The organism is Methylobacterium sp. Gmos1, from assembly GCF_053764715.1.
Genome location: NZ_JBSNCC010000006.1, coordinates 299,911 through 351,280 on the forward strand (window position 1 = coordinate 299,911; position 51,370 = coordinate 351,280).

Consider the following 51,370-nt stretch of genomic DNA (forward strand, 5'->3'; position numbering starts at 1 on the left):
TGATCGGCTCTCCATAGGGTGTCCGCTCGATCCGGTCAGATGAAGATCGAGCGGACCTGCGTCACTCCACGGTGACGGACTTCGCGAGGTTCCTCGGCTGGTCGACGTCCTTACCCAGCACCACGGCGGTGTGGTAGGCGAGCAGCTGCACCGGCACCGCGTAGACGATCGGCGCCACGACCGGGTCGAGGTCCGGCATCATCAGGGTGGCGAGCGTGTCGAGGCCGGCGGCATCGGCGCCGCGCGCGTCGCCGATCAGCACGATCTTGCCGCCGCGGGCTGCCACCTCCTGCATGTTCGAGACCGTCTTCTCGAAGGTCGCGTCGTGGGGCGCGATCACGATCACCGGCACCGCGTCGTCGATGAGCGCGATCGGCCCGTGCTTCAGCTCGCCGGCGGCGTAGCCCTCGGCGTGGATGTAGGAGATTTCCTTGAGCTTCAGCGCGCCTTCGAGCGCCATCGGGTAGGCGGTGCCGCGGCCGAGATAGAGCACGTCCCGGGCCTTGGCGATCTCGCGGGCCAGGACCTCGATCTCGTCCTCCTGCTTCAGCGCCTCGGCCATCAGGCCCGGCACCTTGATCAGCGCGTCGACGAGGCGCTTCTCCTGCGTCTCATCGAGGGTGCCGCGGGCGCGACCCGCCGCGAGCGCGAGGCACAGCAGCACCGTGAGCTGGCACGAGAACGCCTTGGTCGAGGCGACGCCGATCTCCGGGCCGGCCAGCGTCGGCACCACGGCGGAGGCCTCGCGGGCGATCGTCGAGGTCGGGACGTTGACGACGGCCAGCGTGTGCTGGCCTTGCGACTTCGCGTAGCGGAGCGACGCCAGGGTGTCGGCGGTCTCGCCCGATTGCGAGATGACGATCGTCAGCCCGCCCTTCTCCAGCGGCGGCTCGCGGTAGCGGGTCTCGGAGGCGACGTCGATCTCGACCGGCAGCCGGGCCAGCGTCTCGAACCAGTACTTGGCCACCAGTCCGGCATAGTAGGCGGTGCCGCAGGCGGTGATCGAGATCCGGCTCAAGTTCGCGAAGTCGAAGGGCAGGGCGTCGGGCAGGGCGACCCGGCCGGCGGCGAGATCGACGTAGTGGGCGAAGGTACGGCCCACCACCTCGGGCTGCTCGTAGATCTCCTTGGCCATGAAGTGGCGGTAATTGCCCTTGTCGACCAGGAAGGCCTGCGTGGCGATCTTCTGGCGCGGGCGGGCGACGACGTTGCCGGCGACGTCGCGGATCTCGGCGCCGTCGCGGGTCAGGATGGTCCAGTCGCCCTCGTCGAGGTAGGTGATCTCGTCGGTGAAGGGGGCGAGCGCGAGCGCATCGGAGCCGAGATAGGTCTCGCCGTCGCCGAAGCCGACCGCGAGCGGCGCGCCGTGGCGGGCGCCGATCAGGAAGTCCTCCTCGCCGGCGAACAGGAAGGCGAGCGCGAAGGCGCCGCGCAGGCGCGGCAGCGCCGCCTCGACGGCGGAGACGGGGCCCAAGCCCGTCCGCATCAGGTGGCTGACGAGCTGGGCCACCACCTCGGTGTCGGTCTCGGTCTCGAAGACGCAGCCCTCGGCGGAGAGCTCGGCCTTCAGCTCGCGGAAGTTCTCGATGATGCCGTTATGAACCACCGCGAGGCGGTCGGTGGCATGCGGGTGGGCGTTGGTCTCGTTCGGCCGGCCGTGGGTGGCCCAGCGGGTGTGGCCGATGCCGATCGCGCCCGCGAGCGGGTTCTGCAGCAGCTTGAGCTGCAGGTTCGACAGCTTGCCCTCGGCGCGGCGGCGCTCCAGCCGGCCGGCCTCCAGGGTGGCGATGCCCGCCGAGTCGTAGCCGCGATACTCGAGCCGGCGCAGCGCGTCGACCACCTGTCCCGCAACGGCATTCCGGCCGACGATTCCCACGATCCCGCACATGCTCACCGCCTCACGTCTCGCCCGCAGAGTGTCCCGCCGCGGGACGCCCCGGCCCTTATGCGGAGCATTGCGGCAGGATTCCTGCCGCACCGCACCACCACGCTCGCAGCGCTTCTAGCGGACCCGCCGGCGATCCGGCGAGTCAACTTGCGTAACGGTTTGTGACGGCCAAGGTTCACCGCAGGGTCGTGGCACGGTTGACGGACCGTGCGCGGGCGGCCGGGCGGCAGGTCCGCCCGGCCCGGCCGATCAGGGCATCAGCACGGTGTCGATGACGTGGATGACGCCGTTCGACTGCATCACGTTGCCGATCGTCACCCGGGCGGTGTTGCCCTTGTCGTCGGCCACGAACAGCCGCTTGCCCTTCTGCATGACCGTCAGGGTCTGGCCCGCGGCAGTCTTCAGCTCGGCCTGGCCGCCGCCCTGCTTCACCAGCCCCATCAGGTCCTTGGCGGTGTAGGTGCCGGGCACGACGTGGTAGGTCAGGATCTTGGTCAGCGTCGCCTTGTTCTGGGGCTGCACCAGGGACTCGACCGTGCCGGCCGGCAGCTTGGCGAAGGCGGCGTTGGTGGGGGCGAACACCGTGAACGGCCCGGGGCCGGACAGGGTGTCGACGAGACCGGCGGCCTTCACCGCGGCGACCAGGGTGGTGTGGTCCTTCGAGTTGACCGCGTTCTCGACGATCGTCTTCGAGGCGTACATCGGCGCGCCGCCGACCATCGGGTTCTTCGCCTGGGCGGCACCGGCGGCCGTCGCCAGCGCGAGGGCGAGAACCAGGGTGCGGGCGTGGGTCCGGATCGTCATGGAATCGTTCCCGTCTCTCGTATCGGCCCCGCTCTCGTCGGGGTCGGGGGCCGGTACGGGGGGCCAGACGGGAAAGTTTCAGAGCCGCGCGATTTTTTTCGTGCCGCCGCGAATTTTTCCGTGACGCCTACTCGCGCACGAGGCGGCCGCTGTAGACCGCCGGCCCGGTCGGGGCGCCCGAGGGCGAGCCGCCCGCCGGTTCCAGGGTGACGGCGAGGCTCGCGCCGTCGAGGAGCCCTCGATCGCCCGCCGGCAGGGACAGGCGGGTCCCGGCCGCATCCTGGACGAGGCCGAGCGAGCGCGGGGCGCCGGAGGCCGGAACCACCCAGAGCTCGAGGCTGCGGTCGCGGGGCGCCTCGGCGGCGAGCGCCCGGACCTGGACCGTGCCGGCCCGCGGATCGACCCGCACCACCAGGGCCGGCAGCTCGCCGCCCCGGTTCACCACCGCGAGGTACTGCCCCGAGTCGGCGTTGGGCGAAAGCAGCGCGGACGCGAGGCGCTCGACGGCGATGAACAGGGCGAGGCCGGCCGCGAGCGCCCCCGCGGCAAAAGTGGCGCCGCGCCAGCGCCGGAGCGCCGGGCGCAGGTCGACGACGGGAACGGCGGGACGCGGCGCCCCGTCCGGCGAGGCTGCGGCGGCCGAGTGCGCGGCGGCCGAGTGAGGGGCGGCCAGGTGAGCGGCGATGCCCGCCCAGGCGCCGGGCGGCGGCGCGACCTCCGGCACGGCCCCGGCCAGGGGCGCGAGGCGCGCCTCCCAGGCCCGCTCGGCCGCCCGAAGCGCCGCAGACCCGGCGCGCTCGCGCCGATAGGCCTCGCGCTCGGCGGCGCTCAGGGTGCCGAGCACGTATTCGGCCGCCCGCAGGTCGGTCTCGTCGGGGGCGCTCATGTGGGTGGCGCTCATGCGGTCGCGTCCAGGCAGCCTCGCAGCGACGCGAGCCCGCGATGCAGCCAGGTCTTCACGGTGTTGACCGGTCGGTCGTAGCGCACGGCCAGCTCCTCCCGCGACAGGCCTTCGCAATAGGCCCGCACCACGCAGTCGCGCTGCGCCGGCTCCAGCCGTTCGAGGCAGGCGAGGAGCGCGTCGCGGCTCAGGAATTCCGCCTCCGGGTCCCGCGGATCGGCGACGCGGGCGAGCCAGTCCTCCTCCTCGTCGTCGCTCGCCGGCATCAAGACCTCGCCCTTTTGCCGCACCCGGTCGATGGCGCGGTGTCGCGCGATCGCGGCGAGCCAAGCCATCGGCCGTCCCGCCTCCGGGGCGTAGCCCGCCGCATTCTGCCAGACCCGCAGGTAGCAATCCTGCAGCACGTCCTCGGCGGCGCCCCGGTCCCGGACGATACGCAGGATCAGGCCGAAAAGTTTCGGGGCCGTGCGGTCGTAGAGCGCCCTGAGCGCGTCCTGCCGGCCCGCCGCCACCTGGGCGATCAGCTCGGCCAGCGCCGCGGCCTCGGACGTGCCGGGCGGGTCTTCGTGGGAACGGTCCTCGACGCGCCGCATCGCCTGAAGGTCTCCGGGGACGCGCCGTCCCCCCTGGCCCCGCCATAGATCAATCGTGCGCCAAGGACCATCGGGCGATGGGCCGGGATGGGGCCGCAGCGCGCCTTCCGGCGCGGCCGGGATCTGCGCCATGATGCCGGTCGCGCGGGCCCGCACGACGAAGAGGCCCGACTTGGGGGAGGCCCGCCATGATCGCCGCACCGACGGAGGGCACCGCGCTCCCGTTCCCGAAGACGCCGTCCGAGACCATCACGGTCCTCGCCCATTACCACCGGGCCGAGATCGCCCGGATGGCCGGCTGGCGCGACCGGATCGACCGCACCACCAACTGGGCGATCACCGTCATCGCCGCGATGCTGTCGGTCTCGCTCTCGACGCCGACGGCGCATCACGGCGTGCTGCTGTTCGCGATGCTGCTGGTGATGCTGCTGCTCGGCATCGAGGCGCGCCGCTACCGCTTCTTCGCCGTCTACCGCACCCGGGTGCGCCAGCTCGAGCGGCACTACTACGCCGAGGTCTTCGCTCCCGGACCCGCGCCCGATCCCGGCTGGACCCGGCTGCTCGCCGAGGACCTGCGCCACCCGATGTTCCACGTCAGCCTGCGCGAGGCCTTCGGCCGGCGGCTGCGGCGCAACTACGGCTGGATGTTCGCGATCCTGCTCCTGGCCTGGGTGCTCAAGATCACCTCGGCCCGGCTCCAGGAATCCGGACCGCCGGCGGGCGTCGCCGAGACCGCGCACGGGATCCCCGAGATCCTGGCCGGGGCCGGCCTCGGGCCGCTGCCGGGCTGGCTGGTGATGGCGGGCGTCGCCGTCTTCTACGCCTGGCTCCTCGCGGCGGGCCTGCGGGCGGGCCGCCGCGACCCTGACGACGGGTCGGTGCACGTGTGAGCGCGCCCCCTCGCGTGAGGGCGCACACTCACCCCTTGGTCGGCTTCGCCCACCCGGTCTTGATCACCTGCCGCCCGCGGCCGATCGCCAGCGTGCCGGGCGGCACGTCGTCGGTGATGACCGAGCCGGAGCCGACGAAGGCGCCGGCCCCGACCGTCACCGGCGCGACGAGCGCCGAGTTCGAGCCGACGAAGGCGCCGGCGCCGATCACCGTGCGGTGCTTGTTCACGCCGTCGTAGTTGCAGGTGATGGTGCCGGCGCCGAGATTGGCGCCCTCCCCCACCTCGGCGTCGCCGACGTAGGAGAGGTGGTTGACCTTGGCGCCCGCCCCGATCGCGGCGTTCTTCACCTCGACGAAGTTGCCGATCCGGGCGCCCTCCTCCAGCACCGCGCCGGGGCGCAGGCGGGCATAGGGGCCGATCTGGACGCCGGGGGCGAGCCGGGCCCGCTCCAGGTGCGAGAAGGCGTGGATGGTGCACCGATCGCCGACGACGACGCCGGGGCCGAACACCACGTGGGGCTCGACCACCACGTCGCGGCCGAGCGCGGTGTCGTGGCTGAAGAACACCGTCTCGGGGGCGATCAGGGTCGCGCCGGCCAGCATCGCGCGCCGGCGCAAGGTGGCCTGCACCGCCGCCTCGGCGTGGCTGAGCTGCACCCGGTCGTTGATGCCCTGCGCCTCGGCCTCGGCCACCGGCACCACCGCGACGGTCAAGCCGTCCGCCACCGCCAGCGCGACGGCATCGGGCAGGTAGTACTCGCCGGCCGCGTTGGCGTTGCCGATTCGCTCCAGGAGCGAGAGGGCGTGGGCGCCCGAGAGCGCCATCAGCCCGGCATTGCACAGGGTGACGCGGCGCTCGGCCTCGCTCGCGTCCTTCTCCTCGCGGATCGCCGTCACCCGGCCGTCCTCGACCAGCACCCGGCCGTAGCCCGTGGGTTTTTGACTCTCGAAGGCCAGAACCGCGACCGCGGCGCCGGCGCTGAGCGGCGCGCGCAGGCGGGCATAGGTCTCGGGCGTGATGAGCGGCGTATCGCCGAAGGCCACCACCACGTCGTCGGCGCCCTCCGTGAGCGCCCGGCGGGCCGCCAGCACGGCGTGGGCGGTGCCGAGGCGCTCCTCCTGCGGGAAGGTCTCGGCGCCGGAAAACCCCGCCACCACCCGGGCGACGTCGTCGCGGCCGGGCTCGACCACCACGGCGAGGCGCCCCGCCCCGGCTGCCGCCACCGAGGCGAGGACGTGGGCGAGCATCGGCCGGCCGGCGATGGGGTGGAGCACCTTGGGCAGGTCGGAGCGCATCCGCGTGCCCTTGCCGGCGGCAAGCACGACGGCGAGGAGGGAGCGGGCTCCAGCGGGCGCGGGCGCGCCTGCGGACTTCGTGCTGGCGGTCATCGGCGGCCTGTCAATCGTCTCTGGACGTGTCGTCACTGCGTGGCGCCACCGTCTAGCCGATCGCCCCGGATCGGCAAGAGTATCGGCGAAGCCGTGGCAAGAGCATCGGCCGGGGGCGCGGCGCCCCCGGCCCCCTGACAAAAGCCCCCCGATGTTGCGGCCCCCCGGAACGCGATTCTTAACCCCCGGTTCATCACGGACCGTGGTAAACGGCCGACGCCCTCCTCCCCGAATCCGGGTTTCCCTGCACCTGATGACCGCGCCCCCGTACGCATCGCCCTCCCGCCCCGTCCTCGACCGGCGCGCCGTGCTGGCGCTCGCCGGCGGCCTCGCCGCGGCCGGCGCGGCGGGGGCGCAGCCGGCGGAGCCGGCGCCGCTCTCGGACGGGCAGCGCTTCGATCCCGGCCAGGTGGTCGAACTCGCCCGCGCGCTGGCCAAGAAACCCTACGCGGCGCCCGCCAACGACCTGCCCGAGCCGTTCAAGGACCTGAACTACGAGCAGTATATCGGCGTGCGGGCGCAGGCCTCCGCCCTGCTCTGGGCCGGCGAGGGCCGCGGCTTCGTGGTCGAGCCGCTGCACCGCGGCTTCGTGTTCACCACGCCGGTGGCCCTGCACGCGGTCGAGGACGGGGTGGTGCGCCGCATCGCCTATGACCGCAACCGCTTCACCTTCGGCAAGCTGAAAGCCCCGGAGGAGGGACGCGACCTCGGCTTCTCGGGCTTCCGGCTCTACGCGAGCTTCAACGGGGCTGCCCCGTCGGACTGCGCGATCTTCCAGGGCGCCTCGTTCTTCCGCGCGCTCGCCGCCGGGCAGAGCTACGGCGTCACCGCCCGCGCCCTGACCCTGCGGCCGGCGGAGGCCAAGGGTGAGGAATTCCCGCTGTTTCGCGCCTTCTGGCTCGAGCGGCCCGGCGCCGGCAGCGGGCAGATCGTGATCCACGCGCTGGTCGACTCCGAATCCGCCACCGCGGCGCTCCGCATGACCCTGCGGCCGGGCGACGCCACCATCGTCGACGTCGAGGCGACGCTCTGCCCGCGCACGACCCTCGAGCATGTCGGCATCGCCGGGATGACCGGCGCCTACCTGTTCGGGCCGACCGACCGCCGCGGCGTCGACGACGCCCGCCCCGCCGCCCACGAGGTCGACGGGCTCCAGATCCGCAACGGCTGGGGCGAGGCGATCTGGCGCCCGGTGCAGAACCCCGAGACCCTGCAGATCTCCGCCTTCATGGACCAGGACCCGAAGGGCTTCGGGCTGATCCAGCGCGCCCGCGCCTATGCCGACTACCAGGACGACGTGCAGCGCTGGGAGAAGCGCCCGAGCCTGTGGATCGAGCCGCTCGGCAGCTGGGGGCCGGGCGTGCCGCAGCACGGCTGGGGGGCCGGCGCGGTGCAGCTGATCGAGATCCCGAGCGAATCCGAGGTCAACGAGAACGTCCTGGCCTACTGGCGTCCCAAGGATCCGGTCGCCAAGGAGGTCGCCTTCAGCTACCGCCAGTTCTGGTGCTGGAGCGTGCCCGGCGCGCCCCCGCTCGCCGCCTGCTCGAGCACCCGGATCGGCAAGGGCGCAGGGGGCAAGCGCCGGCTCTTCCTCGTCGACTTCACCGGCGAGGCGCCGTTCGCCGACGGCTTCGACCCGAACGCGCTCCAGATCGCGCTCCACACCGCGCCCGGCAGCATCACCCGCCAGCGGGTCTACCCGTACCCCGAGCGCAAGACCGTGCGGGCGGTGTTCGAGCTCGATCCGGGCAACGACACCTCCTGCGAGCTGCGCCTGGTCGTCAAGGCCGGCGACAAACCCGTCAGTGAGACATGGCTGTATCGGTGGACCCCGTGACCCTCGCACCAGACCTCGACACGCTCCGCCGCGACGCCGAGCCCTTCGCGACCAGGCCTCTCGCGGTCGCGCCTGCCGTGCCGGAGGAATCGCCGCTGGCCATGCCGGTGCAGGACCTGCACGCCTGGTCGGAGGCGCAGGCGCACCAGGTGCCCGGCCGCCGGGCGCCGTGGGGGGCCCGCGCCTTCGTGTTCGGCGGCGGCCTCGCGCTGACGGTCTACGGCGCCGTGCAGATGTACGAGGTCGTGTCGGTCGCGGGCTCCACGACCTGGTTGCAGTGGCTGCTGCTGGCGCTGTTCACCCTCAACTTCTCGTGGATCGCGCTCGCCTTCACCTCGGGCCTGCTCGGCTTCCTGGCGCTGCTGCGCCGGCGCCGGCCGGAGGTGCCGCTGGCGCCGCTCGCCACCCGCACCGCCGTGGTGATGCCGGTCTACAACGAGGCCACCGCCCGCACCTTCGCGGCGGTCGAGGCGATCCGCGACTCGATCGAGGCCACCGGCGAGGGCGCGGCCTTCGACTACTGGATCCTGTCCGATTCGACCCAGGCCGACGCCTGGATCGCCGAGGAGCGGGCCTATCTCGCCCTGCGCGAGCGCCTCGGCGAGGGCGCCCGCCTGTACTACCGCCACCGGCAGAAGAACCACCACCGCAAGGCCGGCAACATCGCCGACTTCGTCACCCGCTGGGGCGGGCACTACGACCACATGCTGGTCCTCGACGCCGACAGCCTGATGAGCGGCGACTGCGTGGTGACGCTCGCCCGCGCGATGGAGGCAGACCCGGATTCCGGCATCATCCAGTCGCTGCCGCTCATCATCAACCGCAACACGCTGTTTGCCCGGGTGCAGCAATTCGCGGCCCGGATCTACGGGCCGGTGATCGCCACCGGCCTGTCCCTGTGGTCGGGCCGCGACGGCAATTACTGGGGCCACAACGCGATCATCCGCACGCGTGCCTTCGCCGACCATTGCGGGCTGCCGGATCTCTCCGGCAAGCCGCCCTTCGGCGGCCACGTGCTCAGCCACGACTTCGTCGAGGCGGCGCTGATCCGGCGCGCGGGCTGGAGCGTGTACATGCTCCCCGAGCTCCAGGGCTCCTACGAGGAGAGCCCGCCCTCGCTGATCGACGTCGCGATCCGCGACCGGCGCTGGGCGCAAGGCAACCTCCAGCACAGCCGCATCATCGGCACGGCCGGCCTCAAGCTCGCCTCGCGCCAGCACTTCGCCACCGGCATCGCCGGCTACCTCGCCTCACCGCTCTGGGCGGCGCAGCTCGTGGTCGGCATCGCGCTCGCCCTCCAGACCGCCTACATCCGTCCCGAATATTTCTCGACCGAGTTCCGCCTCTACCCGGTCTGGCCGCGCTTCGACCCGGTGCGCGCGCTCCAGCTCTTCGGGATCACCATGGGCATCCTGCTCGCCCCGAAGCTGTTCGGGCTGATCCTCGGGCTCTTGGATGCCACCGTGCGGCGCGCGAGCGGCGGGGCGGCGCGCCTCGTGCTCTCGGCCCTGATCGAGACCCTGCTCTCGGCCCTGATCGCCCCGATCGCCATGCTGGTGCAATCCGGCTCGGTGATCCAGATCCTGCTCCGGCGCGACGCCGGCTGGAACCCGCAGCGGCGCGACGACGGCTCGATCCCGCTCTCGGACATCGTGCGCCGGCACCGCTGGCACACCATCCTGGGGCTGGTGGCCGGCATCGCGGCCTTCGCCATCGCCACCTCGCTGTTCCTGTGGATGTCGCCCACGATTCTCGGCCTCGTGCTGGCGATCCCGATCTCCTGGGCGAGCGGGCAATTGGCCCTCGGCCTCGCCCTCAAGCGCGCCGGCCTCCTGATGACGCCCGAGGAGCGCGAGCCCCCGGCGATCGCGGTCGCCGCCAGGGCGATCGAGGCGCGGAACGCCGCGCTCGGCTACGACGATGCCGACGGGGTGCGGGCGCTCCACGCCGATCCCGACCTCCAGGCCGGCCACCTCGCCTTCCTGCCGCCCGCCGAGCCCCGCCCCCGCGGCGCGCCCCAACCCGACCACGTCATGGCGCAGGCCAAGGTGGTCGAGGCCGAGACCATCGACGAGGCGGCGGGCTGGCTCAACGCCAAGGAGAAGATGGTGCTGCTGCACGACCGCGCCCTGCTCGACCGGCTGGCGCGGCTCGGAGGGTAGCCGTCCCACGGGCGCTCGCTCTGCGAGACAGGTCGGACAATCCTCCATCGGCATCCCGGGGCCGCGACAGCGGAACCCGGGATCCATGACCGCCGAGGATCCAGGACGGGTCGGAACGCTGTCGCCTCATCCGCGGAGGCCAGCATGAGCATTCCGCTTCCCGGTGGGTGTCGTCAGCCCGCCGGATGCTCCCGCTCCATCACCGGGAAGCACCGCACCCGTCCGGTCGCGCGCCACCTCGGCCGGATTAACCGTTAAGCGCGCGAGCGGCGCAAGACCGCGCCATGACCAGCCGGCGTCCCGGATCGACGAAACCGCGCGCGGCCGAGAGGGGAGCACCGTCTCCCTCGGGCCATACCGAGACCACGAAAGATCACCCGGATCTTAATCCCGCCGATTCGAGGATAAAAGTCTCCGCACCGAATGCTTGTCGCTGCACCGCACGGCATCGTAAGCCAGAGGCAACAAACCGAATCGGGAGGGATTGATGAGCGTTTCAGCGCATTTCGTTCGACCGATCTACCCTCAGGCCGTGATCGTCTCGCTCGCCGGCTACCTCGCCGCGGCGGTGATGTGCGCCGACCGGCGGGCGGTCGAGCGCTGACGGCGTCCGGAGCCTGCGCGATCGGCTCCCCATCCCTCTGGCCTCCGCACCGACGACTCTCCCCGTCAGCGTTCAACTGATCGATTCGTCCCACCCACACCCTCATCCCGAGGTGTGAGCGTTGCGGCCTCGGAATGAGGGTGTGGGTGGGATGGAAAGCGTCTCGAGACGCCAACCCCGCGCGCCGAACAGGCTCACAGGCCGGGGCTCGCCGAGAGGCGAGACGTGGGAGGGCCGAGACGTGGGAGGGCAAAGAGGGCTTCGAAGTCGGTCGGCCCTCTCGCCCCAGTCCCTCAGGCCGCGAGCCGCGGCCGGTCGCGGCGGTAGCTGTCGATCAGGCCGGCGGGAATCGCCTCCGGCGCCGCGTCGATGGCGGCCTCGCTCGCCAGGGCGCGGGCGAGCATCCGGGCCTCGTCGCGGGCCGCCTCGGCGTCGAAGCGGTTGAGGAGCGCGACGATGGCGTGGGAATCGGCGAAGGGCAGGCGCTCGCAGGCGGTCACCGCCCGCTCGATCATCCGCCGCGACAGGCCGGCGCCGGTGCTCTCGGAGAAGCCGCTCGCCTCCTCGTGCCAGGCGGTCATCGCCGCCGCGAAGGCGGGCTCTAGGGCGGGCGGCAGGCCGGCCCGGCGGTAGAGCGCCGCCATGCCGCTGCCGCGCGGATCGTGCAGCAGCCCCGCCACCCGCTCGGCCGAGAGTCCCGAGAGCTCGGTCAGCGCCGCCTCGGTGAAGCCCATCCGGCCAGACAGCATCGCCCGCAGCATCAGCCCAGGGGTAAGCTGGGCGGCGGCGCGCAGATGCGCGACGAGGCGGCGCAGGTCGGCCCGGTCCGAGCCGTCGGCGAGCCCGAGGGTCGCGCGCTCGCGCGCCTCCCGGGTCACCCGCTCGCTGCGCTCGCGCGAGAGCCAACCGCAGCCGCTCACGAAGGCCGACAGCGCGCTGGCGAGGCGCGCCGTGACCGCTTGGCGCACGTCGAGGGGCAGGTCGGCCCGGGCGAGCAGGGCCTCGCGCAACGCGGCGTCCTCGCCGTGGCGCTCGACCATTCGCATCAGGCTGCCGCGGGTGATCTCGGCGCCCGGGTTGGCCGCGAGCGCCGCGAGCGCTCTGGCGCCGGCGATCTCCGCGAGCGCCCCGCACAGCATGGCGGAGAGGTGGGGCCGCCCGGCGATCGCGACCCGGCCGGCCTCGTCGCCGACGGCGGCGCAATCGACGAGGTCGGCATCCGACAGGACGGGCGAGCGCGCCAGCACCATGCCGGCGATCTCGGACTGGTCCTGGGCGAGCGCCACCACCAGGGTCCGGGGCGCCTCCGCGGCGTTGGCGCAGGCCTCGGCGAGCGCCCGCCGCACCAGCGGCGAGGGATCGTCGAGGAGCGCCGTGATGGCGGTCTTCGCCTCCCAGCGCGCCGCCGGGTCGAGCTTGGCGTAGAGATAGGCCCGGGCGAGCGCCGAGGCCGCCTCGGCTCGGCGCCCGGCGGATTCGTGCTGGGTCCAGAGCAGGAACTGGCGGATGATCATCGGCGCGGCTCCGTGACAGTCTTTTTAGGACTGGATCGAGGAAGGCGTGGCGGCGGCGCGGTGGCGCCCGCCGAATTCCCGCGGGCGGGCCGGCGGCAGCGGCACGCCGGTCGCCGCGGGGTCCTGGAAGGTATCCCGGAGGGTGTCTTGAGTGTCGGCTGGCGCGCTCGGCACGGGCGCCGCTGAAGCGACCACCGGCCCGTCGCTCGATCGCGGGAAGTAGCTCGGCGCCGCGGCGCCGGCGCTCCGGCTGCCCCACAGCTTGGCGACGCTGTCGGAGACGGGTCCCCGACGGGCATCGGTCTGGAACAGCGAGCGCAGGCCGCTGCCGGCCTCGGGGGCGTAGGCGGTCGGCGCGGCGGCCTGGGCGGTGAGGGTCGCGGTCGCCGACGGGACGGCGGGGCTGGTGCCGAGCACGGCGTAGAGCTCGGAGGCGCTGCGGGCCCGGCCGCTGCGGTCGTAGAACAGGCCGCGGTTGCCGGCGGCGGCCTCGGGCAGGTCGGCGGCGGCGGAGCGCCCGGGCGCGCCCTCGGCGGCGCGGATCAGGGTCAGCGCGCCGCGCACGCCGAGGAGGTGGGCGGCGTAGAGGTCGGCCCGGTTCGGCTCGCGGCCGAGCGCGTCCGAGAGGGCATCGGCGTTGCGCCGGGTCAGCGCGCCGGCCATCGCCGAGGCGACCTCCGGGTCGCGCCGCAGGTCGAGGATCGCCTGCCGGGCGGCCGGATCGCTCACCGTGTAGCCCCCAGACGAGCGGGCGGTGATCGCGTCGGCGTAGGAGCCGAGGCCGAGCGACGGGCCGTCCTGCTTCATCACCCCGAGCCAGGTCTGCTCGATGAACTGGAACAGGCCGGTGGCCGAGGACGAGCCGGCCTTGGCGCTCGGGTTGAGGCTCGATTCGCGCTGCGCCGTCGAGAGCAGGTAGTCGAAGGCGGCGCCGGTCTTCTCGGCCCCCTGGCGGATCGCGTCGATCACCGGATTGCCCGCGGCGGCGCGGCCGGTGCCCTGGGCGGCGCCCTGGCTGGCAGTCCCTTGCGACGGCGTGTTGCTGAACAGGAACATGGCGGCCCGGTGGAGCGGCACCGCAAGGCGCGGGCCGGCTCTCTCTCAGGCGCCAGGATGCTGGGGTTATGGTAAAGGAAGGTTGAAGCGGGGGCGGGTGGCGGCGTCCCGCTTCCGCCTCAGCCCTCGTCGTCCGGCCCGCGGTCCAGAAACAGGGCCTCGATATCCCGTCCACCGTAGAACCCGTTGGTGACGAGCACCCGGTCAGGCTCGACCCGGTATGCGATCACGGCGCTGCGCTCGATGGGCACGGTGCGCAGGCCGGGCTCGAGATCATCGCGTGGCCGCCCGCCATGCGGAGCGTCGCCGATGCGTTTGCACCGGTCCCTGATCCGGCGCACGAAGCCTCTCGCGGTGGTCAGGTTGCGGCAGGCTTGCCAGACCACCTGAAAGATGTCGGCCAGGTCGACCAGGCTTCCGGTTGAAGCTCGACGCGCAGCCTACGCACGTCCGGCGTCTCTCTCGGCCGTCTCCGCTTCCGCGAACAGCTCCTCCAGGCGGGCATCGACTTGATCGAGGGTGAGCGCGGGCCGCGGATCGTCCAGCGAGCGGCGGGTGCGGGCGCGGATGGCGTTCAGGCGCTCGGCGCGCTCCTCGCGCTGGCGCTGCCAGAGGCGCACGGCGTCGCGCAGCACCTCGCTCGTGGAGGCGTACTCGCCCGACGCGACGCTCTCGCGCACCGCGCGGAGCTGCTCGGACGTCATGGTGATGCTGATTGTCTCGGCGGCCTGCATGGCGGACCCTCTCCGTGATCGGAGGGAACGGTAGCATGAAATCCGACCCGGATCGCCGGCGCACGGTCGCGCGGGACCCCGCGCCGCCTGTCGCGGCGCGAGGCACCCGTCACCGCTTCGGCGCGTCGCCGCCGCCCGCCGGCCGGCGCATCTCGAAGCGGTTCTCGGATTCGACCGTGAAGTAGTCGAAGTAGCCGCCGCGCATGATCGGCCGCATCGCCCCGGTATCGACCCGGCCGTCGGGCGTGACGAAGCGGTCGTCGATGTACATCGACACGACCTGGCCGATCACCATGAAGTAGGCCGCATCGCCGCCCTCGGCCGGCACGAGCGGGATGGTCTGGAGCCACTTGCATTCGAGGGCGGCGGGCGCGTCAGCGACCCGCGGCGGGCGCACCTTGCGCGAGGGCGCGGTGGCGAGCCCGGCGAAGTCGAACTCGCTCTCGCCGCGCGGCAGCGGCGCCGAGGACTGGTTCATGCCCTCGCGCAGGTCGAAGGTCGCGAGGCTGCAGACGAACTCGCCGCCCTCCTCCGCGAAGGTCAGCGCGTCCTTGCGGCCGAAGGAGGAGAACATCACCATCTCGGGGCTGTCCCCGATCCCGTTGAAGAACGAGTACGGCGCGAGGTTCAGCTGGCCTTCGGCGCTGAGCGCGCTGACCCAGCCGATCGGGCGCGGCGCCACCAGGGCCTTGAACGGGTTGTGCTTCAGGGTGCGGGTCTCGGCGTCGTAGTGCATCGGCGGCCCCGGGGCGTCTGGAGAACGGGCGGCCCGCCGGCGCGGGCCTCGGAGCATTTTCCGACGAAGTGGATACCGGTTCGTCGCAGAAAATGCGGCACGATCAAAGATCTGGAGCGCTGCCGATCGCCGCGCGATCGGGCAGTGCTCCAAGGGTCACCGGTAGAGCATCCCGGGGGCCGGAGGCCAGCCCGCGCCGCGTCAGTACCGCGTCACGATCTCGGCAAGGACCGGCCGCGGCCGGTCGGGCGGCACCTCCCCGGCCCGGCCGACATGGACGAAGCCCGCCAACCGCTCGGCCGGGTCGAGGCCGAGCGCGTCGAGGACCCGGCGGTCGTAGGCCATCCACTCGGTGAGCCAGGCGGTGCGATAGCCGAGCGCGTTGGCCGCCACGATCAGGTTCATGGACGCGGCGCCGGCCGAGAGCACCTGCTCCCAGTCGGGGATCTTCACGTGCGGGCCCGCCCGCGACACCACCGCGATCACGAGCGGCGCCTGGGCAAGCCGCCCGGCCTCGAGGCGCAGGCGCTTCTCGTCGGCCTCCGGGTGGTCGGCGCGGTAGGCGTCCGCCACCACCCGGCCGATGCGCTCCCGGCCCTCGCCCTCGATCACGATGAAGCGCCAGGGGGCGAGCTTGCCGTGGTCGGGCACGCGGGACGCGGCTGCGAGGATCGCGTCCAGCTCCTCGGGCGAGGGGCCGGGGCCGGCGAGCTGGGCCGGCGCGACCGAGCGGCGGGTACGGAGAAGGTCGAGGATTGCGTTCATCTCGGCTTCAGTGGCTTGAGCTATGACGGCGGGGCGGAGACGACAGGCTGCCATCCTGGCGCCCCGATGCTCCCTTTAAGCACCATTCCGCCCCGGACGGCCACGGCCGGGCGCGACGAAGGACGGGCGCCGGGCGAGCCGGGGCCGAGGACGCCGATCGCACCATGACGCGCTTGCCCGCATCCCCCCACCATCCCTGGACCGCCCGGGACTTCTGGCTGGCGCTCGCCGCCGTCCTGCTGTTCTGGGCCGCCGCCGCCGCGGTGTGGCCGCTCCACGGAGCGGTGGTGCCGTGGGATTCCAAGAACCACTTCTACCCGATGCTGCGCTACCTCGGCGCGGCGCTGGCGAACGGCGAATTGCCGCTGTGGAATCCCTACCACTTCGCCGGGCACCCCTCGGTGGCGGATCCGCAATCGCTGCTCTTCACCCCGACGATGCTGCTGTTCGCCTGGCTCGACCCGTCGCCGTCGATGGAACTGTTCGACGCGGTGGTGTTCGCCCACCTGATCCCCGGGGCGGTGGCGACGCTGCTGCTGTTTCGCCGCCGCGGCTGGCACGCCGCCGGCGCGGTCGCGGCCGCGATGGTGTTCGTGCTCGGCGGCTCGGCCTCGGCCCGGCTCCAGCACACCGGCATGATCATCTCCTACGGCTTCGTGCCGCTGGCCTGGTGGCTGCTGGAGGAGGCGCTGGCGCGCCGCTCCTACGCCTTCGGGCTCGCCTTCGCGGTCATCGCCGCCGTGATGACGGTGGGACGCGACCAGGTGGCGTTCCTGTGTGGCCTGAGCCTGATCGGCGTCGCGGTCCACGCGGTGCTCACGGCGCCGGCGCCGCTCGCCTACCTGCGGGCGCGGGTCGGCGTGCTCGCCGTGATGGCAGTGGTCGGCGGCGCGCTGCTCGCCGTGCCCTCGCTCCTCACCATGCAGTTCCTGATGACCTCGACGCGGCCGTCCTTCGGCTACGGCGCGGCGATCATGGGCTCGCTGCCGCCGTCGAGCTTTGCCACCGCGCTGTTTGCCGACGTGTTCGGCTCGCTGCGCTGGACCTACGATTACTGGGGCCCCGACTGGCAGTCGATGGACGGCAACACCTGGACCGACCGGGCGGTGAACTACCTCTTCGCCGGCACCCTGCCGGCTCTGCTGATCCTCTGGCACGGCATCGCCGGCGGGCGACTCGCCGCGCGGGAGATCCGCTACCCGGCCATCGTGCTCGGCGCGGCCACGCTCTACGCGCTCGGGCGCTACACCCCGCTCTTCGCCCCGGTCTTCGATCATTTCCCCGGAGTCGACCTCTACCGCCGGCCCGCGGACGCCACCTTCGTCATCAATATCGGGCTTTCGCTCACCGCCGGCTACCTCGTGCACCGCTACGTGAGCGAGGGCGCGCCGCGGCTGCGGGCCGGCACCGCGGGCCTTGCCCGCGCCGTGCGCTTCGCCCTGCCGGCGACGGCGCTTGCGGCGCTCGGTGGCATCCTGTTCGTGTCCTACGCCTACGCGGCCAAGGCCCACCACCTGCCGGACGCGCTGCGCGACGGCCTGATCGGCAGCGGGATCGCGCTCGCCGCGGTGGTGGCGATGCTGCGGGCGGGCCGCGGCCGGCGGGCGCTCGTCGCCTCCTGCCTCGTGGCCTTGCTCGGGGCGGAGCTGGTCTGGCGCAACGCCGGCAACTCCCTCAACGCCGAGCCGGCGGGCCGCTACGCGGTGTTCCAGAAGCTGCCGCCCGAGCAGCTCCAGGGCCTGACGCTGCTGAAAGCCGAGCTCGACGCCCGCCACGCCAAGGGCGAGCACCCGCGGGTCGAGATCCTCGGCCTCGGCGGCGCCTGGCAGAACGCCTCGATGGTGCTCGGGCTCGAGGACACGATCGGCTACAACCCCCTGCGGCTCGCCGATTACGAGCGTGCGGTCGGTCCCGGCGAGAACGCCGCCGACCCGAACCTGCGCCAGTTCCCCGGCCTGTTCCGCGGCTACCGCTCGCGCCTCGCGAGCCTGCTCGGCCTCGAATACCTCGTCCTCGACCGGCCGGCCGAGCGGCTGCCGAAGCACTTCCCGCAGCTGACCGGCGCCAAGCTCCTCTACGGCTCGGGCGAGATGTGGATCTACCGCCTCGATCCGGCCAAGCCCCGGGCCTATCTCGCCACCCGCCTCGTCCCGGTCGATTCCGAGAGCGTGCTCAACCAGGACGAACTGCCCGAGTTCGAGGGCAGCGAGACGGCGCTCGTCGACCAGGACAGCGTGCCGAAGATCAAGGGCGCGTTCGGCTTGCACGACCCGGCCGCCCCGGTGACCGCGGCGAAGGGCACGGCGACCATTCTCGCCTATCGCCGCAATGTCGTCACCGTGGAGGTCGAGACCGACCGCGACAGCGTGCTGGTGCTGCACGACATCTTCTACCCGGGCTGGCAGGCGCGGGTGGACGGTGAGCGCCGCCCGATCCTGCGCACCAACCTGCTCTTCCGCGGGGTCGAGGTGCCGGCCGGCAGGCACGTGGTCGAGTTCCGGTTCCGGCCGCTCTCGGTCGACAACCTGGTGGCGGCGGCGAGCGAATTGCTGGCGAGGGACGATGACGCGGGCGAGACGGCGGTTCGGTAAGGCCCTGGCGCTCGCGCTCGCGGCAGGTCCTGCACTCCCGGTCCTCGCGCAGGCGCCGGCCCCGCTCCCGGGCGGCGCGCAGGGCGTCGCGCCGCAGGGCGTGACGCAGGGCCCGCCCCCGGCGCCGGCCCCCGCCGAGGCGAGCCTCTCCTTGCGGGCGGTGCTGACCAGCGAGGCCAAGCCCCTGCGCGGCGGCCTGACCTGGCGGATCTACGAGGACCGGCCGGAGGGCGGCAAGCCCGTGGTGCTCGCCCGCTCCGAGGAGGCGCAGCCGACCTTCCGGCTGCCGCCGGGCAGCTACCTCGCCAACGTCACCTACGGCTTCGTCAGCACCTCGAAGCGCGTGACCCTGAACTCGGGGTCCGCGAGCGACCAGCTCACCGTCAATGCCGGGGCGCTGCGCCTCTCCGGCGCAGTCGGCGAGGCGAAGATCGCGGGCAGCCAGCTCGCCTTCGCGGTCTTCGTGCCGATCGGCAACAACCCGGAGGGGCGGCTCGTGCGCGACGGCGTCAAGGCCGGCGAGGTGGTGCGGCTGCCCGAGGGCACCTACCACGTCGTCTCGACCTGGGGCGATTCGAACGCGATCCAGCGCGCCGACCTGAAGGTCGAGAACGGGCGCCTCACCGACGCGACCCTCAACCACCGCGCCGCCACCGTGACCCTGAAGCTCGTCGCCTCCCCCGGCACCGAGGCCTTCGCCGGCACCGCCTTCAGCGTTCTGACGCCGGGCGGCGACACGATCCGCGAGGCGATCGGCGCCTTCCCGCAGGTGACCCTCGCGGAGGGCGAGTACCAGCTGATCGCCCGCCACGACGGCAAGGTCTACACCCAGGACTTCAAGGTCGAGAGCGGCGTCGACCGCGACATCGAGGCGATCGCCAAGGATCCGTAAGCGCCAAGGATCCGTGAGCGCCAAGGATCCGTGAGCGTCGGGATCCGTGGGAATTGCCGGGCGCCGGCGTCGAGACGGCGGCTTTCGGCGAACACGCTAACCACCGGTTAGGCGCGCGACCGACGGGGGGCTGCGCGTAACGGTGACGCGCAAGAGTCTCGCGCAACCGCTTATCGGGATCTTAACCCCGGTGCCGCAACGGTTGGCCGCATGCGCTGCGTGCCTGCTTTCATTCGCGACGAGAAAGGATCGACGGCCGTCGAGTTCGGCCTCGTCGGGATGCTGTTCATCGCCGCCCTCGTGGGCACGATGATCATGGCGCAGATCCTGTATTTCGGCCAGAAGCTCGACTACGCGACCGAGCAGGCGTCGCGCCAGGTCCTCATCGGCAATCCGCAGCAGCAGAGTTCGGCCAGCCTCGCGACCTTCACGCAGGCGCTCTGCGGCTACCTGCCCACGGCGATGTCGTGCAGCAACGTCATCGTCAACCTGTATGTCGTGCCTGAGGGAAACCCGGGCTACTACACCTACGCCAAGTCCGACATGAGCGGCCTGACGGTGCCGCCCCTGACACCGGGCAGCGGCCAGTTCTCCCTCGGCAACCGGGGCGACTACCAGTACCTGCAGGTCGTCTATCCGATCACCCTCCTGCCGCCCTTCATGTCGAGCTGGCTCGACGGCACCACGAGCTACAAGGGCAAGGCGGCCTACCTGCTGATCTCGACCGCCGCCTTCCGCGTCGAGCAGTACTGATGCGGCCCGCGCTCCTCGCCCGGATCCAGCGCTTCCGCCTCGCCGACGACGGGCTCGCCGCCATCGAGCTCGCGCTGATCCTGCCCGTCCTGCTCACGCTGCTGCTCGCGGGCATCCAGGTCGTCGCCTACGTCAACGCGGTGCGCAAGGTCGAGCTGGTGGTCCGGTCGATCAGCCAGATGATCTCGCAGGCGAGACCACCCTCCGACAACAGCACGGTCAACGCCCTGGTGAACAAGGGCGACCTGCATTTCAGCTACGATTCGTCCCTGGTGCTGTTCCCGTACCTGATGAGCGAGGGCAAGCGCCAGGGCAAGCAGTGGTGGCAGGTCATCACGATCAACTACGCCAGCATCCAGTTCAAGGCGAACTCCTCGACCTGCCCGGACCCGGCCGACCAGAGCGCCTGCTACAGCGCCAGCGTGGTGTGGACCAGCACCGGCACGACGCAGCCGACGAGCGGAGCGCTCTACCGGCGCTGCGGCACGGCGCTGATCCCGGCCGACAACACCGCGCCCCCGACCCCGACGACCCTGCCGCGCTCCCTCTACGGCCCCTACACGATGGTGGTGATCGACGCGGTGTTCACCTTCACGCCGACCTTCGGCGCGCGGTACCTGCCCTCGTTCAAAATCGCGCGCTCGGCCTACGTCCAGCCGCGTTACGCCCCGCTGATCGACTACGACCTCAACGGCAACGACGGAATCGCCTCGAAATGTTCCTGAATCGCGCATCCCGCTTCACCACGGCGCTGGCATCGCTGATGCGGGCGCGCGACGGTGGCATCGGCATCATGTTCGGGCTCTGCCTGATCCCGATCATCGGCCTCGTCGGGCTCGGCATCGATTACGGCGTCGCGATCACCAACCGTTCGCGTCTCGACCGGGCGGGGGACGCCGCGGCGCTCGCCGCCGTGGTCACGGCCAAGGCCTACGTCGCCGCCAACTCGTCGCAGAACGGCGTGCTCGACGCCGCCAAGACCGCGGGGGCGGCGCAGGCCGTCAACACCTTCAAGGTCAATGCCGGCGGCGTGCCGCTGTCGAGCGTGACGCTGCCGAATCCGGTCGTCAGCATCTCGGGCCAGACGATCACCGCCACCGTGACCTACACGGCGACGGTCCAGAACAGCTTCGCGAAGCTATTCTCGGTGCCGACCACCACGGTCACCAACACGATCAAGGCCTCGGCCGACCTGCCGAGCTACCTCGACTTCTACCTGATGGTCGACGTGTCGGGCTCGATGGGCCTGCCGTCGACGACGAGCGGCATGACGCAGCTCGCCAACGTCAACAACGACATGTACTCCGACTACCAGCAGGGCTGCCAATTCGCCTGCCATTTCCCGGGCAATTCGGGCTGGGGTCTGGCCGCCGGCAAGATCCAGCTCCGCTCGGACGCGGTGAACAACGCCGTCTGCGCGCTGCTGCAGCGGGCCGCGGCGCCGGCGGTGCCGAACCAGTACCGGATCGGGATCTATCCGTTCATCAACCAGCTCGCGACGCTCGCGAGCCTGACCAGCGACGTGAACGCCTTGAAGACGGCGGCCCAGTGCGGGGCGTCGTGGCCGCTCGCCTTCACCAACCTCCTCGATACCGGCGCGACGCAGCTCAACTCGCCCGGCGATCCCACCACCGGCACCGGCGCGGGCGGCACCCATTTCGAGGTCGCCTTCCCGCAGATGAAGGGCATCGTCACCCTGAACGGCTTCGGCGACGGCTCGACCAGCACGAGCCGCAAGCCGTTCGTGTTCCTCGTCACCGACGGGATGCAGAACGGGCAGCATTTCTTCACCGACTCGAACGGCAAGTACGCCTACCCGGGCAACCCGTCGAAGTTCGCCGGCTACGGCGATGCCTGGTGGGACGGTTCGCAGCCGTCCCAGATCGACGCGAAGAACTGCGACGCCCTGAAGGCCGCCGGCGCGACGATCTCGGTGCTCTACATCCCCTACAATCAGATCGTCTTCACCGACAAGGGCGGCGGCATCGCCTGGGAGAACAACAGGGTCAACGGCTTCAGCCCGACCCTGGCGACCCCGCTCCAGGCCTGCGCCTCCGGGCCGAACTACTTCCGCACCGCGAACTCGCCGGCCGACATCACCGCCGCCCTGAACGCGATGTTCGACCAGGCGCTGAAGCTCGCCCGCCTCACCCAGTAGGCGGATCGGGACGACGCCGCACGCCGGCGAGAAACAACGCCACCGCCGCCCGGCGGCGCGTCTCCTGCGCCGCCGGATCGACCGCGATGCCGTAGAGCGCCTGGCGCGAGGCCTTGCCGAGGACGAGGTTGAGGAAGAGGTCGGCGGCGATCTCCGGATCCTCGACCGCGATCTGCCCTTGCGCGTCGAGCACCGCGAGCAGGTGCGCCACCGCCCGCACGCCGCGCAGCCACCCCTCCTCGTAGGCGAGCCGCGCGAGGTCGGGGAAGCGCAGCGCCTGCGCGGCGATGCAGCGGTTGAGCGCCGCCGCGCCCGGCGCCTGGGCGCGGGCGAGCAGGATCCGGCTCAACGCGTCCAGCACCGCCCCGGCCTCCCGCGGTTCCCGTTCCGCGGCCTGCGCCTCGGCCGCCGCGGAGAGCGGCGCCAGCCACTCGCGGATCCGCTCCTCCAGCACCGCGGCGAACAGGGCGCGCTTGTCGCGGTAGCGGGCGTAGAGCGTCGGCTTGCTCACGCCAGCTCCTTGCGCGACCGCGTCGATCGAGGTCGCGTCGAAGCCGTGCTCCATGAACAGCTGCGTCGCCACGGCGATCAGTCGCGCGTCGCGCCGCGCCGCCGCCTCGCGGGTCGGGCGCCCGGCCCGGCGCTCCGCGTCCTCCGCATCGGCGGGCATCGCCTGGATCATGGCTCGTCTCCTTGCCCGGATTCACCGGTCGGCATAATCCAACGATACCGTATCGTTTCATTACCGGCCAGCCGCGATGCAGCAATCCCCCGCCGAGTCCGCCCCGCCCGTGCTGGCCCGCAAGCGGCGCAAGGGACGGCCGATCCTCGCGCTCGTCCTCCTCGCCGCGTCGTCCGGCGGCGGCGCCTATGGCTGGCACTGGTGGACGGTCGGGCGCTTCCTCGAGACCACCGAGGACGCCTACCTGCAATCCGACAAGGTCACGGTCGCACCGCGCGTCGCCGGCACCATGGCTACGGTGCTCGTCGGCGACAACCAGCCGGTCAAGGCCGGCACGGTACTGGCGCGCCTCGACGACCGCGAGTACCGCGTGGCGCTCAAGCAGGCCGAGGCCGACGTCGAGAAGGCCCGGGCCCAGATCCTCGGCACCGCCGCGGCGATCACGCAGGCCCAGGCGCAGGTCGAGTCGGCACGGGCCGAGATCGAGAACACCGAGGCCGGGCTCGATTTCTCGACCAAGGAGTACGACCGCTACCGCAACCTGCTCCAGACCGGGTCGGGCACGGTGCAGCGCCAGCAGCAGGCCGACGCTGACCTGCGCCAGAAGCGGGCGGCGCGCGACAAGGCGGTGGCCTCGCTCTCCGCCTCGCAGAAGCAGGTCGAGAGCCTGCGGGCGCTGGAAGCCAGCGCCCGGGCGACCCTGGAGGGGGCGCAGGCCAAGATCGAGCAGGCGCGCCTCAATCTCAGCTACGCGACGATCACCGCCCCGGTCGACGGCACGGTCGGCGACCGCTCGCTGCGGGTCGGTCAGTTCGTCTCCGCCGGCACCGGGCTCCTCACCCTGGTGCCGATGGGACGCGACATCTACCTCGTGGCGAACTTCAAGGAGACCCAGACCGGCGCCATGACCATCGGCCAGCCGGTCACCTTCACGGTCGACGCGCTCGGCGAGCACGAATTCGGCGGCCGGATCGAGAGCTTCTCCCCCGGCACCGGCGCCCAGTTCGCCCTGCTGCCGCCGGAGAACGCCACCGGCAACTTCACCAAGGTGGTGCAGCGGGTGCCGGTGCGGATCGCGCTCGACGCCGACGATCCCCTGCTCTCCCGCCTGCGCCCGGGCCTCTCGGTCGAGGCCACCGTCCACACCCGCGGGGTGATCGAGCCCGGCGAGCGCCGCCCGGCCGCGGCTTTGGTCAGCGAGGCGCTGGCGCGATGACCCCCGACGCCAAGGCGAGCGGGCGCGACTGGCTCGCGGTGTTCGGGGCGATCCTCGGCGCCTTCACGGCGATCCTCGACATCCAGATCACCAACGCCTCGCTCGCCGACATCCAGGGCGCGCTCGGCGCCTCGACGGAGGAAGGCAGCTGGATCTCGACCGCCTACCTGATGGCCGAGATCATCGTGATCCCGCTCACCGGCTGGCTCTCCTCGGTGATCGGGCTGCGGCGCTACCTCGCCGTCAACACCATGCTGTTCACCGGGTTCTCGCTCGCCTGCGCGCTCTCGACGTCCTTAAGCCAGATGATCCTGTTCCGGGCCGGCCAGGGCTTCACCGGCGGGGTACTGATCCCGACTGCGATCGTCATCGTGCGCACCCGCCTGCCGAAGAGCCAGCAGCCGGTCGGCATCGCGCTGTTCGGGCTCACCGCCACCTTCGCGCCGGCGATCGGCCCGACGGTGGGCGGCTGGCTCACCGACAACCTGTCCTGGCACTACATCTTCTACCTGAACCTGATCTTCGGGCCGCTCGCCGCCACGATCCAGCTCGGCGCCTTCGAATCGGTGCCGGCGCGCTGGGGCGAACTCTTGAAAGGCGACTGGATCGGCATCGGCCTGATGGCGACCGGCCTGCCGGCCCTGACCTTCGTGCTGGAGGAAGGCCAGCGCAAGGACTGGTTCGGCTCCCCCGTCATCGTCAAGGCGAGCCTGCTCGCGGTCCTCGGCATCACCGGCTTCATCCTGCGCGAGCTGACGGCCGAGCGGCCCTTCATCAACCTGCGGGTGCTCGCCAACCGCTCGGTCGGCGGTGCCTGCGTGCTGATGACGGTGCTCGGTGCGGTCTCGTTCGGATCGATCTACATCATCCCGGTCTACTGCGCCCAGATCCAGGGCTACAACGCCCAGCAGATCGGCTACGTGGTGATGTGGTCGGGCCTGCCGCAGCTCGTGCTGTTCCCGCTCATGCCGCTGATCATGCGGGCGGTGGACGCGCGGCTCCTGGTCGTCACCGGCACGCTGTTCTTCATCGCGAGCTGCTGGATCAACGTGGGACTGACCCACGACGTCGGCGCCGACCAGCTGATCCTGCCGCAGCTGATGCGGGCGATCGGCCAGCCGCTCTTCACCATCCCGCTGTCGCAGCTCTCGACCGCGGGGCTCGCGCCCCGCGACACCGCCGACGCCTCGGCGCTCTCGAACATGATGCGCAACCTCGGCGGCTCGATCGGCATCGCCATGCTGTCGACGATGATCGAGCGGCGCGAGCACATGCACTTCTCGGTGCTCGCCGAGGCGATCACCGTCAATGCGAGCCGGACGCAGGCGCGGCTCGCGACCCTGGCGGCGGGCCTGCACGGCCACGTCGCCGACCCGCTCGCCGCCAAGGTTGCGGCGATCGGGATGCTGGCGCAACAGGTACGGCGCGAGGCCTACGTGATGGCCTATGCCGACGGGTTCTGGCTCGTGGGGGTGAGCCTGGTGCTGAGCCTGGCGGTAGTCGCGGTGCTGAAGAAGCCGCCGCGGGTGGCGGGGCCGGTCGAGGCGCACTGAGTTCGTCGCGGTCACGCGCCGTCCGGCGCGCGGACCCTCCCCCGCGGAGGGGGGAGGGTTCATCAGGCGGCGCGCTACGGCACCGGCGTTTCGTCATGCTGCCCGTCGAGCGTCACGCCCGCGCTCGGCACAGCGTCGGCCACCGCGTCCGCCCGGCGCAGGTCCGGGAAACTCGCCTCGGCCACCAGTTCGGCGAGCGCCTGGTCGAGCGGCAGGGTGCGGCTCTGCGGGCTGCCGAGGCGGCGGATCGAGACGGTGCGCTCCTCGCCCTCCTTGCGGCCGACGACCAGCATCACCGGCACCTTGGCGTGGGAATGCTCGCGGACCTTGTAGTTGATCTTCTCGTTGCGCAGATCGGCCTCGGCCCGCAGGCCCGCCGCGTCCGCCGCCTTCAGGACCTCGCGGGCATACGGGTCGGCCTCGCCGGTGATCGTCGCGACGACCACCTGGAGCGGCGCCAGCCAGAGCGGGAAGTGGCCGGCGAAGTGCTCGATCAGGATGCCGGTGAAGCGCTCCATCGAGCCGCAGATCGCCCGGTGCACCATCACCGGGGTCTTCTTCTGCCCGTCGGCATCGACGAAGAAGGCGCCGAACCGCTCCGGCAGGTTGAAGTCGACCTGCGTCGTGCCGCATTGCCAGTCGCGGCCGATGGCGTCGCGCAGCACGTACTCGAATTTGGGCCCGTAGAACGCGCCCTCGCCGGGATTGATCGCGGTCTTGATCCGCCCGCCGGACTGCTCCTCGATCTGGGCGAGCACCCGGGTCATCACCTCCTCGGCGTGGTCCCAGAGCGCGTCCGAGCCGACGCGCTTCTCCGGCCGCGTCGAGAGCTTCACCACGATCTCGTCGAAGCCGAAATCGGCGTAGGTGGAGAGGATCAGGTCGTTGATCTTCAGGCACTCGGCGGCGAGCTGGTCCTCGGTGCAGAAGACGTGGGCGTCGTCCTGCGTGAAGGCGCGCACCCGCATCAACCCGTGCAGCGCACCCGAGGGCTCGTAGCGCGAGACCGAGCCGAACTCGGCGAGCCGCAGCGGCAGGTCGCGGTAGGACTTCAGGCCGTGCTTGAAGATCTGCACGTGGCCGGGGCAGTTCATCGGCTTGATCGCGAAGACGCGTTCGTCCTCGGTCTTCGTGACGAACATGTTCTCCCGGTACCAGTCCCAGTGACCGGACGTCTCCCACAGGGCCTTGTCGAGGATCTGCGGCGCGTTCACCTCGGCGTAGTCGCCCTTCAGGCGCCGGCGCATGTAGGCGATGAGGGACTGGAACAGCGTCCAGCCCTTCGGGTGCCAGAACACCACGCCCGGCCCCTCCTCCTGGAAGTGGAAGAGGTCCATCTCGCGGCCGAGCTTACGGTGGTCGCGGCGCTCGGCCTCGGCGAGGCGGTTGAGGTAGGCGTCGAGATCGGCTTGGTTTGCCCAGGCCGTGCCGTAGATCCGGCTCAGCATCGGCTTCGTCGAATCGCCGCGCCAGTAGGCGCCGGCCACCTTCATCAGCTTGAAGGCGGTGCCGACCTTGGCGGTCGAGGTCATGTGCGGGCCGCGGCAGAGGTCGAACCACGTGCCCTGGCGGTAGATCCGCAGGTCCTCGCCCGGCGGGATCGCGTCGACGAGCTCGACCTTGAACGCCTCGCCCTTCTCCTCGAACAGCGTGCGCACGTCGTCGCGGGCCCAGACCTCCTTGGTGAAGGGGGCGTCGCGGGCGATGATCTCGCGCATCCGCGCCTCGATCGCCGGGAAGTCGTCCGGCGAGAACGGGGTCTCGCGATGGAAGTCGTAGTAGAAGCCGTTCTCGATCACCGGGCCGATCGTGACCTGCGTCTCCGGCCACAGCGACTGCACGGCCTCGGCGAGCACGTGGGCGCAATCGTGCCGGATCAGCTCCAGGGCGCGCGGGTCGGTGCGGTCGAGGAACTCGATGCGGACGTCCTCGGCGATCGTGTCGTCGAGGTCGCGCACCGTGCCGTCGAGCGCCATCGCGACGGTGCGCTTGGCCAGCGACTTGGCGATGCCCTCGACGACGGCGCGGCCGGTCACGGCCCCGTCGTAGGACCGCGTGGCGCCATCGGGAAATGTCAGGATCGGCATGGGCTTTTGAAGGCTCCTCGGGGCTCACTCCTGCGCACGGTGCAGGTAAGCCGGGTGGTGGACACACGTCCGGCGGGCTTGTTCTGCCGCGCACCGGACCGGCGCCGTATAGCAGCGAAGTGCGGGACATGTCAGGCACAGTCCCGAGCCTTCGTCCGGTGCCTTCGCGCTCAGCCCTCGACGCTCTCGCAGAGCGGCGGCGGCGCATTCACCCCGCGCCAGCGGCCGTACGCCCAGGGGCGGTGCCAGGCGGCGCCGGCGGGCGGCGCCTCCGGCACGAGGTCGATGCCGTGGGTGCCGAACGGGCCGCAGCGGCAGATGCGGGCCAATCCCATCCAGCCGCCGGCCCAGAGGCCGTGGCGCTGGATCGCCGCGTCGGTATAGGCCGAGCAGGACGGCCAGTGCCGGCACTGGCGCCCGACGAGGCCCGACAGGCTGAGCTGGTAGCCGCGGATCGCGAGATGCGCCGCGCGGCGGGCCGGGCTCACGCCGGCACCGCCTCTGACTTCGCGGCGATCTGGTCGAGGGCGTCGACCACCGCGTCGAAGGTGAGCAACGTCGAAGCGTGGCGCGCCTTGAAGTCCCGCACCGGCTCCAGGACCGCGAAGTCGGCGAACTGGCCGGCAGGCGCCGGTCCGTTCTCCTTCAGCATCCGCCGCACCGTGTCGCGCAGACCGCGCAAGTCCTCGGCGCTGGCGCCGACCACGTGGCGGGCCATCAGCGAGGAGGCGGCCTGGCCGAGCGCGCAGGCCTTCACGTCGTGGGCGAAGTCGGTGACCGTGTCGCCCTCGGTGACGAGGTCGACCGTCACGGTCGAGCCGCACAGCTTCGAGTGCTTGGACGCGCTCGCCGCCGGCGCCGGCAGCCGGCCGAGGCGGGGAATGTCGGCCGCGAGGGCGAGGATGCGGGCGTTGTAGATGTCGTCGAGCATGGCATTCGTACTTTGGACGAGAGGGGCCGCGGGACGGACGAATCGGGCTTGACCAGACCGATCGGACTTCGGTTTGACGAATGGATGGACTGAGGACGCGGTGACCTGCTGCGCGCCCGGCGCATTGCGCGCCGGAGCCGGATTCCCGATATAGGCGCGGTTACCCGGCTTCGCGAGGCGCGGCCGGGTCGGGGCGCATCTCAAGTCCCGGCATGGCTGCCCTTCTCGGCAGCCCGGATCTTGGAGGCGTGATGGATGCGGTGCTGAAGTCCTTGTCGGTCCGGGCCCCGGAGGCGGCCGACAAGCGCAGCGACGCCCCCCGGCCGGAGCGCGTCACCGAGCGCCCGACCCGCCAGGAGGCCGAGGCCGCCGTGCGCACCCTCCTGCGCTGGGCCGGGGACGACCCCGAGCGCGAGGGCCTGCGCGAGACGCCGCAGCGGGTGGTCAAGGCCTACGAGCAGATCTTCGGCGGCTACCGCCAGGACGCCGACGCCATCCTCGACCGGGTGTTCGAGGAGGTCGAGGGCTACAACGACATCGTGCTGGTGCGCGACATCGCCTTCCACTCGCATTGCGAGCACCACATGGTGCCGTTCATGGGGCGTGCCCACATCGCCTACTATCCGCGGCGCGGCGTCGTCGGCCTGTCGAAGCTCGCCCGCGTCGTCGACGCCTTCGCCCGCCGGCTCCAGACCCAGGAGACGATGACGGCCCAGATCGCCGAGACGATCGATTCGGTGCTGCATCCCCGCGGCGTCGCCGTGATGGTGGAGGCCGAGCACCTGTGCATGGCGATGCGCGGGGTGCAGAAATCCGGCGTCTCGACCCTCACCACCCAGTTCACCGGCGTGTTCAAGCAGGACCCGACCGAGCAGGTCCGCTTCCTCACCCTGGTCCGCGACCGGCGATGACCCCGCTTCCCACCTTCGCCGCCCCCGGCGACAAACGCGCGCTGGAGGAGGGCGAGACCTTCACCCCGCGCTTCGGCCCCGACGGGCTGATCACCGCGCTCGCGGTCGATGCCGATTCGGGCGCGGTCCTGATGCTCGCCCACATGAACGCCGAATCGCTGGCGCGGACGCTGGCCACCGGCGAGGTCTGGTACTGGTCGCGCTCGCGGGCTGAGCTCTGGCACAAGGGCGCCACGAGCGGGCAGATCCAGACGCTGGTCGAGATGCGGGTCGATTGCGACCAGGACGCGCTCCTGCTGCGCGTGCGCGTCGGCGGCGACGGCGGCTGCTGCCATACCGGGCGGCGGGACTGCTTCTACCGCGGGGTCGCGTACGATGCCGCGAGCGGGGCGGCGAGGCTGGTGCCGCGCGGCTCGTAGGGAGCGCGGATCACCCTGCCCCTGCGTGGGCAGGGGTGGCCCGACCCCCCTCCCCCGCGCTAGCACAGGCCCCGGACACCCGGATCCGGAGCCGCCCCTTGCCCGACGACCGCCAGCCGCCGCACCGCTTCAACGGCGCCCGCTACTGCCTGGAGGCCAATGCCCGGGAGCGCGGCGGCAAGCCGGCGCTGGTGATGGTCGGCGACGACGGCCGCACCGACGTCATGACCTTCGCGGAGGTCGACCGGGCGGTGCGCGGCGTCGCCGCGGGGTTGCGGGATCTCGGCCTGCCGGCGGGCGCCCGGGTGATGATCCGCATGGGCAACGACGCCGATTACGTCGTCACCTACTTCGCGGCGCTCGCCGCCGGGCTCGTGGCGCAGCCCTCCTCGCCCCAGCTCACCGCCGGCGAGGCGGCGTTCCTGATGCAGGATTCCGGCGCCGCGGTGATCGCGGCGGCCGACGATTGCCCCCTCGACCCGGAGGCCTGCCGCGGCCGGATCGTGCTGCGCCGCGACGACATCGCCCGCCTGCGCGCCGGCCCGCCGATCGAGACGTATGCCGACACCGCCGCCGACGATCCGGCGACGCTGGTCTACACCTCCGGCACCACCAGCCGGCCGAAAGGGGTGCTGCACGCCCACCGCACCATCTGGGGCCGGCGGCCGATGCACGATCACTGGCTCGGCCTGCGCGAGGACGACGTGGTGCTGCATGCCGGCACCATGAACTGGACCTACACCCTCGGGGTCGGCATCCAGGACCCCTGGGCGCGGGGCGCCACCACGGTGCTCTACAACGGCCGGCGCGACCCCGCCCTGTGGCCGGCGCTGATCGCCCGCCACCGCGCCACCCTGTTCGCGGCGGTGCCGAGCCTCTACCGGCAGATCCTCAAATACGCCGACCTCTCCGCCCACGACCTCTCGTCCCTGCGCCACGGCATCACGGCGGGCGAGGCGCTGTCGCCCCAACTGCTCGCCGAGTGGCAGGCCGCGACCGGCACGCCGCTCTACGAGGCGCTCGGGATGAGCGAGATCTCGACCTACGTCTCGACGAGCCCGCTTACCCCGATCAAGCCCGGCTCGCCGGGCCGGCCGCAGCCGGGGCGGCGCGTCGCGATCCTCCCCGTCGAGGGCGCGCCGGAGCCGCTGCCGGCCGGCGAGGTCGGGCTGCTCGCCATCCACCGCTCGGATCCGGCCCTGATGCTCGGCTACTGGAACCGCCCCGAGGAGGAGGCCGCCGTGATGCGGGGCGACTGGTTCACCGGCGGCGACCTCGCCTCGCTCGATCCCGACGGCTACGTCTGGTTTACGGGCCGCAACGACGACATCATGAACGCCTTCGGCTACCGGGTGTCGCCGAACGAGGTCGAGAGCGTGCTGATCGCCCATCCCGACGTGCAGGAGGTGGCGGTGACCGAGCTGCCCGTGCGCGACGACGTGCGGGTGATCGCCGCCTTCGTGGTGCCGAAACCCGGCGCCGCGCCGCGGCGGGACGCGCTGCTGGCCTGGTGCGGCGAGCGGCTCGCCGCCTACAAGTGCCCGCGCGAGGTCGTGTTCCTGGAGGCGCTGCCGCGCACGCCGAACGGCAAGGTGCAGCGCAAGCGGCTGGCCGCCGGGTGAGGGCGCCACGGGAATACGATCGTCGTGGTATCGTCCGCGCGCCGATGTCTCCCCTCGTGACCGTCACGCTCCATCGCCGTCCCGGGGCCGCGGGAGCGGTGCCCGGGATGACGCCGCGGGATGCATGTCGGTCGGCCGACGCGAGACAGGCGTCGAGGCCGGCCGGACCGGCAGGGACCCGCGCCGCATGAGCCGGGACGACGCCGGGACGCGGGCCGGCTTGCGCCCCGATGTCCCGGGCACCGCCGCCTTCGGCAAGTTCATGCGGGTGCTGCAGGCGGTGGCGGACGCGCCCGACGGTGCCACGGTCGCGCGGCTCGCGCACGGCCTGCGGCTGCCGCGGCCGACGGTGCACCGCATCGTCGCCGCCCTGGCGGCGGAGGGCCTCGTGACCGACGAGGACGGGGTCCTGCGTCTCGGGCCCCGCCTCGTCAGCCTCGCCTTCCGCTCCTTCGACGGCTCGCTCCTGCGCCAGGCGGCGCGCGAGCCCCTGCGGCGCCTGCGCGACGACCTCGACGAGACGGTGCATCTCGCGGTGCCCGATCACGGCGAGATGGTCTACGTCGACAAGCTCGAGAGCCACCGCACCGTGCGCATGGCCTCGCGCATCGGCACGCGGGTGGCGCTGCACACCAGCGCCGTGGGCAAGGCCTGGCTCGCGACCCTGCCCGAGCCCGAGCTGGTCCCCCTGCTCTCCCGGCTCCCCCTGCCGGCTCGCACCCCCCACAGCCTCACCGACCGGGACGCCCTCTCCCGCGCGGTCGCCGAGACACGCGCGCGCGGCCACGCCCTCGACCTCCAGGAGAACGAGCTCGACATCTGCTGCTACGGCATGGCCCTCCACGGCGCCGGCCGCCGGGTGCTCGGCTGCATCAGCGTCAGCCTGCCGCGCTACCGCTTCGAGGCGGTCGCCGCCGAGACGGTGCTCGCGGCGATGCGGGCCTGCGCCGAGGGCGTGGCGCGGGTCGCGGGCGCCCGCTGATCCCGTGCGCATCGCGCGGTTCCGCCGCGCAGCAAAGGTTGTGCCCCAGAGTGTCGCGCTGTGCTAAGGCCACGCCCGGGCGGTCGCGGGACCGCCGGGAGTCGCGGACGAGAGGGCGACGAGCAGTGACGGATCGCCGCGAAACCGACCGGATCGATGCCGAGATCGGCCGCTCCGCCCCGAGCCACGATCCGTTCGCCGCCGCCGTGCGGGCGACGCGGATGCCGATGCTGATCACCGATCCGCACGGGCCCGACAACCCGATCATCTTCGCCAACGCCGCCTTCACCAAGCTCACCGGCTACACCCGCGACGAGGTCCTGGGCCAGAACTGCCGCTTCCTCCAGGGACCGGAGACCGACCGCGCCGACGTGGCCAAGATCCGCGACGCGATCGAGCGTCGCGTCGCCATCGAGATCGACCTTCTCAACCACAAGAAGAACGGCGAGCGGTTCTGGAACCGGCTGCTGATCTCGCCGGTCTTCGGCGAGGACGGCGAACTGACCTACTTCTTCGCTTCGCAGTTCGACGTCACGCTGGAGCGCGAGCGGCTGCGCGACCTCGGCGAGGCCCTGCGCCGGCGCGAACAGATGCTCGACGCCCTGGTGCGCTCGTCCTCCGAGGTGCGCTACCGGATCAGCGCCGACTGGAGCCGGCTGTACCAATTGTCCGGCGGCGACTTCCTGGCCGACACGACCTCGGCCAGCACCGACTGGGTCGAGAGCTACATCCCGCCGGAGGATCGCGGCGCCTTGCGGGCCGAGATCGAGCGGGCGATCCGCACCAAGACCTCCTACAGCCTTGAGCACCGGGTCTACCTCGCCGACGGCTCGGTCGGCTGGGCCTCGTCGCGGGCGGTGCCGGTGCTCGACGAGGAGGGCCGGATCACCGAGTGGTACGGCGCCGCCACCGACATCACCGGTCGCAAGGAGGCCGAGGCCGCCTCGCACGACCTCAACCTCTCGCTCGGCCGGCAGGTCGCCGACCGCACGGCCGAGATGCGCCTCTACGGCGACATCGTCCAGTCGAGCGCCGCCCCGATCTGCGCCTTCGACACCGGGTACCGGCTGATCGCCTTCAACCAGGCCCACAGCGACGAGTTCTACCGGATCTTTGGCCACCGGGTGCGGGTGGGCGAGGTGTTTCCCGACCTGTTCCCGCCGGACCAGGGCGCGGTGATGCGCGGGTTCATGGACCGGGCGCTCGCCGGCGAGACCTACACGGTGACCGAGGAATTCGGCGATCCGGACTTCGCCAAGCCCGCCTGGGAGGTCTCCTACTCGCCCCTGCGCGACGGCGAGGGTCGGGTGATCGGCGCGTTCCACTTCGCCAAGGACATCTCCGACCGGCTGCGGGCCGAGGCCGAGCTCGCCGCGACGCAGGAGGCCCTGCGCCAGTCGCAGAAGATGGAGGCGGTGGGCCAGCTCACCGGGGGCCTCGCCCACGACTTCAACAACCTGCTCGCCGGCATCTCGGGCTCGCTGGAGCTGATGCAGACGCGCCTCGCGCAAGGCCGGTTCAAGGACGTCGAGCGCTACATGGCGGCGGCGCAAGGGGCGTCGAAGCGCGCCGCGGCGCTGACTCATCGGCTGCTCGCCTTCTCGCGCCGCCAGACCCTCGATCCGCGGCCCACCGACGTCGACCGGCTGGCGCGCGGCATGCACGACCTGATCCAGCGCACGGTCGGGCCCGGCATCACCCTCGAGGTGGTCGAATCGCCCGGGGCCTGGCCGGCGCTCGTCGATCCCTCGCAGCTCGAGAACGCGCTGCTCAACCTCTGCCTCAACGCCCGCGACGCGATGCCCGACGGCGGGCGCATCACCGTCTCGACCGCCAACCGGACGCTGGATGCCCGGACCGCCCGCCGGCACGACATGCCGGAAGGCGAGTATGTGCGCCTGCGCGTGACCGATACCGGCACCGGGATGAGCCCGGAGGTGATCGCCCGGGTGTTCGAGCCGTTCTTCACCACGAAGCCGATCGGCGAGGGCACGGGCCTCGGCCTGTCGATGATCTACGGCTTCGCGCAGCAATCGGGCGGGCAGGTGCGCATCGCCTCGACGCCCGGCGAGGGCACGACCGTCAGCCTCTACCTGCCGCGCCACGCGGGCGCGGTGCCCGGCGAGGACGAGACCGGGACGGCGGCGCCGCTGGCGCGCTCGACGACGGGCGAGACCGTGCTCGTGGTCGACGACGAGCCGACCGTGCGGATGCTCGTCGCCGACATCCTGGAGGATCTCGGCTACGCCGCGATCGAGGCCGGCGACAGCGCGGCCGGCCTCAAGGTGCTGCGCTCCGACGTGCGGATCGACCTCCTCGTCACCGATGTCGGCCTGCCCGGCGGCATGAACGGCCGCCAGATGGCCGAGGCCGCCCGCGAGACCCGGCCCGACCTCAAGGTGCTGCTGATCACCGGCTACGCCGAGACCGCGATCCTCGGCCACGACAGCCTCGGCCCCGGCATGACGGTGCTGACGAAGCCCTTCTCGATCGAGTCGATGGCCGCGCGGATCCGGTCGATGATCGAGGCCGGGCGGGAGCGGGAGCGGCGGTCGTAAGACCAACGGTCGTTGAAAACGACCTTTGGTTCCGTTCTCGAGTTTTCGCCAAGCCAAAGGCTTGGCGTCGAAAATTCGAGATGGATCAATGGCCCCCTCGATCCCAGGCCTGCCCGGGATCGAGGGGGCCATTGGTACAAGCCCTCACGCCGCCCGCACCGTCGCGAGGAAGCGTCTCACCTCGTCGGTGAGGCTCTCGGACTGGTGCGACAGGGCACAGGCCGAATCGAGCACCTGCGCGGCCGCGACCCCGGTCTCCTCCGCGGCGCCCGCCACCCCGGCGATGTTCTCCGTCACCGCGCCGGTGCCGGAGGCCGCGCGGGTGACGTTGCGGACGATCTCCTGGGTCGCCGCGCCCTGCTCCTCCACCGCCGCGGCGATCGAGGTCGAGACCTGCGAGATCTCGCGGATGCGCCGGGCGATGGCGTCGATCGCGCCGACCGCCTGCGCGGTCGAGCCCTGGATGCGGCCGATCTGGCCCGTGATCTCCTCGGTCGCCTTCGCGGTCTGGCCGGCGAGTTCCTTCACTTCCGCCGCCACCACGGCAAAGCCGCGGCCGGCCGCCCCGGCGCGGGCCGCCTCGATCGTGGCGTTGAGCGCGAGCAGGTTGGTCTGGCCGGCGATCGACGAGATCATGCCGACGACGTCGCCGATCCGGGCGACCGCGTGGCTGAGGTCCTGCACCAGGGCGCCGGTCCGGTCGGCCTCGGTCACCGCGGCGCGGGCGAGGGACGCCGAGCCGTCGACCTGCCGGCCGATCTCGCCCACCGAGGCGCCGAGCTCCTCGGCGGCGGCCGCGACCGTGCCGACATTGCCCGCCGCCTCCTCGGCGGCGCTCGCCGCGCCCGCCGACCGCTCGGCGGTCTCCCCGGCCGTGGCCGTCATGGTCCGGGCGGTGGCCTGGAGCTCGGTGGCGGAAGCCGCGACCTGTCCGACGATGCCGCCGACCGCCCGCTCGAAGGCGTCGGCCATCTCGCGCATGCCGGCGCGGCGCTGCGCCTCGGTCGAGGCGCGGGCGAGCGCCGCCTCCTCCTCCAGGGCGCGGGTACGGATCAGCCCGTCCTTGAACACCTGGACCGCGCCGGCCATCCGGCCGATCTCGTCGCGCCGCGTCGTGCCCTCCACCGCCACGGTGGTGTCGCCGGCGGCGAGCCGCTCCATGGTGCGCGCCATCGCGACGACCGGGCCGGCGACGCCGCGCTGGAGGATCAGCCAGGCGAGGACGAGCGCCGCCGCGCCGGCCGCCGATGCGACGACGATGGTGGTGTCCCGGGCGCCCGCGCCGGCCGCCGCGGCGGTCTCGCTGCTCCGGCGGATCATCGCCTCGGCGCCGGCCGCGATCTCAGCCAGCGCCTGGCGGGCGGCCTTCAGCGCGGGGTCGATCTGCTCGCGGCCGACCCGCAGGGCCTGGTCCTGCTGGCTGCCGAAGGTCTTGGTGATGAGGTCGTCCGTCGCCTCGAAGGCCTGGTTGAACCGGGCCAGGACCTGGTCGGCGCCCGCCCTCGCCTCGGGCATCAGGGCCTTCAGCCGGTCGAGCCGGCCCGGCAGGCCCGCGGCGATCGCCTTGGTCTCCTTCTCCAGCGCGTCGATCTCGGTCATCGAGCTCTCGGAGACGATGCGGTTCACCACCGCCCCGTAGCGCGTCAGCTCGATCTGCACCTCGGATGCCGCCCGGTCGGCCGCGACGTCGCGCCGGAGCACGTCCTGGTAGGTCTGCGCGATGAGGCTCATCCGCGACAGGGCGAAGCCGCACAGGCCCGCCAGGATGACGAGCAGCAGGCCGACGGGAATCGCCGCCTTGGCGAGGATCCGCATGTTGTCGAGGCGCGAACGAAGCACGATGCCGCTCCCGGTGGGCAAAGATGCGCGGAAGCGTAGCCGGGTTTGATTGATGTGGGATTAATGTCTCTGCGGGTCGTCCCTCGCGCGCGCAACAATCCGGACGCGGTGCCGCCTGGATGACGGCGCGCTGCTGGAGAAGGATCGATCTCGACCGCCGATGCGAGGCGGCGCGATTCTCGCTCTACTTCGCGGGAGTGTTAGGCCTCGCGGTCGGCCAGGCGCAGCGACCAGATCAGGGTTCCGGCCTCGTCGACCAGCCACAGGGCGTTCACCTGCTCGTCGGCCGGCGTCGTCTCCCGGGCGTTGGCGAGGCGCACGGCCTCCTGGCGGTCCGCCGCCGCGACGATCTCGTCGATCAGCGTGGGCCCGATCTCCCCGTTCGGGGCGCGAACCGCTCCGCGCAGTCGGTATGCCGGCATCTGTCCCGTGGCTCCTCGGTCGCGTCCCGTCCGCTCGCCTGCGGCTGGGGCCGCTGGCCGCACAGGTTCTCGGGCGGGAACGGCTTTCATCAAGGACCGGGACGGATGCGGCGCATCGGCGCTCCCCGAAAGGCCGTCGCCCGCGAGCGGGCCGCTCACGCCGCCACGGTCAGCCCGTGCGCCGGGCGGTCCAGCGCCCCGTGCAGGGGCTGATCCCCGACAGGCTCCAGCGCCCGCTGCCGGCCGAGCCGCGCAAGGTGCCGCTGACCGCGACGCTGGCGAGCCCGCTGCGGATCGTGCCGGTGATGCGGCCGTCGGCGCCGGCCCGGCCGGAGGCGTCGACGCCGTTGCCCCCGGCATCGTCGACGATGCCGTCGCGGATCACGATCGGGTAGCGGTACGGCCCGGTGCAGCTCCCGGTCTCGGCGGTGGCGACGACCGACCAGGCGCCGTCGAAGCGGTTGGCCGCGGGCGCGGCCAGGGCCGGAAGAGCGACGGCCGGGAGCGCGAAGGCGAGGAACAGGGCCGGCGCGAGGACCGGGCGGCGAAGCGGTGTCATGGTCTCCTCTGGGGCTGATCCCCGCCGGTCCGGGCCGGCCGCGATGGCCGGCAGGACGTCGGCGGGGGTTGGCTCGTCGACGGAGCCGGGCACGGACGGGGGAACATGCCGTGCCCGGCCCGCGACCGTCCCGGACGCCTCGGGGGATAGCGCCGGAACGATGGGGACGCCCTGATCGGGCGAAGGGGGTGACGCCCTCGCGGGGCCCGCCGCTCAGGCGGTGCCGGACGGGACCGCGAGGGTCCGGTTGAGGTCCTGCCCGAGGCGGTCGCGGGCCCGGCTGACGCGGCTCTTCACGGTGCCGGCCGGGCAGCCGATGACATCGGCGGCGGCCTCGTAGGACAGGCCCTCGACGGCGACCAGCAGCAGCGCCTCGCGCTGCGCCGGCTCGAGCCGGTCGAGGGCGCCCTGGAGATCGCGCAGGGCCGCCCGGTGCTCCTGCTCGGCGGCGCTTGCCAGGGCGGCGGCGTGGACCCCTTCGGGATCCGCCACCTCGAGGCGGTACTTGCGGCGCCCGTTGAAGAAGCCGTTGCGCAGGATCGCGAACAGCCAGGCCGACAGGCTGGATCCGGGGGCGAACTGGCGCCGGTGCTCCCAGGCCTTGAGCAGGGTGTGCTGCACCAGGTCGTCGGCATCCGCAGCGTGATGGGTCAGGGACAGGGCGTAGCGGCGCAGGCGCGGCACCGCGCCGAGGAGCCCGGCCTTGAACGCCGCCGGCACCTCGTGACCCGTCCCGTTCCCGGCCGCGTCGAGGGCGAGGGTCAGGCGCGCGAGGACCTGGCCCAGGGCCGAGTCGGCCTCGAGCGCGACGACCTCGGGATAGTACTCCCGCAGGAGCCCGCCGAGATGCGATGGGATCAGGGCGGCGGCGGTCTCCGTCATGGCGACCGAGTCTGGCAGCGCGTCGTCTGTTCGCACGGAAAGGGACCCGTAAACGCTACTCATATCGGACTAGACCGGTCGGCTGGTACGGGAGCATCCCGTGGGGCAGCGCGCCGGACCGGCCCTGGTGCGTCTTATTTCTGGTCGCCGGCAATTACGTCAATGATACGAATCTACCGGTGAATCTCGTTGTCCGGCGGGAACCCTGTAGCGCGCGATCCGTTTGTGCTCCGTTGCCCGAGCGGCAAAGGACACACAGAAGGGATCGAGAGAGCCGTGACCGCAGGCGTCGACAGGCACGAACTCCGGCAGATCATCGCCGGCCTCAGCGAGGGGGTGATCCTGGTCGAGCCCGACCAGACCATCGCCTACGCCAACGAGGCCGCGCTCGCGATGCACGGCGCCGAGAGCCTGGACGAAATCGGCCCGACGGTCGACGCCTACCGGGAGCGCTTCGCCCTGCGCTACCGCAACAACCGCGCGCCGGAGAACTACCCGATCGAGCGCGTCGTCGCCGGCGAGCGCTTCCATGACGTGGTGGTCGAGGTGACGCGCACCGACAAGCCGGATGTCGGCTTCGTGCATTCCCTGCGCAGCCTCGTCGCCACCGACCGGGAGGGCAAGCCGAGCTGCCTGGCGCTCATCCTCAAGGACGTGTCGGACCAGTTCGAGGCCGAGGAGCGCTTCGAGCGCACCTTCAACGCCAACCCGGCGCCGGCCATCATCACGCGGCTGTCCGACCTGCGCCACGTCAAGGTCAATGCCGGCTTCCTGGAGATGACCGGCTACACCCGTGACGCCGTGATCGGCCGCAGCGTCTACGAGGTCGACGTGCTCGCCAACGCCCGAAACCGCGACCTCGCGGTGTCGCGGCTCAATGCGGGCGGCACGATCCCCCAGATGGAGGCGCGGCTCGAACTGCCCGACGGCAACGGCCGCTTCGTGATCGTCGCCGGCCAGCCGATGGAGATGGGCGACGAGCCCTGCATGCTGTTCACCTTCGCCGATCTGGAGCTGCGCCGGAAGGCCGAGACGGCGCTCCGCCAGAGCGAGGAGCGCTTCGCCAAGGCGTTCCGCCTGACGCCCGTCCCGACGCTGCTCGCCCGCGCCGAGGATTTCCAGGTCACGAGCATCAACGAGGCCTTCGGCCGGGTCTTCGGCTTCGGCGAGGACCGGGTGGTCGGCCGCACCCCGGCGGAGTTCGGGCTGTGGGTCTCCGACGAGCAGCGCGCGCGCTTCGAGGGCGTGCTCCTGCGCACCGGCTACGTGCTCGGGCTCGAGGTCTGCCTGCGCCACGAGAACGGTGCCGACCTCGACTGCCTGGTTTCGGCCGAGCGGGTGACGATCAGCGACGCCGAGTTCATCCTGATGGTCCTCCAGGACATCACCGAGCGCAAGCACACCGAGCGCGAGCTGTTCGACGCGATCGAGACGGTGATGGCCGACACCTCCTGGTTCAGCCGCGGGCTGATCGAGAAGCTCGCCAACCTGCGAAGGCCCGGCCGCGAGGCCCCGGGCGACGCGGTGCCCGACCTGACCCTGCGCGAGCGGCAGATCCTGAACCTGATCTGCTCCGGGCTCGACGACGACGGCATCGCGCGCAAGCTCGGCCTGTCGCGCAACACCGTGCGCAACCACGGCGCCGCGCTCTACCGCAAGCTCGGCGTGCACCGCCGCACGGAGGTGATCCTGTGGGGCCGCGAGCACGGTTTCCCGCTCCAGGCATCCGGTAGTTGAAGTTCAGACTACCGGTATTTCCTTACCATTGAAGAGGCGCGAGGCAGTCACATCTGCAAGCCGGTCTGAGTTCTCCCACGTCCACCGAGGTGCTCATGACCAGACGCGCGCCCACAACTTCCACCGAGCAGGTCAAGGGCTCGGTGAAGGAGGCCATCGGCAAGCTCACCGGCGATGTCCGGGTCGAGGCCGAGGGCCGGCGTCAGAAGGGCGAAGTCGACACTCCGCAGGGCGCCGGCAGGCGCCCGCGGGGGAGCGGACCTCGCGAGGACTGACGACGACCGTCATCCGGCGCCCCGTGCGGGGCGCCGCCCTGTTCCACCGACCGACCCCAAAGGAGACTTGAACCATGGTCGATACCGATCGCATCACCGGCGCCGCCAAGGAACTCGGCGGCAAGATCCAGAGCGCCGTCGGCGACCTGACCGGCTCGCACCGCGACTCGGCCGAAGGCCGCTTCCGCGAGGCGCAAGGTGCGGCCGAGAACGTCTACGGCCAGGCCAAGGACACCGCCCGCCACGCCTCCGACCGCGCTCAGGACTACGCCGGCCGCGCCGCCGACCGGGCCCACGACTTCGCCGAGGACGCGCAGGACTACGCCGAGGACGCCTACGAGCGCGGCACCCGCTCGCTGCGCCACGGCGCCCGGCAGGTCAGCCACCAGGTCGCCGAGTACCCGCTCGCCTCGCTGGTGATCGCCGGCCTCGTGGGCTTCGGCCTCGGCCTGCTCGTCAACGCCAACCGCGACTGACCTCGACCGCATCGCGACCGGCGGCCCCGGCGCGGCGCGATCCGCCCGGGGCCCCCTCCCGATGCCCGAACGACCCGGAGTAACGACGTGACCATCCAGACCCCCGTTTCCCCCCTCTCGACCGCGGCGCAGGCCGATACCCGCGCGGTCCTGCTCAACCAGGTCTCCTGGGGCGCCATCTTCGCCGGCGCCGTCACCGCCCTGGTGACCCAGGTGATCCTCAACCTCGTCGGCGTCGGCGTCGGCCTGTCCTCGGTCGGCACCAACGCCGCCGACAACCCGGCCGCCTCGACCGTCTCGATGGGCGCGGGCCTGTGGTTCGTGATCTCGGGCATCGTCGCCTCGCTCGTCGGCGGCGCCATCGCGGGCCGGCTCTCCGGCAAGCCGCTGCCGGGCGCGGCTGCCCTGCACGGCCTGGTCTCCTGGGCGGTGACGACGCTCGTGGTCATCTACCTCATCACCTCGGCGGCGAGCGGCCTCGTCGGCGGCACCCTGAGCACGGTCTCGGGCGCGCTCGGCGGCGCCGGCAACCTCGTCGGCGGCACGGTGCAGACCGCCGCCCAGGCCGCGGCCCCGTCGCTGTCGAAGATCCAGAACCCGCTCGAGGGCATCGAAGACAAGGTGCGCCAGCAGGCCGCCGGCCAGGACCCGCAGGCCGCCCGTGACGCCGCCGTGGCCGCCGTGCGCGCCGTGCTGACCGGCGACGCGGCCCAGAAGGAGCAGGCCAAGAACCGCGCCGCCGACGCGCTGGCCAAGGCCCAGGGCATCTCGCCCGACCAGGCCAAGGCCCAGATCGACGACTACCAGAAGCAGTACGAGCAGGCGGTCGCCACCGCCAAGCAGAAGGCCGAGGCCGCGGCGGTCGCCGCCAAGTCGGCCGCGACGCAGGGCGCGTTCTACGCCGCCATCGCGCTGCTGCTCGGCGCCGCCGCCGCCTTCTTCGGCGGCCGCCTCGGCGCCCCGAAGCTGGTCGGCGCCGACTACACCGCCCGCCGCGTCTGACGCGGGTCACCGGCTCCCGCCCCGGCGGGAGCCCTCCCCTCCCCCCTCGAACCTGAAGGAGCAATTCCGATGAGCAGCACCACCGACAAGCTCAAGGGCCTGGCCAACGAGGCGCTCGGCAACGTCAAGCAGGGCGTCGGCAAGGTCACCGGCAACGATCACCTCGTCGCCGAGGGCAAGGCCCAGGAGCTGAAGGGCGAGGCCCAGCGCACCGTCGGCGAGGCCAAGGACGGCATCAAGAACGTCGCCGACCACCTCACGGGCCGCAAGTAAGGCCTTCAAGCAAGGCATCGCAATCCGGCGGCGGGATCGTCCCGCCGCCTCGTCCAGTCGAAAAATCTCAGGAGGACAGCATGAACCGCGACGAGTTCCGTGGCGCGTCCCGTCACCTGAAGGGCCGCATCCAGACCGCCATCGGCGGCCTTCGGGGCGATCCGGCCCAGCAGGTCCGCGGCGCCGCCAACCAGGTGGCCGGCGGGGCCCAGTACGCCTACGGCCGCGCCCGTGATCGGGCCGAGGACGTCATCGACGACGGCCGCCACCTCGCCCACACCGCCCGCGAGCACGCCGAGGATTTCGCCGACACCGCCCGCGAGCGCGCGGAAGACCTCGCCCGCACCGCCCGCAAGCGCGCCGACCGGGCGCTGGCGGACGGGCGCCACGTCGCCCGCGAGGCGCGCAGCCGCGGCGAGGCCTATCGCCGGCAGGCCCTGGCCTATGCCGACGGGCACCGCACCAACACCGTGCTCGGCCTCGCCGCCCTCGCCTTCGCGGCGGGCTGGCTCATCCGCCGCACGCGCTAGAGGCCGGCGCCGACCGCACCCCATTCGCCGAGGCGGTGACCGCTTCGGCGAACCGCAAACAGCGAGATCGATGGTCGCGGCTCGGCAGGATCGAGCCTGAATTATTTCAGGATCTTTTCTCGCTGGCAAACGTTTCAATCGACAACGATCGAACTGTTAGAGGGAAACTCAGCGATGCTGCGCAAGATCTTCATGCTGTTCATCCTGCCGAAGCTGATCGCGCGGTTCAACCGCCGCGGTGCGACGCCCCGGCATGGCCGGACGTACTGATCCGGCAGGACCGATCAACCGCGCCGCGCACACGAGCACCCAGAGGATACACGACAGGGTCATGAAGCTTCCCCTCGTCATCGCCGCGACCGTCGCGGCCATGGTCGCCGGCAGCCCGGCCTCGGCCACCCCGGCCGAGACCGCGGCCGGCGCCGCTCTCCTGCGCGGCGACCTGCCGACGGAGTTCTCGCAGTACCGCCGCTACGGCCGGCCCTACGGCTATCGCCGTGGCTACGGCTTCCGCGGCGGCTACGGCCGCGGTTACGGCTACCGCCGCGGTCCGGTCGTCGGCGCGGCGGTCGGGGCCGGCGTGGCGGGTCTCGCCGCCGGCGCGATCATCGGCGGGGCCATCGCCAGTTCGCAGGCCCAGGCCCGCCCGGTGGTGGTCGAGGGCGGCCCCGACCCGGAGACGGTCGCCGCTTGCGCCCGCCGCTTCCGCTCCTACGACCCGGCGAGCGGCACCTACCTCAGCAACGACGGCACCCGCCGGCCTTGCCCCTGACACCCGGCCCCTGACACCCGCGCACCGTGCGAAGGAAGGCCGCCGTCCCGCCCGGGACGGCGGCCTTCTCGCGTGAAGGGCGAGCGAACCCGGGCACGCTTCCCGCCGTTGTGACGGCATGACAGGTCGCGCCACCACCCCCGCCCGCTCCCTCCCGCCCGCCGCCGCCCTCGCCCTGGCGGGGGCCGCCGCACTCGGCGCCGGCGCGGTCGAGAACGGGCGCCGCGCCCGCGCGGCCGAGCACGCGACGCCGCCGGTCGGGCGCTTCGTCGAGGTCGGCGGCACGCGGCTGCACGTGCTGGAGCGCGGGCACGGGCCCGCCCTCGTGCTGCTGCACGGCAACGGCAGCCTGATCCAGGACTGGCTCGTCAGCGGCCTCGTCGAGCGGGCGGCCGAGACGCATCGGGTCATCGCCATCGACCGGCCCGGCTTCGGCTACAGCGAGCGGCCGCGCAGCCGGATCTGGACGCCGACGATGCAGGCCGGGCTGATCCGCGGCGTCCTGCACAGCCTCGGTGTCGAGGCGGCCGCCGTGCTCGGCCATTCCTGGGGGGCGCAGGTGGCGGTCGCGCTGGCGCTCCAGGATCCAGGCCGGGTGCGGGCGCTCTTCCTCGAATCCGGCTACTACTTCCCCTCGCCCCGGATCGACGGCCTGCTCTTCGCCCCCCAGGGCCTGCCGGGCCTCGGCGACCTCATCAGCCACACCCTCGCCCCGGTGACGAGCCGCCTGCTCTGGCCGCGGATCCTGTCGCGGCTGTTCGGGCCGAGCCCGGTGCCGGAGCGTTTTTCCCGCGACTTCCCGGTCGAGATGCTGCTGCGACCCGCGCAGCTGCGCAGCGCCGCCGCCGAGTCGGTGCTGCTGGTGCCGGACGCCTTCGCGCTCCGGCCGCATTACCGGGACCTGCGCATGCCGGTGACCATCCTCTCCGGCACCGGCGACCGGCTGCTCTCCCACGCCGGCCAGGCGGTGGCGCTCCACCACGAGATTCCCGGCAGCCGCCTCGTCGCGGTCGAGGGCGCCGGCCACATGCTGCACCAGATCGTCCCCGACCGCGTGCTCGCCGCCCTCGCCGGCGATTGAGACGATGTCTTGGAACCGGCAAACGTCCCTTGACCGGGCATGTGACGGAGCGGCAAGTCGCGGACGGCTCCGGTCTCGGCTAGGAGGAGAACGATCTCCGCCGGCCCCGCGCCGGCGGCTTCCTCCTTCTGTGCGGACTCTTGCGACGTGACGATCCTGAAACGCGCGCGGCGCCTCGCCGAGACGGGGCGCCAGTGGTTCGTGCCGCCCCCGGGCCCGGTCGCCTGGGGCCGGCTGTACAATTGCGGCGTCCTCGTCGCCCTCAACCCGGAGGCCGAGGCCGACGGCGTCGGGCTCACCCTGGCCCAGGGCCACGAGCGCGAGCAAACGCTGCCGATCCGGCGCCGCTTCACCGAGGGCGACACCACCTATCTTCACGCCGCCCTCGATCCGGCGCTGCTCGCGGCACACGGCACCCTGCGGCTGACGGTGACCGAGCCGGGCCGGGCCGACCAGCAGCGGATCGCGGTCGGGCCGGGGCGCCACACGCTCCACCTCGACGGCGTCGTCGACGGCGTCATCGACGGCTGGGTCTCGTCGCTGTCCGCCGAGCCGCTTCCCGTCGTGCACCTCGTGGTCGACGGGCTGGAGGGCGAGCCGGTCCGGCCCGGGCTCTACCGGCCGGAGCTGCGCTTCGGCGGCCGGGAGGGCGGCTGGAACGGCTTTCGCCTCGCCCTCCCTTCCTGGGCCCTCGACGGGCAGCCGCACACGATCGCCGTGCGGGCCGGCGATACCGTCGCGGAGGTGGGCTCCTACGCGCCGCGCCTGCGCTCGAGCCTCCATGTCGAGGCGCCGAGCCGCGTCACCGGCTGGGTGTTCGACGAAGCCGGCCCCGACCGGCCGACCATCGTGCGGGCGGTGCGCAACGGCGAGGACGTGGCGCGGGTCGAGACCCACGGGCGGCCCGATCTCCTCGAGCTGTTCGGCCGGCACTCGGCCGCCTTCGCCTTTCCGCCCGGCGCGCTGAAGCCCGGCACCGACCTCGCGGTCGGCCCCGTCGGCGCCGGCGAGGTGATCGGCCACCTGCGCGGCACGATCGAGCTTGCCCGGGCCGAGGCGCGAGCGCTGCTGCGGCCGAACGCACCGGCGACGACCTACGCGGAGCGCCGGCGCTTGCGCGACCGCCTGGTGGCCGCGGTGCGGCCCGGAGGGGGCGCGCAGCTCGTCCTCGGCGAGCCGGCCGCCCCCGAGATCCTGCCGGAGAGCGGCCGCACGCCGCCCCCGGCCTGCGCGATCGTGCCGGTCTATAACGGGCTCTCCGACCTGAAGGCCTGCATCGCCTCGCTCCTGCCGCAGCTGTCGCCCGGGCGGATGCGGGCGCTGGTGATCGACGACGCCTCGCCCGACGCGAACGTCACCCGCTACCTCGACGACCTCGCGGCCGAGCGGCATCCGGGCCTGACGGTCCTGCGCAACCGCGAAAATCTCGGCTTCATCGGCACGGTCAACGGCGGGCTCGCCCTCCTGGAGCCGGGCGAGGACTGCATCCTCGTCAACGCCGACACGGTGCTGGCGCCCCGCGCGCTGGAGAAGCTGGGCCTCGCCTGCCACCGCGGCCCCGGCATCGCCAGCGCCACCCCGCTGTCGAACAACGCCACCATCCTGGGCTTCCCGGGCATGCCGGAGGCGCAAGGGCCGCTCCTCGGCCTTCCGCCGGCGGCGATCGACGCCGCCCTGGAGGCGGCCTCACCCCAGCCGGTCGAGATCCCGACGGGAATCGGCTTCTGCCTCTACATGAACCGGCAGGCCCTCGACGAGGTCGGAGGCTTCTCGCCCGAATGGGGCCGGGGCTATTGCGAGGAGGTCGACTGGTGCCTCACGGCCCGCGACCTCGGCTGGATCCACGTCGCCGCCACCGACACCTATGTCGAGCACGAGGGCTCGGTGTCGTTCGGCAAGGGGGAACGGCTGGCGATCCTGGAGCGCAACCACGCCCGGCTCGTCGGCCTCTATCCGGAGTACCAGGACGAGGTCGACGCCTTCCTCGCCGCCGACCCGCTCCGGCCGCTGCGGCTCTCGGTGTTCGCAACCCTGCTCGCCGGACGGGTCCGGCGGCTGACCCTGCATGTCGGCCACGGCTTCGGCGGCGGCGCGACGCGCTACGTCGACCAGATCCGCGGGCTCGCCCGGGCGACGAACCACGGAATCGGCCACCTCGCTCCCGCCGGCCGGCGCCTCGCCCTCGAGGTCGAGGGCGCCGCGGTGACCCTGGCGCCGGACGACCTGTTCGCCCTCCTCGAGGCGCTGGAGGAGGCGGGCGTCGCGATCGACCTCCACCTCAACGCCCGCTTCGGCTATGGGTCCGCCGTCCTCGACCGGCTGCTCTCCGGCCGCTGGCCCTACGCGGTCACGCTGCACGACTACCAGTGGTACTGCCCGAGGGTGCACCTCGTCGACGGGCGCAACTTCTACTGCGAGGAGCCGCCGGCCGACATCTGCCGCCACTGCACGGTGAGCGCGGTCCCATACGACTACGCCGACCAGAACGCCCTGATGGGCGGCGGGCTCGACGGCTGGCTGGCGACGAACGAGCGCATCCTGCGCGGGGCCCGGCACCTGGTGGCGCCCTCCCGCGACACCGCCGAGCGCTACGCCCGCCGCCTCGGCCTGTCGAACATCGCGGTCGTACCGCACCCGGACGCGGCGGAGCCTCTGTCCGCGCGGCCGGCCAGGTCGCGCGCCGGCGCGGTGCGGGTCGCCCTCGTCGGCGGCATCGGCCCCCACAAGGGGTTCGAGCTGGTGGTGGCGCTCGCCGAGCGCGCCGCGCGCGAGCGCCGGCCGATCGCCTTCACGGTGATCGGCAGCGTCTCCGACCGCGACCGGGCGGAGCGCGCTCCAAACCTCACGGTGACGGGCGCCTACGACCCGGAGGACCTGCCGCAGCTCCTGGCCGAGGCCGATCCCGACTACGTGTTCCTGTCGAGCGTCTGGCCCGAGACCTATTCCTACGTCCTGTCGGAGGTCTGGGCCGCGGGCTATCCGGTCGTCGCCTTCGACGTCGGTGCTCCGGCGGAGCGCATCCGGGCCGAGGGCGGCGGGATCCTGCTTCCGTTCAGCCGCGACACCGCGCTCGTGCTCGACGCCCTGATGGCCGCCCGCGGCCAGCTGGCGGATGTCTCGATCCCGACCCTGCCGGCCGTGGCGCCGAGCCTCGCGGCCTACGAGGCGGCGATGGCGGCGGGCGGGACCAGGGTCGAGGGCGAGGGATTCTGACGCGTCGGACGCTTCATCGTCGATAGATCGGCGGCGGCGAGAATGTGGGCCCACAGCCGCGTTCTCGGTGCCGCCGCTCTCCCTCGCGAAGCCTGCGGCAGGAAATCGGGCGGCGTGGTCAGCCGCGCGCACCCTCGCGAAAGGCCGGCTTCTGCAACCGCTCTTCCATGAGATTGATTCTGCTTTCCAGCAGGTCGATCTCGATCGTCGCCCTCCGGCTCTGCCGCCGCGCATGCCAGAGGACGAAGAAGCCGGCCATGCCCGTCGCAACGATGGGCAGAAGGGAGCGGGCGATGTCGCCGAGAACGATCATTTCAGCGTACCCAGATAAGCTCTGCCTGCCATATGTAGGATGACCGCGAGCGCGAGGCAAAGGAGGCCAACCAGCCCCTGAATCCAAAAAGTCGGCTGGCCTAGCTTCTCGAAAAGCTTCTCTCCAAACACAGGCGTAAACAGCCCCGTCACAATCAAAGCTCCGGCAATCGTATTAATGAAATTCGCAGTCAATTTCACCCTTTCGTTGTTGACAATTCTTATTTGCTCCGCTTCTTTCTTGAGACGCTCCAATTCGTCGATCGCTGCGCTCGAAGCATGGGCCTGAGAAAGAACCGGCTGAGAACCGGGCATAGCGTACGCGAATCTCCACGGCGGGGACCCGTGCAGCATGCCGCCAAGACCACGTCCCTGCAAATCGTGTTTTTCTCGCAGACCTGTGCCGCGCGTACGCAGCGTCAGAAGGGTGAGGTGCGACGTTTCGGGCATTGCCGTCGTCATTTGCCGCGCGGTGGCGCCTCGCCCGCCCCGACATAAAACAAGGATGGGCTTCCTGGTCGTTCAGGCTCTCCCTTGCAGACATGAACGAGAATTTGTGACCACGCGGCTTCAGCGAGCGGACGTGCACGGCAGCCGGCACGAACGCTCGCAGCTTGCGCCTCACGCGCTCAACCGCCTCGCCGGATAGGCGTCGGCCGCCACGAGGGCGCGGGCCATGGTCTCGTGCTCGGCGTCGAGGATCGCCTGGGCGATGCGGCTGACGAGGTCGCAGCTCGCCGCATCGAGGGCGGCGTCGTTCCCGGCCCGGGCGGCCGCGGCCAGCGCCGAGCCCTCCTGCATCACGATGGCGCGGGCGATGCGGACCGCGTCCGCGACGGCTTCGTAGGGGCGAGGCATCGGCAACTCCACGGGGATCGGCCAGCGCCGCAGGCACCGGGGGCCGCCGCGAGGGCCGCCCTACGTTTGCCGCTGGGTCATCGAAACCCCGCAGGAGCGAAAACTGTTCCGGAGATGCGGCGACCCGCGCCGCCGGGCGCGGGCCGCGAGGGCGCGGTCATGGATGGGCCATCGCCGCGAGCGTGGTGCCGTCGCTGCCGATGTCGTCGGGGCCGGTCATGCCGAGCAGCTCGATCAGCCGGCCGCGGGCCCGGCTGACCCGGCTCTTGATCGTGCCGACGGCGACGCCGCAGATCTCGGCCGCCTCCTCGTAGGTGAAGTTCTGGGCGCCCACCAGCACCAGCGCCTCGCGCTGGCTGGCCGGCAGGGTGCTCAAGGCCGCCTGGAAGGCCGAGAGCTCGACCCGCGCCTCCTGGTCCGGCAGCGCCGTCAGGCGGCCGGCCATCACCCCGTCGGCATCCTCGACCTCGCGCCGGCGCTTGCGCTGCTCGGAGTAGAACAGGTTGCGCAGGATGGTGAACAGCCAGGCGTAGAGGTTGGTGCCGGGGGTGAAGCTGTCGGCCTTGGTCCAGGCCCGCACCAGGGTCTCCTGCACGAGGTCGTCGCTGCGGTCGAGGTCGCGGGTCAGCGAGAACGCGAAGGCGCGCAACGCCGGGATCGACCCGAGCAGCAGCGCCCGCATCTCGGGATCGACGGGCGACATCAGGGTGGGTTTGGCGGGGCTCATCGCGCGTCCTCCTGCCCGGTCTCCTCGGCCGCAGGCCCGGCCGTCGGCGGGGTGCCGGCATCCAGCCCGGCGATGAGCGCCGCGAAGCGCTCCGGCACCGGGGCGCTCAGGAGGTCGGAGTAGTGGGCGCGCAGGGCCCGGCCGAGCCGGCGCCGCGTGAGCGCGTCGAGCTCGCCCTTGCCCGCCGCCTGTCCCGGCCGTCCCCGGGAACGCGGCTCCGGTCCGGCCGGAGCGTCGGTATCGGTCTCGTCGTCGCGCATCGCCGCCTTCAGCCTCGCGGCTGCCGGGGCCGGGTCGCGGGAGGCGGAATGCCTGCCGGGACCGCGGCGCGCCGATCGAGAGCCGCCTCGTGCTTCGTTGGGCGCCGCAATAAAGCCGTGGATTTTAATGCGATCTGAAAACGATATTCAGCAAACCTTAATCCAGGCTTGGCCGTATAAACCGAGCTTGTCTATACGGAAGCAAGACGTCAAGCCAGGCAGGACGACGGCGATACGCCTCGCATCTGCGCGCGGGGGCCTTGTCGGGGCCGCGCGCCCCTTCCGCGGGAGCCTGCGCCCGGGACGATCCCGTGCCAGGCACGAACAGGTTGCCGCAGGCCGCGACGTGCATCCCCGCACAAGTGTGACCCGACCGCGCTTGTCCGGCGGCCCGGGGCACCTACCCTAGGGCCTTCAGATTCTCAGCGGGGATGACACCTTGAACCCGACGTCGCTTCGTGCGCCCGCCGCCACCGCGGCCTTCGTGACGCTCCTGACCCTGACATCCCTGGCGGCGACCCCGGCCCTCGCCCAGCGGGACGACCAGGGCCTGCAGATGAATTGTGCCGGCGACTACTTCAAGCTCTGCGCCGGGGCCGACCCGGACAGCCCGGAGGTGGAGCGCTGCTTCGCGCGCAACCGGTCGAAGCTCTCGGCCCAGTGCCGGGCGGCGATCACCGCCTACGACCGCAAGACCGGCGGGACCAAGGGCGCCGACGAGCAGTAGAAGCGAAGGGGGACGCGGGACCCGTCCCCCGCCTCCAGAGGACTTCACGATCGCGCTGCGATCGCGAAGCTCTCTAGAGCGTGTTATGAACTTATGACGTAGCGTGGGCGTTGAGGGGTATGAGCGCCGATCGCCCCGCCTACCCGTCCGACGTGTCCGATGAAGAATGGGCGCTGGTGGCGCCGTACCTGGCGTT

General features: G+C 72.0%; 49 protein-coding genes. 25 read left to right on the top strand and 24 right to left on the bottom strand.

Features of this window, described 5'->3' with window-relative positions; genetic code table 11:
• Positions 1-61: 61 nt before the first annotated feature.
• The 4 genes from glmS to ACS5PV_RS15230 form a co-directional block, all read right to left on the bottom strand.
• Entirely contained in the window at positions 62-1,888 is a 1,827-nt protein-coding gene (gene glmS, locus ACS5PV_RS15215) for a glutamine--fructose-6-phosphate transaminase (isomerizing) (RefSeq protein ID WP_455396167.1), read from the bottom strand.
• 249 nt (positions 1,889-2,137) lie between these two features.
• The gene (locus tag ACS5PV_RS15220) at positions 2,138-2,692 is read right to left on the bottom strand and encodes a fasciclin domain-containing protein (RefSeq protein WP_455396168.1); all 555 of its coding nucleotides are present in this window, start codon (positions 2,690-2,692) and stop codon (positions 2,138-2,140) included.
• Between the two features lie 127 nt (positions 2,693-2,819).
• Positions 2,820-3,593, bottom strand: coding sequence for an anti-sigma factor (locus tag ACS5PV_RS15225; RefSeq protein WP_455396169.1), 774 nt, complete (start codon positions 3,591-3,593; stop codon positions 2,820-2,822).
• Positions 3,590-4,186: a sigma-70 family RNA polymerase sigma factor gene (locus ACS5PV_RS15230; protein WP_455396170.1), complete on the bottom strand. Its 597-nt coding sequence runs from the start codon at positions 4,184-4,186 to the stop codon at positions 3,590-3,592. The genes ACS5PV_RS15225 and ACS5PV_RS15230 overlap by 4 nt, the downstream gene beginning before the upstream one ends.
• A 188-nt stretch (positions 4,187-4,374) precedes the next feature.
• Between ACS5PV_RS15230 and ACS5PV_RS15235 the strand changes: the two genes are divergently transcribed.
• Positions 4,375-5,076 carry a DUF2270 domain-containing protein gene (locus tag ACS5PV_RS15235; protein ID WP_455396171.1) on the top strand — a complete coding sequence of 234 codons (702 nt, stop codon included), beginning with the start codon at positions 4,375-4,377 and terminating at the stop codon, positions 5,074-5,076.
• Between the two features lie 28 nt (positions 5,077-5,104).
• On the opposite strand, the gene glmU is transcribed toward ACS5PV_RS15235, so the two are convergent.
• The gene (gene glmU, locus ACS5PV_RS15240) at positions 5,105-6,466 is read right to left on the bottom strand and encodes a bifunctional UDP-N-acetylglucosamine diphosphorylase/glucosamine-1-phosphate N-acetyltransferase GlmU (RefSeq protein ID WP_455396172.1); all 1,362 of its coding nucleotides are present in this window, start codon (positions 6,464-6,466) and stop codon (positions 5,105-5,107) included.
• A gap of 253 nt (positions 6,467-6,719) precedes the next feature.
• Between glmU and ACS5PV_RS15245 the strand changes: the two genes are divergently transcribed.
• Positions 6,720-8,303: a glucan biosynthesis protein gene (locus tag ACS5PV_RS15245; protein ID WP_455396173.1), complete on the top strand. Its 1,584-nt coding sequence runs from the start codon at positions 6,720-6,722 to the stop codon at positions 8,301-8,303.
• Positions 8,279-10,465: a glucans biosynthesis glucosyltransferase MdoH gene (gene mdoH, locus ACS5PV_RS15250; protein WP_455396174.1), complete on the top strand. Its 2,187-nt coding sequence runs from the start codon at positions 8,279-8,281 to the stop codon at positions 10,463-10,465. Before ACS5PV_RS15245 ends, mdoH begins: the two co-directional genes overlap by 25 nt.
• A gap of 897 nt (positions 10,466-11,362) precedes the next feature.
• Here the strand turns inward: mdoH and ACS5PV_RS15255 are convergent.
• From ACS5PV_RS15255 to ACS5PV_RS15280, 6 genes are all read right to left on the bottom strand, one after another.
• The gene (locus tag ACS5PV_RS15255; RefSeq protein ID WP_455396175.1) at positions 11,363-12,583 is read right to left on the bottom strand and encodes a DUF2336 domain-containing protein; all 1,221 of its coding nucleotides are present in this window, start codon (positions 12,581-12,583) and stop codon (positions 11,363-11,365) included.
• A 24-nt stretch (positions 12,584-12,607) separates the two neighbouring features.
• Positions 12,608-13,639: a transglycosylase SLT domain-containing protein gene (locus tag ACS5PV_RS15260; protein WP_455396176.1), complete on the bottom strand. Its 1,032-nt coding sequence runs from the start codon at positions 13,637-13,639 to the stop codon at positions 12,608-12,610.
• Between the two features lie 119 nt (positions 13,640-13,758).
• Positions 13,759-14,025, bottom strand: a complete 267-nt coding sequence (locus ACS5PV_RS15265; protein WP_455396177.1) for a type II toxin-antitoxin system RelE/ParE family toxin — start codon at positions 14,023-14,025, stop codon at positions 13,759-13,761.
• A gap of 54 nt (positions 14,026-14,079) precedes the next feature.
• Positions 14,080-14,373, bottom strand: coding sequence for a ribbon-helix-helix domain-containing protein (locus ACS5PV_RS15270; RefSeq protein ID WP_455396178.1), 294 nt, complete (start codon positions 14,371-14,373; stop codon positions 14,080-14,082).
• A 109-nt stretch (positions 14,374-14,482) separates the two neighbouring features.
• The gene (locus ACS5PV_RS15275) at positions 14,483-15,109 is read right to left on the bottom strand and encodes a flavin reductase family protein (RefSeq protein ID WP_455396179.1); all 627 of its coding nucleotides are present in this window, start codon (positions 15,107-15,109) and stop codon (positions 14,483-14,485) included.
• 201 nt (positions 15,110-15,310) lie between these two features.
• Positions 15,311-15,874 carry a nitroreductase family protein gene (locus ACS5PV_RS15280; RefSeq protein WP_455396180.1) on the bottom strand — a complete coding sequence of 188 codons (564 nt, stop codon included), beginning with the start codon at positions 15,872-15,874 and terminating at the stop codon, positions 15,311-15,313.
• A gap of 164 nt (positions 15,875-16,038) precedes the next feature.
• On the opposite strand from ACS5PV_RS15280, the gene ACS5PV_RS15285 reads away from it, so the two are divergent.
• The 5 genes from ACS5PV_RS15285 (at position 16,039) to ACS5PV_RS15305 (ending at position 22,268) form a co-directional block, all read left to right on the top strand.
• Positions 16,039-18,465, top strand: coding sequence for a YfhO family protein (locus tag ACS5PV_RS15285; protein ID WP_455396181.1), 2,427 nt, complete (start codon positions 16,039-16,041; stop codon positions 18,463-18,465).
• Positions 18,437-19,357 (top strand): hypothetical protein, encoded by a 921-nt coding sequence (locus ACS5PV_RS15290; RefSeq protein WP_455396182.1) that lies wholly within the window; start codon positions 18,437-18,439, stop codon positions 19,355-19,357. Before ACS5PV_RS15285 ends, ACS5PV_RS15290 begins: the two co-directional genes overlap by 29 nt.
• A gap of 210 nt (positions 19,358-19,567) precedes the next feature.
• Positions 19,568-20,110 carry a TadE/TadG family type IV pilus assembly protein gene (locus tag ACS5PV_RS15295; protein ID WP_455396183.1) on the top strand — a complete coding sequence of 181 codons (543 nt, stop codon included), beginning with the start codon at positions 19,568-19,570 and terminating at the stop codon, positions 20,108-20,110.
• Positions 20,110-20,835: a TadE/TadG family type IV pilus assembly protein gene (locus tag ACS5PV_RS15300; RefSeq protein WP_455396184.1), complete on the top strand. Its 726-nt coding sequence runs from the start codon at positions 20,110-20,112 to the stop codon at positions 20,833-20,835. Before ACS5PV_RS15295 ends, ACS5PV_RS15300 begins: the two co-directional genes overlap by 1 nt.
• Positions 20,826-22,268, top strand: a complete 1,443-nt coding sequence (locus ACS5PV_RS15305) for a TadE/TadG family type IV pilus assembly protein (RefSeq protein WP_455396185.1) — start codon at positions 20,826-20,828, stop codon at positions 22,266-22,268. The genes ACS5PV_RS15300 and ACS5PV_RS15305 overlap by 10 nt, the downstream gene beginning before the upstream one ends.
• On the opposite strand, the gene ACS5PV_RS15310 is transcribed toward ACS5PV_RS15305, so the two are convergent.
• Positions 22,258-22,950: a TetR/AcrR family transcriptional regulator gene (locus ACS5PV_RS15310; protein ID WP_455396186.1), complete on the bottom strand. Its 693-nt coding sequence runs from the start codon at positions 22,948-22,950 to the stop codon at positions 22,258-22,260. The genes ACS5PV_RS15305 and ACS5PV_RS15310 overlap by 11 nt on opposite strands.
• A gap of 76 nt (positions 22,951-23,026) precedes the next feature.
• On the opposite strand from ACS5PV_RS15310, the gene ACS5PV_RS15315 reads away from it, so the two are divergent.
• On the top strand, positions 23,027-24,166 hold the full coding sequence (locus ACS5PV_RS15315) for an HlyD family secretion protein (protein ID WP_455396187.1): 1,140 nt from the start codon (positions 23,027-23,029) through the stop codon (positions 24,164-24,166).
• Positions 24,163-25,719 (top strand): DHA2 family efflux MFS transporter permease subunit, encoded by a 1,557-nt coding sequence (locus ACS5PV_RS15320; RefSeq protein WP_455396188.1) that lies wholly within the window; start codon positions 24,163-24,165, stop codon positions 25,717-25,719. Before ACS5PV_RS15315 ends, ACS5PV_RS15320 begins: the two co-directional genes overlap by 4 nt.
• A gap of 74 nt (positions 25,720-25,793) precedes the next feature.
• Here the strand turns inward: ACS5PV_RS15320 and thrS are convergent, their stop codons facing one another.
• The 3 genes from thrS to ACS5PV_RS15335 form a co-directional block, all read right to left on the bottom strand.
• A complete protein-coding gene (thrS, locus tag ACS5PV_RS15325; RefSeq protein ID WP_455396189.1) occupies positions 25,794-27,806 on the bottom strand; it encodes a threonine--tRNA ligase in 2,013 nt (670 codons plus the stop codon).
• Positions 27,807-27,976: 170 nt separating this feature from the next.
• On the bottom strand, positions 27,977-28,294 hold the full coding sequence (gene yidD, locus ACS5PV_RS15330) for a membrane protein insertion efficiency factor YidD (protein WP_455396190.1): 318 nt from the start codon (positions 28,292-28,294) through the stop codon (positions 27,977-27,979).
• Positions 28,291-28,737, bottom strand: a complete 447-nt coding sequence (locus ACS5PV_RS15335; protein ID WP_455396191.1) for an iron-sulfur cluster assembly scaffold protein — start codon at positions 28,735-28,737, stop codon at positions 28,291-28,293. Before ACS5PV_RS15335 ends, yidD begins: the two co-directional genes overlap by 4 nt.
• 251 nt (positions 28,738-28,988) lie before the next feature.
• Here ACS5PV_RS15335 and folE point away from each other — a divergent pair, with 251 nt between their 5' ends.
• The 5 genes from folE to ACS5PV_RS15360 all read left to right on the top strand — a co-directional run bounded on the left by folE (position 28,989) and on the right by ACS5PV_RS15360 (position 35,229).
• Positions 28,989-29,648 carry a GTP cyclohydrolase I FolE gene (gene folE, locus ACS5PV_RS15340; protein ID WP_455396223.1) on the top strand — a complete coding sequence of 220 codons (660 nt, stop codon included), beginning with the start codon at positions 28,989-28,991 and terminating at the stop codon, positions 29,646-29,648.
• Positions 29,645-30,067 (top strand): phosphoribosyl-AMP cyclohydrolase, encoded by a 423-nt coding sequence (gene hisI, locus ACS5PV_RS15345; RefSeq protein ID WP_455396192.1) that lies wholly within the window; start codon positions 29,645-29,647, stop codon positions 30,065-30,067. The genes folE and hisI overlap by 4 nt, the downstream gene beginning before the upstream one ends.
• A 98-nt stretch (positions 30,068-30,165) precedes the next feature.
• The gene (locus tag ACS5PV_RS15350; protein ID WP_455396193.1) at positions 30,166-31,689 is read left to right on the top strand and encodes an acyl-CoA synthetase; all 1,524 of its coding nucleotides are present in this window, start codon (positions 30,166-30,168) and stop codon (positions 31,687-31,689) included.
• A gap of 187 nt (positions 31,690-31,876) precedes the next feature.
• Positions 31,877-32,671: an IclR family transcriptional regulator gene (locus tag ACS5PV_RS15355; protein WP_455396194.1), complete on the top strand. Its 795-nt coding sequence runs from the start codon at positions 31,877-31,879 to the stop codon at positions 32,669-32,671.
• Positions 32,672-32,796: 125 nt separating this feature from the next.
• Complete coding sequence (locus ACS5PV_RS15360) at positions 32,797-35,229, top strand: PAS domain S-box protein (protein ID WP_455396195.1); 2,433 nt, start codon at positions 32,797-32,799, stop codon at positions 35,227-35,229.
• Between the two features lie 144 nt (positions 35,230-35,373).
• On the opposite strand, the gene ACS5PV_RS15365 is transcribed toward ACS5PV_RS15360, so the two are convergent.
• The 4 genes from ACS5PV_RS15365 to ACS5PV_RS15380 all read right to left on the bottom strand — a co-directional run bounded on the left by ACS5PV_RS15365 (position 35,374) and on the right by ACS5PV_RS15380 (position 38,931).
• Positions 35,374-37,068: a methyl-accepting chemotaxis protein gene (locus tag ACS5PV_RS15365; protein ID WP_455396196.1), complete on the bottom strand. Its 1,695-nt coding sequence runs from the start codon at positions 37,066-37,068 to the stop codon at positions 35,374-35,376.
• Positions 37,069-37,268: 200 nt separating this feature from the next.
• Complete coding sequence (locus ACS5PV_RS15370; protein WP_455396197.1) at positions 37,269-37,490, bottom strand: hypothetical protein; 222 nt, start codon at positions 37,488-37,490, stop codon at positions 37,269-37,271.
• Between the two features lie 169 nt (positions 37,491-37,659).
• Entirely contained in the window at positions 37,660-38,049 is a 390-nt protein-coding gene (locus tag ACS5PV_RS15375; RefSeq protein WP_455396198.1) for a hypothetical protein, read from the bottom strand.
• Positions 38,050-38,262: 213 nt separating this feature from the next.
• Positions 38,263-38,931 carry a sigma-70 family RNA polymerase sigma factor gene (locus ACS5PV_RS15380; RefSeq protein WP_455396199.1) on the bottom strand — a complete coding sequence of 223 codons (669 nt, stop codon included), beginning with the start codon at positions 38,929-38,931 and terminating at the stop codon, positions 38,263-38,265.
• Positions 38,932-39,207: 276 nt separating this feature from the next.
• Here ACS5PV_RS15380 and ACS5PV_RS15385 point away from each other — a divergent pair, with 276 nt between their 5' ends.
• From ACS5PV_RS15385 to ACS5PV_RS15425, 9 genes are all read left to right on the top strand, one after another.
• Positions 39,208-40,668 carry a PAS domain S-box protein gene (locus ACS5PV_RS15385; protein ID WP_455396200.1) on the top strand — a complete coding sequence of 487 codons (1,461 nt, stop codon included), beginning with the start codon at positions 39,208-39,210 and terminating at the stop codon, positions 40,666-40,668.
• Between the two features lie 95 nt (positions 40,669-40,763).
• A complete protein-coding gene (locus ACS5PV_RS15390) occupies positions 40,764-40,943 on the top strand; it encodes a CsbD family protein (RefSeq protein WP_455396201.1) in 180 nt (59 codons plus the stop codon).
• Between the two features lie 74 nt (positions 40,944-41,017).
• Positions 41,018-41,419 (top strand): CsbD family protein, encoded by a 402-nt coding sequence (locus ACS5PV_RS15395; RefSeq protein WP_455396202.1) that lies wholly within the window; start codon positions 41,018-41,020, stop codon positions 41,417-41,419.
• 87 nt (positions 41,420-41,506) lie between these two features.
• Positions 41,507-42,421: a PhnA-like protein gene (locus ACS5PV_RS15400; RefSeq protein ID WP_455396203.1), complete on the top strand. Its 915-nt coding sequence runs from the start codon at positions 41,507-41,509 to the stop codon at positions 42,419-42,421.
• 69 nt (positions 42,422-42,490) lie between these two features.
• Positions 42,491-42,694 carry a CsbD family protein gene (locus tag ACS5PV_RS15405; RefSeq protein ID WP_455396204.1) on the top strand — a complete coding sequence of 68 codons (204 nt, stop codon included), beginning with the start codon at positions 42,491-42,493 and terminating at the stop codon, positions 42,692-42,694.
• Positions 42,695-42,774: 80 nt separating this feature from the next.
• Positions 42,775-43,224 carry a CsbD family protein gene (locus tag ACS5PV_RS15410; RefSeq protein WP_455396205.1) on the top strand — a complete coding sequence of 150 codons (450 nt, stop codon included), beginning with the start codon at positions 42,775-42,777 and terminating at the stop codon, positions 43,222-43,224.
• Positions 43,225-43,555: 331 nt separating this feature from the next.
• Positions 43,556-43,996, top strand: coding sequence for a BA14K family protein (locus ACS5PV_RS15415; RefSeq protein WP_455396206.1), 441 nt, complete (start codon positions 43,556-43,558; stop codon positions 43,994-43,996).
• 118 nt (positions 43,997-44,114) lie between these two features.
• A complete protein-coding gene (locus ACS5PV_RS15420; protein WP_455396207.1) occupies positions 44,115-45,077 on the top strand; it encodes an alpha/beta fold hydrolase in 963 nt (320 codons plus the stop codon).
• A gap of 147 nt (positions 45,078-45,224) precedes the next feature.
• A complete protein-coding gene (locus tag ACS5PV_RS15425; protein WP_455396208.1) occupies positions 45,225-48,290 on the top strand; it encodes a glycosyltransferase in 3,066 nt (1,021 codons plus the stop codon).
• A 118-nt stretch (positions 48,291-48,408) separates the two neighbouring features.
• Here ACS5PV_RS15425 and ACS5PV_RS15430 read toward each other — a convergent pair whose 3' ends face one another.
• The 5 genes from ACS5PV_RS15430 to ACS5PV_RS15450 form a co-directional block, all read right to left on the bottom strand.
• The gene (locus ACS5PV_RS15430; RefSeq protein ID WP_455396209.1) at positions 48,409-48,603 is read right to left on the bottom strand and encodes a hypothetical protein; all 195 of its coding nucleotides are present in this window, start codon (positions 48,601-48,603) and stop codon (positions 48,409-48,411) included.
• Complete coding sequence (locus ACS5PV_RS15435; RefSeq protein WP_455396210.1) at positions 48,600-49,052, bottom strand: hypothetical protein; 453 nt, start codon at positions 49,050-49,052, stop codon at positions 48,600-48,602. The genes ACS5PV_RS15430 and ACS5PV_RS15435 overlap by 4 nt, the downstream gene beginning before the upstream one ends.
• 171 nt (positions 49,053-49,223) lie before the next feature.
• A complete protein-coding gene (locus ACS5PV_RS15440) occupies positions 49,224-49,460 on the bottom strand; it encodes a hypothetical protein (RefSeq protein WP_455396211.1) in 237 nt (78 codons plus the stop codon).
• A gap of 157 nt (positions 49,461-49,617) precedes the next feature.
• A complete protein-coding gene (locus ACS5PV_RS15445; RefSeq protein WP_455396224.1) occupies positions 49,618-50,163 on the bottom strand; it encodes a sigma-70 family RNA polymerase sigma factor in 546 nt (181 codons plus the stop codon).
• A gap of 20 nt (positions 50,164-50,183) precedes the next feature.
• Positions 50,184-50,447, bottom strand: a complete 264-nt coding sequence (locus tag ACS5PV_RS15450) for a NepR family anti-sigma factor (protein ID WP_455396212.1) — start codon at positions 50,445-50,447, stop codon at positions 50,184-50,186.
• Between the two features lie 439 nt (positions 50,448-50,886).
• Between ACS5PV_RS15450 and ACS5PV_RS15455 the strand changes: the two genes are divergently transcribed.
• Positions 50,887-51,174: a hypothetical protein gene (locus ACS5PV_RS15455; protein WP_455396213.1), complete on the top strand. Its 288-nt coding sequence runs from the start codon at positions 50,887-50,889 to the stop codon at positions 51,172-51,174.
• Positions 51,175-51,370 lie beyond the last annotated feature (196 nt).

Excerpts from the sequence above, each read along its gene's own strand:
- ACS5PV_RS15415 (WP_455396206.1), top strand. The coding sequence starts at position 43,556 with ATGAAGCTTCCCCTCGTCATCGCCGCGACCGTCGCGGCCATGGTCGCC.
- ACS5PV_RS15445 (WP_455396224.1), bottom strand. The coding sequence starts at position 50,163 with ATGTCGCCCGTCGATCCCGAGATGCGGGCGCTGCTGCTCGGGTCGATC.
- ACS5PV_RS15430 (WP_455396209.1), bottom strand. The coding sequence starts at position 48,603 with ATGATCGTTCTCGGCGACATCGCCCGCTCCCTTCTGCCCATCGTTGCG.
- ACS5PV_RS15230 (WP_455396170.1), bottom strand. The coding sequence starts at position 4,186 with ATGCGGCGCGTCGAGGACCGTTCCCACGAAGACCCGCCCGGCACGTCC.
- glmU (WP_455396172.1), bottom strand. The coding sequence starts at position 6,466 with ATGACCGCCAGCACGAAGTCCGCAGGCGCGCCCGCGCCCGCTGGAGCC.
- thrS (WP_455396189.1), bottom strand. The coding sequence starts at position 27,806 with ATGCCGATCCTGACATTTCCCGATGGCGCCACGCGGTCCTACGACGGG.
- ACS5PV_RS15260 (WP_455396176.1), bottom strand. The coding sequence starts at position 13,639 with ATGTTCCTGTTCAGCAACACGCCGTCGCAAGGGACTGCCAGCCAGGGC.
- ACS5PV_RS15290 (WP_455396182.1), top strand. The coding sequence starts at position 18,437 with ATGACGCGGGCGAGACGGCGGTTCGGTAAGGCCCTGGCGCTCGCGCTC.
- ACS5PV_RS15405 (WP_455396204.1), top strand. The coding sequence starts at position 42,491 with ATGAGCAGCACCACCGACAAGCTCAAGGGCCTGGCCAACGAGGCGCTC.
- ACS5PV_RS15315 (WP_455396187.1), top strand. The coding sequence starts at position 23,027 with ATGCAGCAATCCCCCGCCGAGTCCGCCCCGCCCGTGCTGGCCCGCAAG.
- ACS5PV_RS15310 (WP_455396186.1), bottom strand. The coding sequence starts at position 22,950 with ATGATCCAGGCGATGCCCGCCGATGCGGAGGACGCGGAGCGCCGGGCC.
- ACS5PV_RS15320 (WP_455396188.1), top strand. The coding sequence starts at position 24,163 with ATGACCCCCGACGCCAAGGCGAGCGGGCGCGACTGGCTCGCGGTGTTC.
- ACS5PV_RS15285 (WP_455396181.1), top strand. The coding sequence starts at position 16,039 with ATGACGCGCTTGCCCGCATCCCCCCACCATCCCTGGACCGCCCGGGAC.
- folE (WP_455396223.1), top strand. The coding sequence starts at position 28,989 with ATGGATGCGGTGCTGAAGTCCTTGTCGGTCCGGGCCCCGGAGGCGGCC.
- ACS5PV_RS15245 (WP_455396173.1), top strand. The coding sequence starts at position 6,720 with ATGACCGCGCCCCCGTACGCATCGCCCTCCCGCCCCGTCCTCGACCGG.
- hisI (WP_455396192.1), top strand. The coding sequence starts at position 29,645 with ATGACCCCGCTTCCCACCTTCGCCGCCCCCGGCGACAAACGCGCGCTG.
- mdoH (WP_455396174.1), top strand. The coding sequence starts at position 8,279 with ATGGCTGTATCGGTGGACCCCGTGACCCTCGCACCAGACCTCGACACG.
- ACS5PV_RS15390 (WP_455396201.1), top strand. The coding sequence starts at position 40,764 with ATGACCAGACGCGCGCCCACAACTTCCACCGAGCAGGTCAAGGGCTCG.
- ACS5PV_RS15305 (WP_455396185.1), top strand. The coding sequence starts at position 20,826 with ATGTTCCTGAATCGCGCATCCCGCTTCACCACGGCGCTGGCATCGCTG.
- ACS5PV_RS15280 (WP_455396180.1), bottom strand. The coding sequence starts at position 15,874 with ATGAACGCAATCCTCGACCTTCTCCGTACCCGCCGCTCGGTCGCGCCG.
- ACS5PV_RS15380 (WP_455396199.1), bottom strand. The coding sequence starts at position 38,931 with ATGACGGAGACCGCCGCCGCCCTGATCCCATCGCATCTCGGCGGGCTC.
- ACS5PV_RS15370 (WP_455396197.1), bottom strand. The coding sequence starts at position 37,490 with ATGCCGGCATACCGACTGCGCGGAGCGGTTCGCGCCCCGAACGGGGAG.
- ACS5PV_RS15440 (WP_455396211.1), bottom strand. The coding sequence starts at position 49,460 with ATGCCTCGCCCCTACGAAGCCGTCGCGGACGCGGTCCGCATCGCCCGC.
- ACS5PV_RS15220 (WP_455396168.1), bottom strand. The coding sequence starts at position 2,692 with ATGACGATCCGGACCCACGCCCGCACCCTGGTTCTCGCCCTCGCGCTG.
- ACS5PV_RS15275 (WP_455396179.1), bottom strand. The coding sequence starts at position 15,109 with ATGCACTACGACGCCGAGACCCGCACCCTGAAGCACAACCCGTTCAAG.
- glmS (WP_455396167.1), bottom strand. The coding sequence starts at position 1,888 with ATGTGCGGGATCGTGGGAATCGTCGGCCGGAATGCCGTTGCGGGACAG.
- ACS5PV_RS15270 (WP_455396178.1), bottom strand. The coding sequence starts at position 14,373 with ATGCAGGCCGCCGAGACAATCAGCATCACCATGACGTCCGAGCAGCTC.
- ACS5PV_RS15375 (WP_455396198.1), bottom strand. The coding sequence starts at position 38,049 with ATGACACCGCTTCGCCGCCCGGTCCTCGCGCCGGCCCTGTTCCTCGCC.
- ACS5PV_RS15450 (WP_455396212.1), bottom strand. The coding sequence starts at position 50,447 with ATGCGCGACGACGAGACCGATACCGACGCTCCGGCCGGACCGGAGCCG.
- ACS5PV_RS15225 (WP_455396169.1), bottom strand. The coding sequence starts at position 3,593 with ATGAGCGCCACCCACATGAGCGCCCCCGACGAGACCGACCTGCGGGCG.
- ACS5PV_RS15300 (WP_455396184.1), top strand. The coding sequence starts at position 20,110 with ATGCGGCCCGCGCTCCTCGCCCGGATCCAGCGCTTCCGCCTCGCCGAC.
- ACS5PV_RS15435 (WP_455396210.1), bottom strand. The coding sequence starts at position 49,052 with ATGCCCGAAACGTCGCACCTCACCCTTCTGACGCTGCGTACGCGCGGC.
- ACS5PV_RS15255 (WP_455396175.1), bottom strand. The coding sequence starts at position 12,583 with ATGATCATCCGCCAGTTCCTGCTCTGGACCCAGCACGAATCCGCCGGG.
- ACS5PV_RS15410 (WP_455396205.1), top strand. The coding sequence starts at position 42,775 with ATGAACCGCGACGAGTTCCGTGGCGCGTCCCGTCACCTGAAGGGCCGC.
- ACS5PV_RS15395 (WP_455396202.1), top strand. The coding sequence starts at position 41,018 with ATGGTCGATACCGATCGCATCACCGGCGCCGCCAAGGAACTCGGCGGC.
- ACS5PV_RS15295 (WP_455396183.1), top strand. The coding sequence starts at position 19,568 with ATGCGCTGCGTGCCTGCTTTCATTCGCGACGAGAAAGGATCGACGGCC.
- ACS5PV_RS15235 (WP_455396171.1), top strand. The coding sequence starts at position 4,375 with ATGATCGCCGCACCGACGGAGGGCACCGCGCTCCCGTTCCCGAAGACG.
- ACS5PV_RS15420 (WP_455396207.1), top strand. The coding sequence starts at position 44,115 with ATGACAGGTCGCGCCACCACCCCCGCCCGCTCCCTCCCGCCCGCCGCC.
- ACS5PV_RS15355 (WP_455396194.1), top strand. The coding sequence starts at position 31,877 with ATGAGCCGGGACGACGCCGGGACGCGGGCCGGCTTGCGCCCCGATGTC.
- ACS5PV_RS15335 (WP_455396191.1), bottom strand. The coding sequence starts at position 28,737 with ATGCTCGACGACATCTACAACGCCCGCATCCTCGCCCTCGCGGCCGAC.